Annotated in this window: 51 protein-coding genes (1 of these 51 cut by a window edge); 26 read left to right on the top strand and 25 right to left on the bottom strand. The window is 66.8% G+C overall.

What is annotated here, in order from left to right:
• From H3005_RS06770 to H3005_RS06735, 8 genes are all read left to right on the top strand, one after another.
• A protein-coding gene (locus H3005_RS06770; protein ID WP_100552849.1) for a helix-turn-helix domain-containing protein crosses the window boundary here: on the top strand, window positions 1-833 show its 3' portion. 235 nt of this gene lie to the left of the window's left edge; only the last 833 of its 1068 coding nucleotides appear in the window; its start codon lies off the left edge, out of view; it ends in the stop codon at window positions 831-833.
• Between the two features lie 85 nt (window positions 834-918).
• On the top strand, window positions 919-1722 hold the full coding sequence (locus H3005_RS06765; RefSeq protein WP_100552848.1) for a TlpA disulfide reductase family protein: 804 nt from the start codon (window positions 919-921) through the stop codon (window positions 1720-1722).
• 30 nt (window positions 1723-1752) lie between these two features.
• Window positions 1753-2595 (top strand): thiol:disulfide interchange protein DsbG, encoded by an 843-nt coding sequence (gene dsbG, locus H3005_RS06760; protein WP_100460336.1) that lies wholly within the window; start codon window positions 1753-1755, stop codon window positions 2593-2595.
• A 521-nt stretch (window positions 2596-3116) separates the two neighbouring features.
• Window positions 3117-4559 (top strand): DcaP family trimeric outer membrane transporter, encoded by a 1443-nt coding sequence (locus H3005_RS06755; protein ID WP_100552847.1) that lies wholly within the window; start codon window positions 3117-3119, stop codon window positions 4557-4559.
• 78 nt (window positions 4560-4637) lie between these two features.
• A complete protein-coding gene (gene adiC / locus H3005_RS06750; RefSeq protein ID WP_099821496.1) occupies window positions 4638-5990 on the top strand; it encodes an arginine/agmatine antiporter in 1353 nt (450 codons plus the stop codon).
• 20 nt (window positions 5991-6010) lie between these two features.
• A complete protein-coding gene (locus H3005_RS06745) occupies window positions 6011-8299 on the top strand; it encodes an Orn/Lys/Arg decarboxylase N-terminal domain-containing protein (protein ID WP_191077830.1) in 2289 nt (762 codons plus the stop codon).
• A 28-nt stretch (window positions 8300-8327) separates the two neighbouring features.
• Window positions 8328-9230, top strand: a complete 903-nt coding sequence (locus H3005_RS06740) for a cation diffusion facilitator family transporter (RefSeq protein ID WP_100552845.1) — start codon at window positions 8328-8330, stop codon at window positions 9228-9230.
• Between the two features lie 114 nt (window positions 9231-9344).
• Window positions 9345-9779 (top strand): RidA family protein, encoded by a 435-nt coding sequence (locus H3005_RS06735; RefSeq protein ID WP_049464364.1) that lies wholly within the window; start codon window positions 9345-9347, stop codon window positions 9777-9779.
• Here H3005_RS06735 and H3005_RS06730 read toward each other — a convergent pair.
• The 10 genes from H3005_RS06730 to H3005_RS06685 all read right to left on the bottom strand — a co-directional run bounded on the left by H3005_RS06730 (window position 9776) and on the right by H3005_RS06685 (window position 18235).
• The gene (locus H3005_RS06730) at window positions 9776-10489 is read right to left on the bottom strand and encodes an energy transducer TonB (RefSeq protein ID WP_100552844.1); all 714 of its coding nucleotides are present in this window, start codon (window positions 10487-10489) and stop codon (window positions 9776-9778) included. The genes H3005_RS06735 and H3005_RS06730 overlap by 4 nt on opposite strands.
• Window positions 10482-11282, bottom strand: coding sequence for a ChaN family lipoprotein (locus tag H3005_RS06725; protein WP_100552843.1), 801 nt, complete (start codon window positions 11280-11282; stop codon window positions 10482-10484). The genes H3005_RS06730 and H3005_RS06725 overlap by 8 nt, the downstream gene beginning before the upstream one ends.
• The gene (locus H3005_RS06720; RefSeq protein ID WP_191077886.1) at window positions 11269-13743 is read right to left on the bottom strand and encodes a TonB-dependent receptor; all 2475 of its coding nucleotides are present in this window, start codon (window positions 13741-13743) and stop codon (window positions 11269-11271) included. Before H3005_RS06720 ends, H3005_RS06725 begins: the two co-directional genes overlap by 14 nt.
• Window positions 13744-13822: 79 nt before the next feature.
• Window positions 13823-14746: a FecR domain-containing protein gene (locus H3005_RS06715; protein WP_191077829.1), complete on the bottom strand. Its 924-nt coding sequence runs from the start codon at window positions 14744-14746 to the stop codon at window positions 13823-13825.
• Window positions 14743-15252, bottom strand: coding sequence for an RNA polymerase sigma factor (locus H3005_RS06710; protein ID WP_165377443.1), 510 nt, complete (start codon window positions 15250-15252; stop codon window positions 14743-14745). Before H3005_RS06710 ends, H3005_RS06715 begins: the two co-directional genes overlap by 4 nt.
• A gap of 158 nt (window positions 15253-15410) precedes the next feature.
• On the bottom strand, window positions 15411-15950 hold the full coding sequence (locus tag H3005_RS06705; protein ID WP_100552805.1) for a hypothetical protein: 540 nt from the start codon (window positions 15948-15950) through the stop codon (window positions 15411-15413).
• Window positions 15947-16474 (bottom strand): hypothetical protein, encoded by a 528-nt coding sequence (locus H3005_RS06700; protein WP_100552804.1) that lies wholly within the window; start codon window positions 16472-16474, stop codon window positions 15947-15949. The genes H3005_RS06705 and H3005_RS06700 overlap by 4 nt, the downstream gene beginning before the upstream one ends.
• Window positions 16475-16542: 68 nt before the next feature.
• Window positions 16543-16767 carry a hypothetical protein gene (locus H3005_RS06695; RefSeq protein ID WP_032975245.1) on the bottom strand — a complete coding sequence of 75 codons (225 nt, stop codon included), beginning with the start codon at window positions 16765-16767 and terminating at the stop codon, window positions 16543-16545.
• Window positions 16752-17465 carry a glutamine amidotransferase gene (locus H3005_RS06690; protein ID WP_191077828.1) on the bottom strand — a complete coding sequence of 238 codons (714 nt, stop codon included), beginning with the start codon at window positions 17463-17465 and terminating at the stop codon, window positions 16752-16754. The genes H3005_RS06695 and H3005_RS06690 overlap by 16 nt, the downstream gene beginning before the upstream one ends.
• Entirely contained in the window at window positions 17462-18235 is a 774-nt protein-coding gene (locus H3005_RS06685) for a YggS family pyridoxal phosphate-dependent enzyme (protein ID WP_099821507.1), read from the bottom strand. The genes H3005_RS06690 and H3005_RS06685 overlap by 4 nt, the downstream gene beginning before the upstream one ends.
• Window positions 18236-18310: 75 nt before the next feature.
• Between H3005_RS06685 and ptsJ the strand changes: the two genes are divergently transcribed.
• Window positions 18311-19594 (top strand): transcriptional regulator PtsJ, encoded by a 1284-nt coding sequence (gene ptsJ, locus H3005_RS06680; protein ID WP_191077827.1) that lies wholly within the window; start codon window positions 18311-18313, stop codon window positions 19592-19594.
• A 6-nt stretch (window positions 19595-19600) separates the two neighbouring features.
• Here the strand turns inward: ptsJ and H3005_RS06675 are convergent, their stop codons facing one another.
• The 7 genes from H3005_RS06675 to H3005_RS06645 all read right to left on the bottom strand — a co-directional run bounded on the left by H3005_RS06675 (window position 19601) and on the right by H3005_RS06645 (window position 28392).
• Window positions 19601-20107, bottom strand: a complete 507-nt coding sequence (locus tag H3005_RS06675; RefSeq protein WP_100552801.1) for a hypothetical protein — start codon at window positions 20105-20107, stop codon at window positions 19601-19603.
• 82 nt (window positions 20108-20189) lie between these two features.
• Window positions 20190-23300 (bottom strand): error-prone DNA polymerase, encoded by a 3111-nt coding sequence (locus H3005_RS06670; RefSeq protein WP_191077826.1) that lies wholly within the window; start codon window positions 23298-23300, stop codon window positions 20190-20192.
• Between the two features lie 5 nt (window positions 23301-23305).
• Window positions 23306-24715: a DNA polymerase Y family protein gene (locus H3005_RS06665; protein WP_191077825.1), complete on the bottom strand. Its 1410-nt coding sequence runs from the start codon at window positions 24713-24715 to the stop codon at window positions 23306-23308.
• A gap of 9 nt (window positions 24716-24724) precedes the next feature.
• Window positions 24725-25339: a translesion DNA synthesis-associated protein ImuA gene (gene imuA, locus H3005_RS06660; RefSeq protein WP_089235964.1), complete on the bottom strand. Its 615-nt coding sequence runs from the start codon at window positions 25337-25339 to the stop codon at window positions 24725-24727.
• Between the two features lie 315 nt (window positions 25340-25654).
• Entirely contained in the window at window positions 25655-26662 is a 1008-nt protein-coding gene (locus tag H3005_RS06655; protein ID WP_089235963.1) for a cyclase family protein, read from the bottom strand.
• Window positions 26663-26698: 36 nt separating this feature from the next.
• Window positions 26699-27349, bottom strand: coding sequence for a DsbA family protein (locus H3005_RS06650; RefSeq protein WP_100552798.1), 651 nt, complete (start codon window positions 27347-27349; stop codon window positions 26699-26701).
• A gap of 92 nt (window positions 27350-27441) precedes the next feature.
• Complete coding sequence (locus H3005_RS06645; protein ID WP_191077824.1) at window positions 27442-28392, bottom strand: LysR family transcriptional regulator; 951 nt, start codon at window positions 28390-28392, stop codon at window positions 27442-27444.
• A 107-nt stretch (window positions 28393-28499) separates the two neighbouring features.
• Between H3005_RS06645 and H3005_RS06640 the strand changes: the two genes are divergently transcribed.
• Entirely contained in the window at window positions 28500-29378 is an 879-nt protein-coding gene (locus H3005_RS06640) for a sterol desaturase family protein (protein ID WP_223880105.1), read from the top strand.
• Window positions 29379-29386: 8 nt separating this feature from the next.
• Here the strand turns inward: H3005_RS06640 and H3005_RS06635 are convergent, their stop codons facing one another.
• Window positions 29387-30091 carry an AraC family transcriptional regulator gene (locus tag H3005_RS06635; RefSeq protein WP_100552796.1) on the bottom strand — a complete coding sequence of 235 codons (705 nt, stop codon included), beginning with the start codon at window positions 30089-30091 and terminating at the stop codon, window positions 29387-29389.
• An 86-nt stretch (window positions 30092-30177) separates the two neighbouring features.
• Window positions 30178-30612 (bottom strand): glyoxalase, encoded by a 435-nt coding sequence (locus tag H3005_RS06630; RefSeq protein ID WP_100552795.1) that lies wholly within the window; start codon window positions 30610-30612, stop codon window positions 30178-30180.
• Between the two features lie 336 nt (window positions 30613-30948).
• On the opposite strand from H3005_RS06630, the gene H3005_RS06625 reads away from it, so the two are divergent.
• Entirely contained in the window at window positions 30949-33744 is a 2796-nt protein-coding gene (locus tag H3005_RS06625) for a glycoside hydrolase family 3 C-terminal domain-containing protein (RefSeq protein ID WP_191077822.1), read from the top strand.
• Between the two features lie 114 nt (window positions 33745-33858).
• Here the strand turns inward: H3005_RS06625 and H3005_RS06620 are convergent, their stop codons facing one another.
• Entirely contained in the window at window positions 33859-34755 is an 897-nt protein-coding gene (locus H3005_RS06620; protein WP_191077821.1) for a LysR family transcriptional regulator, read from the bottom strand.
• Between the two features lie 104 nt (window positions 34756-34859).
• On the opposite strand from H3005_RS06620, the gene H3005_RS06615 reads away from it, so the two are divergent.
• The 3 genes from H3005_RS06615 to H3005_RS06605 all read left to right on the top strand — a co-directional run bounded on the left by H3005_RS06615 (window position 34860) and on the right by H3005_RS06605 (window position 38717).
• Window positions 34860-36218 carry an MFS transporter gene (locus tag H3005_RS06615; RefSeq protein ID WP_191077820.1) on the top strand — a complete coding sequence of 453 codons (1359 nt, stop codon included), beginning with the start codon at window positions 34860-34862 and terminating at the stop codon, window positions 36216-36218.
• A complete protein-coding gene (locus H3005_RS06610; RefSeq protein ID WP_191077819.1) occupies window positions 36218-36604 on the top strand; it encodes a DUF4440 domain-containing protein in 387 nt (128 codons plus the stop codon). Before H3005_RS06615 ends, H3005_RS06610 begins: the two co-directional genes overlap by 1 nt.
• A gap of 202 nt (window positions 36605-36806) precedes the next feature.
• Window positions 36807-38717: a CocE/NonD family hydrolase gene (locus H3005_RS06605; RefSeq protein WP_191077818.1), complete on the top strand. Its 1911-nt coding sequence runs from the start codon at window positions 36807-36809 to the stop codon at window positions 38715-38717.
• Between the two features lie 247 nt (window positions 38718-38964).
• Here H3005_RS06605 and H3005_RS06600 read toward each other — a convergent pair whose 3' ends face one another.
• Window positions 38965-39918 (bottom strand): AraC family transcriptional regulator, encoded by a 954-nt coding sequence (locus tag H3005_RS06600; RefSeq protein ID WP_100552789.1) that lies wholly within the window; start codon window positions 39916-39918, stop codon window positions 38965-38967.
• A 91-nt stretch (window positions 39919-40009) separates the two neighbouring features.
• The gene (locus tag H3005_RS06595) at window positions 40010-40342 is read right to left on the bottom strand and encodes a hypothetical protein (protein WP_100552788.1); all 333 of its coding nucleotides are present in this window, start codon (window positions 40340-40342) and stop codon (window positions 40010-40012) included.
• Window positions 40343-40469: 127 nt separating this feature from the next.
• Between H3005_RS06595 and H3005_RS06590 the strand changes: the two genes are divergently transcribed.
• The 7 genes from H3005_RS06590 to H3005_RS06560 all read left to right on the top strand — a co-directional run bounded on the left by H3005_RS06590 (window position 40470) and on the right by H3005_RS06560 (window position 48267).
• Window positions 40470-41228: an SDR family NAD(P)-dependent oxidoreductase gene (locus tag H3005_RS06590; protein ID WP_100552787.1), complete on the top strand. Its 759-nt coding sequence runs from the start codon at window positions 40470-40472 to the stop codon at window positions 41226-41228.
• 148 nt (window positions 41229-41376) lie between these two features.
• Entirely contained in the window at window positions 41377-41826 is a 450-nt protein-coding gene (locus H3005_RS06585) for an MgtC/SapB family protein (RefSeq protein ID WP_100460309.1), read from the top strand.
• Window positions 41827-42004: 178 nt separating this feature from the next.
• Window positions 42005-43663, top strand: a complete 1659-nt coding sequence (gene lldP, locus H3005_RS06580; RefSeq protein ID WP_100552786.1) for an L-lactate permease — start codon at window positions 42005-42007, stop codon at window positions 43661-43663.
• 52 nt (window positions 43664-43715) lie between these two features.
• Window positions 43716-44480, top strand: coding sequence for a transcriptional regulator LldR (gene lldR, locus H3005_RS06575; protein ID WP_089235949.1), 765 nt, complete (start codon window positions 43716-43718; stop codon window positions 44478-44480).
• A gap of 4 nt (window positions 44481-44484) precedes the next feature.
• Window positions 44485-45624: an FMN-dependent L-lactate dehydrogenase LldD gene (gene lldD / locus H3005_RS06570; RefSeq protein WP_191077817.1), complete on the top strand. Its 1140-nt coding sequence runs from the start codon at window positions 44485-44487 to the stop codon at window positions 45622-45624.
• Window positions 45621-47327: a D-lactate dehydrogenase gene (gene dld / locus H3005_RS06565; RefSeq protein ID WP_191077816.1), complete on the top strand. Its 1707-nt coding sequence runs from the start codon at window positions 45621-45623 to the stop codon at window positions 47325-47327. The genes lldD and dld overlap by 4 nt, the downstream gene beginning before the upstream one ends.
• Window positions 47328-47394: 67 nt before the next feature.
• On the top strand, window positions 47395-48267 hold the full coding sequence (locus tag H3005_RS06560; protein WP_100554136.1) for a hypothetical protein: 873 nt from the start codon (window positions 47395-47397) through the stop codon (window positions 48265-48267).
• 49 nt (window positions 48268-48316) lie between these two features.
• Here the strand turns inward: H3005_RS06560 and H3005_RS06555 are convergent, their stop codons facing one another.
• Window positions 48317-48610, bottom strand: a complete 294-nt coding sequence (locus H3005_RS06555) for a hypothetical protein (protein ID WP_025878511.1) — start codon at window positions 48608-48610, stop codon at window positions 48317-48319.
• Window positions 48611-48778: 168 nt separating this feature from the next.
• On the opposite strand from H3005_RS06555, the gene H3005_RS06550 reads away from it, so the two are divergent.
• Entirely contained in the window at window positions 48779-49441 is a 663-nt protein-coding gene (locus H3005_RS06550) for a decarboxylase (protein ID WP_100552783.1), read from the top strand.
• Between the two features lie 51 nt (window positions 49442-49492).
• On the top strand, window positions 49493-50284 hold the full coding sequence (locus H3005_RS06545) for a CDP-diacylglycerol diphosphatase (protein ID WP_279324090.1): 792 nt from the start codon (window positions 49493-49495) through the stop codon (window positions 50282-50284).
• On the opposite strand, the gene H3005_RS06540 is transcribed toward H3005_RS06545, so the two are convergent.
• Window positions 50281-50886, bottom strand: a complete 606-nt coding sequence (locus H3005_RS06540) for a GNAT family protein (RefSeq protein WP_100552782.1) — start codon at window positions 50884-50886, stop codon at window positions 50281-50283. The two genes, H3005_RS06545 and H3005_RS06540, sit on opposite strands and share 4 nt — an antisense overlap.
• 220 nt (window positions 50887-51106) lie before the next feature.
• On the opposite strand from H3005_RS06540, the gene H3005_RS06535 reads away from it, so the two are divergent.
• On the top strand, window positions 51107-53833 hold the full coding sequence (locus H3005_RS06535; protein WP_100552781.1) for a TonB-dependent receptor: 2727 nt from the start codon (window positions 51107-51109) through the stop codon (window positions 53831-53833).
• A 110-nt stretch (window positions 53834-53943) separates the two neighbouring features.
• Window positions 53944-54576, top strand: coding sequence for a hypothetical protein (locus tag H3005_RS06530; RefSeq protein WP_191077885.1), 633 nt, complete (start codon window positions 53944-53946; stop codon window positions 54574-54576).
• A gap of 27 nt (window positions 54577-54603) precedes the next feature.
• Here H3005_RS06530 and H3005_RS06525 read toward each other — a convergent pair whose 3' ends face one another.
• Complete coding sequence (locus H3005_RS06525) at window positions 54604-55245, bottom strand: hypothetical protein (RefSeq protein ID WP_191077815.1); 642 nt, start codon at window positions 55243-55245, stop codon at window positions 54604-54606.
• Between the two features lie 184 nt (window positions 55246-55429).
• Between H3005_RS06525 and H3005_RS06520 the strand changes: the two genes are divergently transcribed.
• The gene (locus H3005_RS06520; protein ID WP_191077814.1) at window positions 55430-56590 is read left to right on the top strand and encodes an amidohydrolase family protein; all 1161 of its coding nucleotides are present in this window, start codon (window positions 55430-55432) and stop codon (window positions 56588-56590) included.
• Window positions 56591-56812 lie beyond the last annotated feature (222 nt).

Raw genomic sequence — 56812 nt, 5'->3', positions numbered from 1 at the left:
TGATCGCCTTGCCGGGGCAGGTCAGTTCCAGCACGTCGGTGCGTGCCGAGGACGTCCTGCTGGATTGGTTGCGGGCCCACTACGACGGCGGCAGCCTGCTGGCCGCCGCAGGTGAGGGGGTGAGTGTGCTGGCGCGGGCCGGTCTGCTGACCGGGCGTACGGTGTCCGGTCCTGACCTCAACCGCCATCCGGCGCTGCAGGTGCAGGTCGGCAGCTGGGCGCCCAGTGAGCGAGCACTCGTCGATGACGGCGATCTGCTTACCGTGGGCGGCGCCCAGGCCTGGCGCTTTCTTGGCTTGCGCCTGCTGTACCGGCTGCATGGCCAGGGCGTGGCCAGCGCGGTGGCACAGCAGTTGGGCATCGTGGTGCCGGTCGGCATCCAGCAGGATCTGGAGCGATTCAGTGCCAACTTCGCCCACGGCGACCGTGACGTGCTGAAGGCGCAGCGCTGGTTGCATACCACGGCTGCACGTGGGGCCACGCTGGGGGCGATCTGTGAGATCTCGGGATTGGAGCCGCGTACCCTGCAGCGTCGTTTCCTGAAGGCGACCGGGCTGCGGCCCATCGAGTATTGCCAGCGGCTGCGCGTGGCGAAGGCGCAGACGTTGCTGCAGCAGGGCGCCAGCATCGATGAAGTTGCCTGGGGTGTGGGTTACGCCGACCAGAGCGCATTCCGCCGGCTGTTCCTGCGCATTGTCGGCATGACGCCCGCCAACTATCGTCGCCACGTCAGCAGCAAACGCCGCGATCGTCCGCTGACGCCTGCTGTGGCCGGCAGCCTGCGGGGGCTGCGCGCCTCGCCGGGCACGCAGCTGGGTCGCAGCGCCGCTTGATGAACAAGGTTCAATGCGTCGTGCTTGCATCGCGGGCTCGACGCTTTGACCATGCGGGTCTGTGCAGGCAAGAGCGGGTGAGCTGATGTCGAGTGTTGGGCCGGTGCCGATGCCGGTGGTATTGATCCTGATCTTCCTGCTGCTGGCGATGGCCATTGCGCGGATCTGGTCGCGTGGTGAGCCTGGCCAGGTTCGGCCGCCCGCAGCGGGGATGGTGCTGGACATGTTGCTGGTTGGTCTGCTGTGTGGCCGGCTGTCGTTTGTCGCAGCGCATTTCAGCCTCTATCGTGAAGCTCCCTGGAGCGTGCTGCAGATTGCCGATGGCGGGTACCACCTTCCCGTTGTTGTTGGCGCTGGATTTGCCTGGGCGCTTTGGCGGCTGCGCAGGCAGCGCCCGTTGCGGGCGCCGGTGCTGGCAGGTGCGCTGGTTGGGTTGCTGTTGTGGGGCGTGGCAAGCCAGGGGCTCGCGTACTGGCAGGCAAAGCAGATGCCACTGCCCACGCTGCAGGTGGTCGACCTGCAGGGCAGGGCGATTGAACTGCAGACGTTTCATGGCAAGCCTCTGGTACTGAACCTGTGGGCCAGCTGGTGTGGCCCGTGCCGCCGGGAGATGCCGGTGCTGGCGACGGCGCAGCAGAAACATGCCGATATCCAGTTCGCCTTCCTCAACCAGGGCGAGACCCTTGTGGAGGTCCAGACCTTTCTTGCTGCTGAACACCTCTCGCTGGGCAACGTCCTGCTGGATGAGGCTTCGGCTGCGTCGACCACGCTGGACGTCCGGGCTTTCCCTTCCACGCTCTTCTTCGATGCGCAGGGGAGGTTGCAGGAACTGCATCTCGGCGAACTGACCCAGGCCGGTCTTGAACACAAACTGCGCCGGCTGCGGTAGCCTGCGCTGGCATCCCACTACGGAGTTTCCATGTTGTCGATTTCCCCGCGCATCGCGCATACGCTGATGCTGCCGGCCATGCTGGCGCTGGCTGCCTGCAGCCAGGCTCAGACCCCGACGGGCAAGGATGCCGCTGCACCGGCAACGGCTTCGGCATCGGCGGCCGCCAAGAAGGGCGAGTTGCCGGCTGTCCTGAAGGGCATCGAGAAGCATGGCTTCGAGGTGGTCTCCGAATTCGATGCGCCGGGTGGCCTGCGCGGCTTTGCCGGCATGGTCGGCGGCCAGCAGCCGGCGGCGGCTTACGTGACCGCCGATGGCAAGCACGTGCTGGTGGGCAGCCTGTTCGACGCCGAGGGCAACGAAGTTGCAGCCGAGACGCTGGAGAAGCTGGTTGCCGCGCCGATGTCGGCCAAGATGTGGAGCAAGCTTGAAACCAGTGCCTGGGTACGCGATGGCAAGGCTGATGCGCCGCGCGTGGTGTACACCTTCAGTGATGCCAACTGCCCTTACTGCCACAAATTCTGGGAGGCTGCACGCCCCTGGGTGGACGCAGGAAAGGTGCAGTTGCGCCACATCATGGTCGGCGTGATCCGTGAGGACAGCCCGGCCAAGGCGGCGGCGATCATGGCCGCACGCGATCCGAGTGCGGCACTGCTGGAGAACGAGCACCAGTTCGATCGTGGTGGCATCAAGCCGCTGCCCAACATCAGCCGGGAGATCGCAGCCAAGCTGGATGCCAACCAGGTGCTGATGGTGGAGATGGGCTTCCAGGGCACGCCGGGCATCCTGTTCCAGGATGCACAGGGCCAGGTGCAGCGACGTGCTGGCCTTCCGCAGGGCAACGATCTGCAGGCGGTACTCGGCCCGCGCTGAGGCACCTCGACATGCTGTTTTGAGCAACAGGCCCGCACGGCAACGTGTGGGCCTGTTGCTTTCTGCGACAGTCCCGGCGATGAGGGCTGCGCACGTCACGAACAGATGTCACGTCTGAATCGTGACTGACATCAAGCATTTCGCTTTGATCCCAATCAAGGCCAAAAACGACAATCGAACTAGCCTTGGCGCATGGAATACAGCGTCACTGCGCTATGGATGTCGCACACGTCATGCCCTGCAGAGGGCGTGCGCGCAATGCCATTCACGACATTCTCACCCAGCGCTTGTTACCCAGTCCGCTGCGGTCGCCACCCCTTCGGCAGCACTGCTGCAGTGGGAACGACTCCGGCGCAGTGTTGGCAATCGGGACAGTGTCATTGCCCTGTTGCCTGCAACGTGCAGGCTGGCAACGGTCGTCCACGCAGTACCCGCATTTCCAGCAACGGCTCGTTGAGGTCGGGGCCGCGCACGCGCGCTGCACGGCCGGGCAGCGGGAGTTACAGTCCAGGGAGGATGCAATGCGCTTGGCGGTACTGAGTCTGGGGTGTCTGGCGGCGATGGCCGCGATGCCGTTGCATGCACAGGATGATGCGCAGGCATTGCGTCGGGAGATCGACGCGATGCGGCAGACGCTGCAGGGTATGCAGCAGCGTCTGGACCAGCTTGAACGACGCGAAGAGCATGCAGCTGCGGCTCCCGTTGCAGCGTCGTCGCCGATGCCCGCTGCAGCGCAGGCGACCATGAATGTGCCAATCACCAGCGGCATCCTGCACCCTACCCAAGTGCCTGGCGTGGCGCCTCCTGTGCTGCCACAGCGTGAATCGGTGGCCGATCCTTCAACGGCAGCCTCGCGTCCAGACAGCGCCGCCGGCCCCACCGATCCGGATCTGAAAGGCTTCTTTGCCATTCCCGGCACCGACACCGTGATCCGCATTGGCGGCTATGCCAAGCTCGATGCGATTGCGGATTCGCGCGGGGCGGGCGACGAGGATCAGTTCATTCCCTCGTCGATGCCGGTGGGCGGCAATCATCGCGACGTCTCGAACTTCAACATCCACGCCAAGCAGACGCGTTTCAGCTTCGAGGCGCGGCGTCCAACCACGCACGGCAACCTGCGCTTCTATCTGGAGAATGATTTCTTCGGCAGCAGCGATGGCTATGAATTCCGCCTGCGCCATGCCTACGGCCAGCTGGGCAATACCTACGCAGGCTATGGCTATTCCAGTTTCATGGATCCGGACAGCCTGCCCGACACGCTGGATTTTGCTGGCCCCGGCGGCGCCGGCTACCTGCTGGTGGCCGGTATCCATCACAGCTTTGCGCTGGGCAAGGGCAACACCCTGACGCTGGCCGCCGAAGACCCGGACACCGAGCTGGCCGGCGCCAGCGACGCGATGGCGGCGGTCAATCGACTGCCGGATGTGAGTGCCATCGCGCGCATGGAGCGCGACTGGGGCCATCTGCAACTGGGCGTCGTGGCACGCAATCTGGCCTACGACGGCGATACCCGTCGTGACCGCGTCTTTGCCGGTGGCGCGCAGCTCAGTGGCTCGGCCTCGGTGGGGGAACGCGATCTGCTGCTGTTCGGCGCGCTGGGCGGTCGCGGCCTGAGCCGCTACACCGCCGATCTCACCGGCTCCGGCCTGGATGCCGTGGTGGATGCCGATGGACGCATCGATGCGCTGGACCTGCACGGTGGCTTCGTCGGCTACACCCATTACTGGTCGGATCTGTGGCGCTCGAACCTGATCTACGGCCAGCTGACCCTGGAGCGCAATGCGGCGCTGCCGACCGATGCATTCCGGCAAAGCCGCTACGGCGTGTTCAACCTGATCTGGAGCCCGGCTCCGTCGTGGACGATGGGCATGGAGCTGCTGTACGGCCGCCTGCAGCAGCAGGGCGGAGCGCGCGGCGACACGGTCCGGGTGCAGGGCAGCCTGCAATACAACTTCATCAAGTAGGCGCCAGCGGCAGCACGCCAGCGTAGCCATTCCCCACGCCCGGGTTCACCGGGCCCATGCCAGGTACAGGAGATTGTCATGGCAGAAGCAAAGAAAATCGGGGTGGTCGGAGCCACCTTCCTCGTCGCCGGCAACATGATGGGCTCAGGGGTGTTCCTGCTGCCCTCCAGCCTGGCCAAGATTGGTACCGCCTCGATATGGGGTTGGCTGATCACCACCGCCGGGGCGCTGCTGCTGGCGTTCGTGTTCGCCAAGCTCGGCAAGCTGGCACCCAAGGCAGGCGGCCCGTATGCGTACGCGCGCGATTGGTTCGGGCCGTACATGGGCTTCCAGACCAATACCATCTACTGGTTCGCCAACTGGATCGGCAACGTGGCCATCCCGATCGCGGCGGTGGGCTACTTCAGCTATTTCTTCCCGATCCTGTCCGAGCCGCTGGTGCGCTGCATCGCGGTGCTGATCCTGGTGTGGGCGCTGAGCTTTGCCAACATGATCGGGCCAGCATTCGTCAGCCGCGTGCAGACGGTCACCACCAGCTTCGCGCTGGTGCCGATCCTGGGCATCGCCATCTTCGGCTGGTTCTTCTTCGATGCCGACATCTTCAAGGGCGCCTACAACGTGTCCGGTGAGTCCAACTTCGGTGCGATCTCCAGCGCGGCGGCACTCACCCTGTGGGCGTTCATCGGCGTGGAGTCGGCGTCGGTGACCGCCGGTGTGGTCGAGAATCCGGAGAAGAACGTGGCCCGCGCCACCCTGGCCGGTGTGTTCCTGGCCGCCATCGCCTACATCGCCAGCTCGTCGGTGATCATGGGCATGGTGCCCAACGGTGAACTGCAGACCTCCGACGCGCCGTTCGCACTGGCAGCGGCCAAGGCCGTGGGCGGCTGGGGTGGTGCGCTGGTCAGCCTGTGTGCCTTCGTCGGCGCCGCCGGCTCGCTGGGCGGCTGGATCCTGCTGACCGCGCAGAGTGCCAAGGCAGCGTCCGATGATGGCCTGTTCCCGAGCATCTTCAGCAAGACCAACAAGGACGACGTGCCGGTCAAGGGCGTGCTGATCGTGGCCGTGCTGATGACCCTGGCGGTGCTGGTGACCTCCACCTCGAAGACCGCCTCGGCCCAGTTCGACGTGATCACCTCGGCAGCGGTGGTGCTGACGCTGCTGCCGTACATCTACTCGTGCGTCGCCTGCTATTTCGTGGTGGAACGTTCGCACACGCTGGTGCACACCGGTGCGTTCTGGACCCTCACCAGCCTGACGGTCGTGTACTGCCTGTGGGCGATCTATGGCTCGTCGGGAACGATCGTGCAGTACGCCTTCCTGTTCGTGCTGTTCATCACTGTGTTCTATCCCTTCTTCAGCGAGGAGCGTCGCCAGCAGCGGCAGCGTTCCCGCGAGGCGGCGGCGATTTCGGCCGGCGCGCAGCGTTCCTGAGTTAGACAAGGAGAATCAACGTGTATTTCAAGTCCCTGGATTATCCGGTCATCGTCATTGATGGTGACTACGATTCGCCGCGCATCGGCGGCATCCTCATCCGCGCGCTGGTGGAAGAACTGCGCAGCAATGACCAGCGCGTGCTGTGCGGCCTGAACCTGGATGACGCCCGTGCCGGTGCCCGTACCTACGTGGCCGCTTCGGCGGTGCTGATCTCGATCGACGGCAGCGAGGAGGTCGATGGCGAGTTCCAGCGCCTGACCGCCTTCCTGCGCGAACAGAGTGCGCGCCGCGCCAATCTTCCGGTGTTCCTGTATGGCGAACGACGCACCATCGAGAAGGTGCCGAGCAAGCTGCTCAAGTACATCCACGGCTTCATCTTCCTGTTCGAAGATACCAAGAGCTTCATCTCGCGGCAGGTGATGCGAGCAGCCGAAGACTACATGCAGAACCTGCTGCCGCCGTTCTTCAAGGCGCTGATCCATCACGCCGCCGAGTCGAACTATTCCTGGCATACGCCGGGCCATGCCGGTGGTGTGGCCTTCACCAAGTCACCGGTCGGGCGCGCCTTCCACCAGTTCTATGGTGAGAACACGCTGCGCAGCGATCTGTCGATTTCAGTGCCGGAACTGGGCTCGCTGCTGGACCACACCGGCCCGATCAAGGACGCCGAGAACGAGGCAGCACGCAACTTCGGTGCCGACCACACCTTCTTCGTCACCAACGGTACGTCGACGGCCAACAAGATCGTGTGGCACGGCACTGTGGCCCGCGGCGACGTGGTGTTCGTTGACCGGAACTGCCACAAGTCGCTGCTGCATTCGTTGATCATGACCGGCGCGGTGCCGGTGTATTTCACGCCCAGCCGCAATGCACACGGCATCATCGGCCCGATCAGCCTGGACCAGTTCACTCCGGAAGCACTGCAGCAGCGCATCGCCGCCAATCCGCTGGCCAGCCAGGCCTACCAGGCCGGCTCCAAGCCGCGTATCGCGGTGGTGACCAACTCGACCTACGACGGCCTGTGCTACAACGCCGAGAAGATCGCTGAGGATATCGGCAGCGCGGTCGACTTCCTGCATTTCGACGAGGCCTGGTATGCCTATGCCGCATTCCATCCGTTCTATGAAAATCACTACGGCATGGCCAAGGGCAAGCCGCGCGAGCAGGATGCGATCATCTTCACCACGCACTCCACCCACAAGTTGCTGGCGGCGTTCTCGCAGGCCTCGATGATCCATGTGCGCAACTCGGCCAGCCGTGACCTGGATGCCGAGCGCTTCAACGAAGCGTTCATGATGCATACCTCGACCAGCCCGCACTACGGGGTGATCGCAGCGTGTGATGTGGCCTCGAAGATGATGGAGGGCGATGCCGGTCGTTCGCTGGTGCAGGAAATGCATGACGAAGCGATCGCTTTCCGCCGTGCGATGCTGCACGTACGCGACGATCTGGGCCGTGATGACTGGTGGTTCAGCGTGTGGCAACCGACGAAGGTCGAGCGCAGCCTGGACAAGGGCGATACGCCGGCGCCGCTGGTGGCCAAGCGCGAGGAATGGTACCTGCAGCCCGATGCGCATTGGCACGGGTTCGAGAACCTGGTCGATGACTATGTGCTGATCGATCCGATCAAGGTGACCCTGTTGACGCCGGGCCTGTCGATGGACGGCAGCATGGGCAAGCTGGGCATCCCGGCTGCAGTGCTGAGCAAGTTCCTGTGGGGCCGCGGCATCACCGTGGAGAAGACCAACCTGTACTCGGTGCTGTTCTTGTTCTCGATGGGCATCACCAAGGGCAAGTGGAGCACGCTGGTTACCGAGCTGATGGCGTTCAAGGAGCTGTATGACCGCAACGCGCCGCTGAGCCAGGCCTTGCCGTCGCTTGCCGCCGATTACCCCCATGCCTATGCCGGCTGGGGCCTGCGTGACCTGTGTGACGCGTTGCATGCGTTCAACCAGGAGTTCGCGGTGGCCAAGGTGATGCGCGAGATGTACGTGGACCTGCCGACACCGGTGATGACCCCGGCCGATGCCTACAACCACCTGGTGAAGGGCGAGATCGAGCGGGTCGACATCGAGCAGGTCAGCGGCCGTATCGCTGCGACGATGCTGGTGCCGTACCCGCCGGGCATTCCGACGATCATGCCGGGCGAGTGCTTCGGCGACCGCGACGAGCCGATCATCCAGTCGCTGCGCATCGCCCGCGAGCAGAACGCGCGCTTCCCGGGCTTCGAGTCGGACGTGCATGGCCTTATCATCGAGCGCGATGGCGACGTGCCGTCCTACAAGGTGGAGGTGCTGAAGGCCTGAGCCGGTACGGTCGGCCCTTCGGCGAACGATGGATACCGCGCGCGAGCAACGCATCCTGAAGTTCTCGATCGGGGTCACCGTGGCGGTCAGCGCGGTCGGCTTCATCGGTGGCCTGCTGGTGGGATCGCAGGCCATCCTGTTCGACGGCATCTACAGCCTGGTTGACGTAGCCCTGACCCTGGTGTCGTTGTCGGTGCTGCGGCTGGTGGCGCGGGAACACAGCCCGCGCTTCCAGTACGGCTATTGGCATCTGGAACCGATGGTCGAGGCGCTGGGCGGAGTGATCCTGTCGCTGGCCTGCGTGTACGCGCTGGCCAACGCGGTGATTGGATTGACCACCGGCGGGCACGAAGTGAAATTCGGGCCCGCCCTCTGGTGGGCGGTGCTGCTGAGTGCCAGCAACCTGGGCATGGCCGCGTTCGTGGCCCAGCGTGCCCGCAGGTTGCAGTCGGCATTGCTGTGGCTGGATGTGCGTGGCTGGCTGCTGGGTGGATTGATGAGCCTGGCGGTGGTGCTGGCCTTCGTGTTGGCGCTGGCGTTGCACGGTGGGCAGTGGCACCACTGGGTGCCGTATCTGGATTCGATGGTGCTGGCGCTGATCAGCCTTGCGGTGTTGCCGGTGCCGGCGCGCAGTGCGTGGAAGGCCATGCGGGAAGTGCTGCAGGTGGCACCCGATGACCTGGACGAGCGTGTGCAGCAGGTGATGCAGGCATTCGTGGCCGAGCATGGCTATGCCGGCTTCACCAGCCATGTCGCGAAGATGGGGCGCATGCGGTTCATCGAGATCCACATCCTGACCTCGCCGTCGACGCCGCTGGGCACGGTGGGTGAGGTGGATGCGATGCGCGATGAGATCGCGGTGCGGATGGACGCGCGAAGCAGCACGTTCTGGCTGACGATCGATTTCACCGCGGACCCGGCATGGACCTGATGTTGTTGCAGCCGATCGTTGCATGCGGTGAGCCGCTCTGTTGCATGCAATAGGTTTGACCTCAACAGCAGTTGAGGTAGCAGACTGCCTCGCATTCCCCACGAGGCATGCGGTATGAACCTGCTGACCACTCCGGACTTCAGCCATGGCCTGCTGGATCTGTTCGATCCCCCTGGCCTGCACGATCCCAGTGCCAACGGATACTCGCACGTGGCGGTGGTGCGACTGCCAGCGCGGGTGATCCATATCGCTGGGCAGGGTGGTGAAGATGATCAGGGAAACCTGTCACCCAGCTTCGAGGAGCAGGTGTCGCAGGCACTGGACAATCTGCAGACCGCGCTGCGCTCGGCCCATGCGGATCTGACCGATGTTGCGCGACTGCGGATCCTGGTGGTCGACCACGATGAGGATCGCCTGGGCATCATCGCCCGGCAGGTGCGGCGGCGCTGGGCCAATCGCCCGGCACCGACCTGCACGCTTATTCCGGTGCCGCGGCTGGCGTTGGACGGAATGCTGTTCGAGATCGAGGCCGAGGCCTACAGCGCCTAGCGCAGGTAGTACTCCACCGGCACCACCAGTTCCTGCGGAGCTGGCAGCTCTTCTGGAATCCGCGGCAGGGGCTGCGCGCGCCGGAATGTCTGCAGCGCACTTTCATCCAGCATCGGTTGTCCGCTGGGCTGCTCGAGGCGCAATGCCAGCAGGTGGCCTTCACGGCTGATGCTGGCCCTGACCCATGCGGTGCCCTGCTGGCGCCGCGACCTCGCTACGGCGGGGTAGTAGCGGTAACGCTCCAGCCGCGCCATCAGGCGGGCTTCCCACTGGTCGCTGGCGGCGCCGGCCTGGAAGTCCGCCGGTGGTGCGTCCGGGGCGGGCGGTGCGGCCGTGATCGATGCCGGTGCGGAACGGGCATCGGTCGCGGCCGCTGGCGGGGCCACGGGCAAGGGCTGGTGGCCGTCGCCATTCTTCTCGCTGGCGGCGAGGTTGCCTTCGGGTGCCGCCATGGCGCGTGGCGGCGGGGGCGCTTTGCGTGCTTCGGCCGCCCGCGATTGCTGCGCCTGGCTGGGGCGCTCGGCCTGCAGTTCTTCCACCGGCTGCGGTGGTGTGGCCGGTGCCAGCAGGCGCAGGCTGATGCGCACGTCCTGTTCGGGAGGCGGTGGCAGCGGCGGAGTGGACACCCAGTGGACGAACAGCAGCAACGGCAGCAGGTGCAGGCCGACGCTGATCGTCACCGCTTGCCAGTGCTGCCGACGCTCACTCATCGCCGACCACCCACAACAGATCAGCGTCATCTCTCGCCACATCTTCGTCGACTGAGGCCAGCGCGATCACCAGCGCTGGCGCAGAGGTTGGCAGATAACCGGGTACGCCCGTGCCACGCAGCACATGCCAGCGGCCGGCGACGAGCAGGGCGGGTGCCGGCGACTGCATCAGCACCCGTGCCATCCGCGTGTCCCGCGCGTGCTGAACGGCGAGCATGCCGTCGAGCATGGGCGCAGCGTCGGCGTGCTGGGCCAGCACCACTGCTGACAACCGTTGCCGCGCGCCGTCGGCCGGGAACACCACCTCGGGCGATGACGCCAGCAGCGTATTGACTTCAGCGCGCGACAGGTTGCTGCCCTGCAGGCGGATGCCGCTATCGGTGGCGATCTGTACCAGTCCGCCATAGCGTGTCCAAGGCCAGCGGGGATCCCAGTCCAGCAGTTCGGCCAGCCGTTGCGGTTCTGCCCGGTTGCCCTTGTCCAGCCAGCGCTGCACACGCTGCAGTCGCGGCTGGCGTTCGCTGGCGATCATCTCCAGCACCAGCGCGCCCTGCGGACGCCGCTGCTGCAATGCCTGCAGCAGCCAACGTTCGGCGTCATGGTCGGCATCGATATCGTGACGCTCGCCGAGCAGCACGCGCTCGGCGGCAGCAACCCGCTGCACGAAGGCAGCCTGGTCGAGCTCCTTGCCACTGGCCAGGTCGATCACCTTGCCGGGCATCGGCTGCGCGCTGGCTGCCGCCGCCAGCGCGATCAGACCCAGCCCCAGCCAGCGCCGGCTAGAACGCCACATTGACGCCCACCGAGACGGTACGGCCACGGCCGTTGCCGCGGTCCAGGATCGGGCTGAAGATGCTGTCGATGGAGGCGTTGTTGTCATAGGCCTTGTTCTGCAGGTTTTCGATGTTCAGCCACAGCGTGGTGTTGGCCTGTGGCTTGAAGCTGGCATAGAAGTCCAGCAGCACGCCGGTGCCGCCGGTCTTGCGGGTCTGGAAGAAGTCGTAACCCTCTTCGGTGGGGCCGGAGTACTCGGCGCGCACACCGGCCTGCAGGCGCTGCTGCCACCAGCGGCCGCCGACATCCAGCGTCCAGTAGCGGTCGGGCAGGGCGGTGATGTCTTCCAGGTTGACGAATTCGATGGCCGGCGCGCTGGTGCGCGAGCGGGTCCAGCTGAGGGTGGCGTGGTAGTGCTCGCTGGCGTAGTGCGCTTCCAGTTCGAGGCCGCGCATGCGCACCACGCCGGGATGGTTCATCCAGCGCGTGGTGGTGCTGAAGTCGTCCACGTCCAGGCTGTCGGTCCACGCGTTGAGCTGCGGGTCGCTGTCGATCGGCACCACGAACGGTTCTACTTCCGGCGGGTGCACGATCAGCAGGTACTGCGGCTTGATGTAGTCGCGGATGCGGTTGTCGAAGCGGGTCAGGCGCAGCTGCGCCAGGTCGCCGTCGACCAGCAGCGAGCTGGCGCTGAGGTTGGCGCCGAACTGCAGGTTGCGCGAACGTTCGCGGCGCAGGAAGGGGTTGGCGCCGACGCCGTCGGCATCGCTCATCCCTTCCAGCGGGATCTTCTCGAAGAACATTTCCTGCACGCGCGGCGGCCGCGAGGTGCGCGAGACTTCGGCAAACAGCTGCATCCAGTCAGTGGCCTGCACCGACAGTGAGAGGCTGGGGCTGAGCGCATGCTGGGTGCGATCGACGTCGATGCCACCACCTCCGATCTCCAGGCATTGCCCAGGCACATCCGAGCAGGTGGGGACGTGGCCGCGGATGTTGTAGCGGTCCTGGCGCAGGCCCGCCGACAGTGCGTAGGTGTCGTACTGCAGCTCCAGCGTGGTGAACACGCTGTCGAGTTGGCTGCGCCCTTGTGGGTTGGCGCCACGCAGGGTGGGGGTATCGGCAACGAAGATGTCCGACTGGTGCTTGATGCCGGTGTTCCAGCGAGCCTGTACGGCGCCGATGTCGAAGCGGCTGGTGTTGTCCACGTTCCAGCTGCTCAGGCTGCTGTGGGTACGCCGGCCGATGTAGCTGGAATCTTCCACGGGCGGATAGAACAGCCGAGTCTTGTTGGCGGCGAAACTGGCGCGCAGGTCGATCCACGGCGAGTAGGGCGTGTAGTGGTAGCTGGCGCGCTGGTTGCGAGCGGAAATCTGCCACGGATAGTTGTGGTAGAAGTCGTTTTCATAGCGCATGTGGCTCAGGTCCAGGCGGTGCTGGTCGCTGGGCTGCAGGCGCGCCTTCAGCAGCCAGCTGCTGGGTTGCTGGCTGCCGGGGTCGGCGCTGTTTTTCTGGCCACGGGACGTTGCGTATTCACTGCTGCGGCTGCTGCTGGCTGCTGCCAACAGGCCGAACTGGCGATCGCCGCCGTCTTCGCTGTGGCGCCAGGCGCCGGCGAAGGTACGTCCGCTGCCATAGCCGTTGTTGCCATGCCGGTAGCCTGCACGCAGGCCCCACTTGCGGCCGTCGGAGACCAGGTCTTCGATGTCCAGGGTGCGGAAGTTGGCACTGCCGGCCAGCGTACCGGCACCGTCGCCACCGCTGACCGCGCCGCGCTGAACGTCGACGCCTGCCAGCAGGAACGGGTCTACATAAGCGAATGGGCCGCCCGAGCCATGGCCGGCGTTGTTGCGGAAGGTCTGGGTGACGCCGTCGATCATGGTGTTGACCCGGCCTGCACCTGCCATGCCGCGGATGTTGACCTGCAGGCCGGGCTGGCTGCGCGAGTGGAAGCTGTGCGTGCCGGGCATCGAGCGCAGCAGGCTGTTGCCGTCCTGGCGCTCGGCCATGGCGACCCGTTCGCTGCCGATCTTCGGCGCGAAGCCATCCTGCGTGGCCGGAATGTACTGGCTCGCCCCGGTACCCGGAGCAATGGCATGGGCAGTGCGCCCGTGCACGCGCAGCGGGCCGGTCTGGCGGCTGCCATCGTCGGTGCTGGCTGGCGCCGATTCGAGGGTGGCACGGCGTGCATCGATGAAGTGCGCGCGCAGGCCGCTGCCGGCCAGCAGCCGTGCCAATGCCTGGGTGTCGTCGAAATCCCCCTGCAGGGCGGGTGCGCTCTGGTTGGCCGGCAGGGCACGGCCGATCACCAGATCGACGCCGCTGAGGCGGCTGTAGGCGTCCAGCGCGGTGACCAGCGGCTGGGCGGCAATATCGTAGCGGCGGGTTGCGCTTGCCTGCGCCTGCGCTGTGGCAGCAAGCACGGGGGCGATACCGGCGCAGGCAAGAGACAGCGCAAGAACAAGGGGGCGGTGGGACAGCATCGTGGGCTCCAGGGAGTGACGCAGTGCGTCGTCACCCTGGGAAGACGCAGCAGCGGCCCGGATGTCAGGGTCGATGCGTTCAGCGTGCATCGGACGATGCCTTCGCCGGCAGCCACACCTGCAGGTTGGGGCCGATACGGACAACGCGCACGTGCAGTTCGGCGGCCAGCTGGTCGCGGCTGCGCGCGGCCGTATCCGCGTCGGCCAGCACCGTGACCGGCTGCCGCCGCAGTGCGTCGCCGGCGATCCAGGTGTGGCCGCCGTGCCAGCGATCCAGATCCTGGACAACGTCAGCCAGCGGCGCGGAGACCCAGGCCAGCCGGCGTTCGCGCCATGCCAGCTGCGCCGGGGCTGCTGCAAGCGCGGCCGAGGGCGCCGTGCCATCGAAGCGCAGCTGCTGGCCGGCGGCCGCTTCGCTGCTGCCCGAGCCACTGTCCACGCGCACCTGGTGTTCGGTGACGGTCACTACGCTGGCATCGCCGTTGACCGCGATATCGAAGGCAGTACCCACCGCCGTGACCGTACCGTGCGGCGTATGCACCTGGAACGGACGGTCGCGATCAGGTGCGACCTGGAACCAGGCCTGGCCGTGCCGCAGCTGCAACGCACGCCGGTTGGCATCGATGCGCACGCCCAGTTCGCTGTCCGGCGAGAGCTGCAGGCGAGAACCGTCCTGCAGGCGCACCTCTTCGATTTCGCCTGATGCCGTGCGCAGTGTCTGTTCCGGCGGGAGGGCGTTGTGCCGGGTGTAGAGGCCGAGCGCACACAGCAGCAGCACGGCGATGCCGGCTTCGCGCAGGCGCCGGCGCTGGCGACGCTGCTGTTGCCGTTGCAGGCTTGGCAGTGCTGCACCGGCCTGCCACAGCCGCAACAGGTGCTGGTACTGCGCCGCGTGGCGTGGATCGGCCTCGTACCACTGGGTGAAGGCAGCTTCGTCGCGCTGTTCGTCGTGCGCATGCAGCCACCAGCGCGCTGCCTCGCGGGCAATCGGATCCTGGCTCATGCGGTCGGCACCTGCTGCAGGGCCACCAGCGCGCGCAGCAGATGGCCATGCGCGGTCTGCCGGCTGATGCCGAGCTGGCGGCCGATGTCGGCCAGGCTGAGCTGTTCGACGCGCGCCAGCAGGAACACCTCGCGCGAGCGCGGCGGCAGGGCGGCGATGATCGCGTCGAGGTGACGCAGTTGTTCGGCATCGAGCAGGCATTGCTCGGGCAACGGGGCGGGATCGGCGATGGCCTGCAGCTGCGCGTCGTCCAAGGCCTCTTCGCGACGCCGCTGGATCAGGCGATAGTGGTCTGCGATCAGGTTGTGGGCAACGCGATACAGGTAGGCGCGGCCATTGCTGAGCAGGCCGCTGGCGGCGACTTTGACGACACGCAGCCAGGTTTCCTGGACGACATCATCGGCGTCACTGCGTTGTGGGAGTTTGCGACGGACGTGGGCGTGCAGCGGCCGGTAATGGGCGGCGCACAGCTGCGCGACATCCGTCGATTCGACAGGCGTGGGCACGGGGCGGGCGAAGGCTGGGGAAGGGAACAGCCCGCGGCGGCAAGGGCAGCGGCATTACCTTACAGTAAAAAAGAATCATTTGCATCTAGAGGTGGGGGCGGGGTGTGCCTGTCTTGCTGCGGTGCCGAGCGGATGTGCGCTGGCGGGTGCAGAGAGTGCTACGGCGAGCGCGCGGCGTATGCCATCTGCAGCAGCAGTCTGTGGGCCGGGAACAGGCGCAGGCTGGAGTAGCGGGCGCGGTAGTAAGCATCCCAGTAGCTGGCGGCGCGTTGTCGGCAGAGGGCGACGAAGGCGCGGTTCTCGCCGATGAGCGCGGCATAGCGCTGCAGGCCGGTCTGTTGCGCCTGGATCGCCACGGCCGATGCGATCTCGTCCACGTACTCCCCCAGCAAGGTCAGCTGGAAGGCATGCACCCAGGCCATCGGTGAGGGCCCCAGCGTCTCGATCGCACGTTGCCGTACATGTCCGTCGCAGTGACGCGAGAGCAGGCAGAGGCAGAGGGCGCGCGTATCGCCCTGCAGTTGGGATGCGAGCCGGAACAGGTCCGTGGCGTCGGCGTAGATACGATAGGGGAACCTCAGCAGCTCTCCTGCGATGATGAGGCTGCGTTCACCACTGCCCGACAGGTTGTCGATCCGGCCCAGCCGTTGCTGAAGGTCGGTGCAGGTTGCCTGCAGTGCGCGGGGAACGTCGATCAATGCGACGGTTCCGCCAGCGTGGTGCCGCGGTAGTCGCAGTGGATCTGCAGGCTCTCCGTGGCGTTGGGGTGCAGATCGAAGCCGGACTGCTGCAGTGCGTCCTTGGCCGCTGCAACGGCGTCGGCATGGCGGCTGACGCGGCGCTGCTGCCAGCGCAGTGGAGTGAACACGCCCAGCGGAAGCAGGCGCAGGCGCTGGCCGTGCAGGACCAGCGAGACATCCACATGACGCCCGTCCAGGTCGTGGCCATTGGCGCCGAAAATGGCGTCGATCTCATCATGGCGATGCCGATAGCAGCAGCGGAACATGGCGATGCCCAGCCGCCGGACCACGCGCCGGAAGCCGCCCAGCTGTCCCTGGCTGCATTCGAAGCCGCGGGTGACCAGCAGGCGCAGGGTGGACGGCAGCCGTGCCTGCGCATCGAGCAGGCGTTGCAGAACCTCGGCCTCGACGATGACCTGTGACGCGGGCCAGCGTGGGGCAATGCGCAGGCCGTCGATGGTGCCGCGTGACAGTTTCAACATGCGTGAAGCTTCGCACGGGAGTGGGTAGCCGGGTAGTGCCGACCGCTGGCCGGCACCCGGCGCGATGGTCAGAGATCGCGGTACTGGATCTGCGCGGCCAGCACGCGCAGGCCATCGGCGGTGCTGGAGAGGATGCGCTCCTCGCCGATGCCCTTCTGCCGTTGCAGGGTGAAGCCTTCGGCGGCGGGCAGGCGCGCGGCGATGGCATCGATGCGTTGCAGCGCGTTGGGACCGTCGCAGTCGACATGGCCCCAATGGATGCCGTTGTGCTGGATGGTCAGGCGGTAGTGCATGGGCGGGTCTCCGGCAGGTCGTGCAGCCACTGATGGAACATCGCGGTCGCCGCGGCTGCCAGCGGCCCGCCATAGCGACGGGCCTGCGCGCGCAGGTCGATGGGATCGATGCCGGCCGCGGCCAGTTCCAGCGCATGGCCGATCAGCCAGCGCTCGAACTGGCGCGCGTCCAGTTCGGGATGGCATTGCAGGGCGAGGGCGTGGTGGCCGATGGCGAAGGCCTGGTGGCGACAGGCGGGCGTGCTGGCGAGGCGGCGTGCGCCGACCGGCAGTTCGAAGGCTTCGCCATGCCAGTGCAGCACCGGGATGCCCTGCAATGCCTGCAGTGGCGAGCGCTGGCCTTCGTCGGTGAGCAGCAGCGGTGCGAAACCAATTTCCTTGCCACCGGTGGGGGCGACGTCGGCGTGCAGTGCGCGCGCCATCAACTGGGCGCCGAGACAGATGCCGAGCGTCGGTCGCTGCTGCTGCAGGCGACGCTGCAGCAGCGCGATGCCGTCGGCGAGGAACGGATAGGCAGCTCCATCGTTGACGCTGATCGGGCCACCCAGTACCACCAGCAGATCGGCATCTTCGGCGGCATCGAGTGCATCCACGCCTGCCTGCAGGACCTGCACCTGCCACCCTTGCGCGAGCAGCAGCGGGTGCAGGGTGCCAAGATCTTCAAACGCTACGTGCTGCAGGGCAACGGCGCGCTTCATGCGGGTGCTCCCGGGGTGGGCCAGTAGAAGCTGTCGGGCGTGGAGCGTGCACCGAAGATCGCTTGGCCGACACGGACGACGGTGGCGCCTTCCTCGATGGCGACTTCAAAATCACCGGACATGCCCATCGACAGCTGCGACAGGTCGAGTCCAGCCGGCGCCGTCTGCTGCAGCTGGTCGCGCAGCTCGCGCAGGCGCACGAAGCAGGCGCGTACCCGTTCCACTTCGGGGGTGAAGATGGCCAGGGTCATCAGGCCACGCACGCGCAGGCGGTCGAAGGCGGGCAGCTGCTGCACGAAGTCGGCCACCGCGGCCGGCTCCAGGCCGTATTTGCTGGGCTCGGCCGAAGTGTTGACCTGTACGAACACATCCAGCGTGCGGTCCTCCAGCAGCAGCCGCTGCTGCAGCGCCTCGGCCACGCGCAGGCTGTCCAGCGCCTGGAACTCGCTGGCGAAGCGTGCGACGTAGCGGGCCTTGTTGGTCTGCAGGTGGCCGATGACCGACCAGTGCACGCCAAGGTCGGCCATGGCCTCGGCCTTGCGCTGCGCCTCCTGCACCTTGTTTTCGCCCAGTTCGTGGCAACCGGCGGCTACGGCCATGCGGATGCGCGCTTCATCGACGGTCTTGCTGACCGGCAGCAGGCGCACGCTGGCCGGATCACGTCCGGCGCGGGCACAGGCGCTGGCGATGCGCTGGCGCACGGTGGCCAGGTTGGCGGCGATCTGTTCGACGGACTGGGCGACGGGCCAGTCGGCGGGGGCGAGGGACATGGGGCACCTCCGGTGCGGGGTGGCCAGGGTGGGATACACTGGCACAGGACAAGAGATAGTTTGGCATAGGACAAAATGAAAATCACCGGGAGCAGCGCCGAAGCGATCTTCGACAGCATCCGCGAGGGCATCGGCAGTGGCCATCTGGCGGCGGGCAGCGTGCTGCCGCCGGTGCGGGACCTGGCCGATCAGCTGGGGGTCAACCGCAATACCGTGGCCGCCGCCTACAAGCGGCTGGATGCGGCGGGCCTGGCCAGTACGGCGGGGCGTCGCGGCACCGTGGTGCGCGGCCTGCCGGCGACGATGGCACGCGAGGGCAGTGCGCCAGGGCTGGCCCTGCATGATCTGGCCGGTGGTAATCCGGATCCGCGCTGCCTGCCCAGCCTGCGCGTAGCTGCCACGGCCTCGCGCCTGTATGGGGTGGAGACGGTCGATCCACGCATGCAGCACCTGGCACGGGCCTCGCTGGATGCCGATTGCCCGCCGGGCTATGCGCTGGAACTGACCCATGGCGCGGTCGATGGCATCGAGCGCCTGTTGTCGGCGTGGCTGCTGCCGGGGGACCGCATTGCAGTGGAGGATCCCTGTTTCCTGGGCAGCCTCAATGTCCTCGGTGCGGCCGGGCACGCGCCGTTGCCGGTGGCGGTGGATGCGCACGGCATGCAGGTGGAATCACTGCGGCAGGCGTTGGATGCGGGTGCACGTGCGGTGCTGCTGACCCCGCGCGCACACAATCCCACCGGTGCCAGCCTGGATGCGAAGCGTGCGCGTGCGCTGCGCCAGTTGCTGGCCGGCTATCCGCAGGTCGCGGTGCTGATCGACGATCACTACGCGCTGCTCTCGCAACAGAGCTATCACTCGGTGCTGCCGATGGACGGTCGGCGTTGGGCGCTGCTGCGTTCGTTGTCCAAGGCATTGGGCCCGGACCTGCGCGTGGCCTGGTTGGCCTGTGATGGGCAGACCGCGGCACGCCTTCGCCTGCGCTTGGCGGCGGGCACCGGCTGGGTCAGCCATCTGTTGCAGGATGCGGTCAGTGCGGTGCTGGAGTCGGCGCAGCAACGAGCGAAGGTCGCTGCGGCCGGTGAACGCTACCAGCAACGGCTGCAGGCTCTGCAGGCGCTGCTGCAGGCGCGTGGGCTGCCGACACCCATGCCGATGGAAGGTTTGAATCTGTGGCTGCCACTGCCGGCCGACAGCACGCCACAGGTGCTGGCGCTGGCCGCGCGTGGCTGGCATGTGCGCGGGGGTGAAGTCTTTGCCGTGTCTGCACCGGCGCATGGGCTGCGCATCACCTGTGCGGCACTCGGCCCGCCGCAGCAACGGCGATTGGCTGATGACCTGGCGGCGGTGATGCGCTGAGCGTGCTCAGGGCGCGGCGCTGGCGCCGGGGCGCACGTAGTAGGACTGGCCGCTGTCGTCGAGGAACACCAGTTCCGGCTTGCCCTGCCAGGAACTCAGCATGGCGCCGGTGTTGTTCTGGTGCTTGACCATCAGGCTGGCACCGCGGTCCGGGTTGGCGACCACTTTGAAGACTTCGGTGGTGCCGGTGGCATCGTCAAGGGTCAGCATCGCTTCGCCACCCCGGTCGCTGGTGCCATAGCCACCGCGCTCGGAACCATCGGGGCCGAGCAGGATCACGCCGGACAAGGCGGTGGCACGCGGCCCCTGCGGGCGGCCCTGGCTGAGGGGATCGGGGACCGGTGCACCGAGGATCACCCGTGGCTGGCCACTGGCATCGTGGATGATCAGGCCGCGCGCTTCGATCACGCGTTGCGGTGACTGGCTGCGATGCAGGTTCCAGGCGGTCCAGCCGGAAACGAGCAACGCGAGTGTGGCGACCACCAGGGTGGTCAGGGTCAGGGCACGAGCCATTGTGTATTCCTTCCTTGGACGTGGCCGACGATAGCGGAATCCGGTCGATCGTGGCCAGTTCGTTGTGTGACGATGTGTATCGTCAATGGAAGTCGCGGCTGTGGCTGCGCAGTCCCTGCAGCAGTTCGTCCAGGCAGTGCATGCGCTGCACGATCACATGCTGCACGCCATCCACGCGTTCCAGTCGGCCATCGATCTGCATCAGCTGCGTGTCTACCAGGATGTGGTGCTGGCGGTCGGCCAGATGTCGCCAGACCACGGCGTTGACCATGCCGGTTTCATCTTCCAGGGTAAGGAAGGTGACGCCGCTGGCGGTCTGCGGGCGCTGGCGCATGCGTACCAGGCCGGCGATGCGTACGCGCCGGCCATGGCCGTGGTTGGCCAGCTGCACGGCATCCAGGCAGCCACGGGTTCGCAGCTGCGCGCGCAGGAATGACATCGGATGGCGGCCGAGGGTGGTGCCGGTGCTGCGGTAATCGGCCTGCATGTCTTCCCAGGCGCTGGGCAGGGGCAGGGCCACGCGTGCTTCGGCGGTGGCGCGGGCCTGGTCGAACAACGGCAGGCGGTTCTCCACGCCGGAAATATCCCAGCGTGCACGGTGGCGATGGCCGCTGAGACCGCGCAGGGCGCCGGCATCGGCAAGCAGGCCCTGCTGGCGGCGATCCAGTGCGGTGCGCTGGCAGAGATCGCCGACATCGTCGAATGGGCGCCGCGCGCGTTCGCGCATGATGGCCTGCGCGGCCGGTTCGCTGCAGCCATCGACCAGGCGCAGGCCGAGGCGGATTGCCGCCGCGCCTTTGCTGAAGTCCAGCGTGCAGTCCCAATCACTGTGGCGCACGTCCACCGGCAGTACGGTGATGCCATGCCGGCGCGCATCCTGCAGCAGCTGGTCGGGGCTGTAGAAGCCCAGCGGTTGGCTGTTGATCAGGCTGGCGGCGAACGCGGCCGGATGATGGCACTTCAGCCAGCAGCTGGCATAGGTGAGCAGGGCGAAGCTGGCGGCGTGGCTTTCGGGAAATCCGTAATCGCCGAAACCCTTGATCTGCTCGAACAGGTGCTCGCCGTATTCAAGGCTGAAACCATTTTTCAGCATGCCGGTCAGCAGCTTTTCGCGATGAGGCTCCAGGCCGCCACGACGCTTCCAGGCGGCCATCGAACGGCGCAGGGCATCGGCTTCACCGGCGGTGTAGTTGGCCGCATCCACCGCCAGCTGCATCACCTGTTCCTGGAACAAGGGCACGCCCAGAGTGCGCGCGAACACGCGTTCCAGTCGCGCTGGATACAGCGGGTTGTCCGGGTCGTTCAACGCATCCGGGCCTTGTTCGCGCAGGATCCGCCGCCGCTCAAGGTAAGGATGGACCATGTCGCCCTGGATCGGGCCGGGGCGCACGATTGCTACTTCGATCACCAGATCATAGAACTCGCGTGGCTGCATGCGCGGCAGCATCGCCATCTGTGCGCGCGATTCGATCTGGAACACGCCGATGGTGTCGGCGGCGCAGATCATGTCGTAGGTCGGGCCGTCTTCATCGGGGATCGCATCCATGCGCCCGCTGTGCAGGCCGTGCTGCTGCAGCATCGCCAGGCATTTGCGGATGGCGGTGAGCATGCCCAGTGCCAGGCAGTCGACCTTCATCAGGCCGGTGGCGTCCAGGTCGTCCTTGTCCCACTGGATGACGGTGCGGTCGGCCATCGCCGCGTTCTCCACCGGCACCAGCGTCGACAGCGGGTGTTCGGAAATCACGAAGCCACCCGGATGCTGCGACAGGTGGCGCGGGAAATCGATCAGCTCGGCGGTCAATGCCAGCAGCCGTCGCATCAACGGTGTTTCCGGATCGAAGCCGCGCTCGCGCAGGGTTTCCGGCAGTGGGATGTTGCCGCCCCAATGATCCATTGCCGCACCCAGCTCGTTGACCTGGTCCATCGGCAGGCCCAGCGCACGGGCGACATCGCGGATCGCGCTGCGCCCACGGTAGCTGATCGCCACCGCAGTCAACGCGGCACGCTCGCGGCCATAGCGGTTGAACACGTACTGCAGCACTTCCTCGCGGCGCTCGTGCTCGAAGTCGATGTCGATGTCCGGTGGTTCATCACGCTCTGCGGAAATGAAGCGCTCGAACAGCAGGTTGCTGCGCGCCGGGTCGATCTCGGTCACGCCCAGCACGAAACACACCGCCGAATTGGCAGCCGAGCCACGGCCCTGGCAGAGGATGTCCTGGCTGCGGGCAAAGCGCACGATGTCCTGCACGGTGAGGAAATAGGAGGCGTACTGCTTCTGCTTGATCAGCGCCAGTTCGTGCTCGATCTGCTTGCGCTGGGCTGGCTCGATGCCCTTCTTCCAACGCCACGGAATGCCGCGCTCGACCAGCACGCGCAGCCAGCTGTCCGGGTCGTGGCCTTCGGGTACCAGTTCGCGCGGGTAGGTGTATTTCAGCTGGTCCAGGGTGAAGTGGCAGCGTTCGGCGATGCGCAGGGTTTCAGCCAGCAGTTCGGGTGGATACAGCTGGGCCAGTGCGGTGCGTGGGCGCAGATGGCGCTCGCCATTGGCAAACAGCCGCCAGCCGGCCTCGGCCACGCTGCAGCGGTGGCGGATCGCAGTCAGCGTGTCCTGCAGGGCGCGGCGCCGGCGCACGTGCATGTGCACGTCACCACTGGCGACCAGTGGCAGCTGGTGGCGTTCGCCGAAAGCCTGCAACTGCTGCAGCCGGCGCGTGTCGTCGTGTTCGTGATGCAGCTCCACCGCCAGCCACAGGCGCTGCGGAAAACAACGGCGCAGCAGTTCCAGTTCGGTGGCCGCCGGTTGCCGGTCCAGCCACAGGCACAGCAGGCCCTCGGGGAGCTCATGCAGATCCTCGCGCAGGCAGCGGTATTCGCCCTTGGCCGCCCGCCGACGGCAGGTGGTGATCAGCTGGCACAGCCCGGCATAGGCCGCCTGGTCGGTGCACAGCAGGGCCAGTTTCGGCCCGTCCTCGACCTGGAATTCGGCGCCGACGATCAGTGCCACGCCGTGTGTCTTCGCCGCCTGCCAGGCACGCACGATGCCGGCCAACGAGCATTCGTCGGTGATCGCCAGTGCGCGATAGCCCTGTCCGGCAGCGCGTGCGAACAGCTCCTCGGCGATGGAGGCGCCACGCTGGAAACTGAAGGCCGACAGGCAATGCAGCTCGGCGTACCCGGGCAGGTCGGTGTGCATGGGGATCAGCCGAACCAGCCGTGCAGCATCCACGGTGCATGCGGATCATTGCGCGTGCGGAAGGCCCAACCACGCTGGCCCTGCGCGGTTTCCACCACGTAATAGTCGCGGCGCGCATCAGCCTGGTCCCACCAGCCCGATTCGATCCGCTCCGGCCCGGCGACGATACGCAGGCGCGGATCGCGCAGCGGCTGCGGCGTATCCAGCAGCCAGCCGGGGCGCAGCGGCCACCAGGCAGGTGGCTTGGCCGGCGGTTGGGTGCCGCTGGCACGTTCAGGGCGGTGGTCGGCCTGCACGGCCAGTGGCTGCACGGCGTCATCGCCAAGGCGGGCACGCAGGCGCTCGCGCAGCTGCGTCCATGGCATTGCCTGCGCCGGGCGCGTGTCGAACAGATCGCGTGCGGCCGGCACGAACGGCGGCAGCTGCTCGGCCTGCAGGCGCAACGCACGGCTGCCGGCGGGCAGGGCGAAGGCTTCCATGCGGTTGCGCGCGATCTCGAACAGCAGCGCCGCATCACGTTCGGGGGCCAGCAGGCCGATGGTCAGTACGCTGGCCGGCAGCAGGTCGTGTTCGAAATGGAGGTCGAAACGCTGCACGCCGCCATCGCGCGAACACAGGAACGCGGCCAGGTCCAGCAGCAGGCGCCGCAGCGGGAACAGCAGGGCCTGGCTGGATTCGATCTCGTATTCGAATTCGATGCGCGCATCGAACCGGTCCGGCGGCTGGTAATAGCGCAACGGCGCGCTGCCCAGGCCGCGCACGGCATCCAGCTGCTGCAGCACCTCGGGGGCGAAGCGGCGGGCCAGGCTTTCGCGTGGCAGATCGAAGGCCGCGCCCAGCGTGCGCAGGCCGGAGCGTGCCAGTACGGTCACCGCATCAACGGGCAGGCCACTACGTGCCAGTGGCAGCTGCGCCAGTGCGGCGGGCAGTTGCTGCGCATCGATGCCAAGGCCATCGTGCACATTGGCCAGCACGCGCGCGGCATGCGGGTTGGGGGCGGCGACCAGGCGATGGCGGAAGCCCAGTTCGTGCAGGCCGTGGCGCAGGCGTTGTTCGATCGTCAGCCAATCGCCGAACAGGGCACGGCTGGCACCGATCTCCAGCACCAGCGCATGCGGAAAATCGAGGCTGACCAGCGAACTGGTGGCATACAGCCAGCTGGCCAGCAACTGCCGGGTGTGCTGTTCGGCGCTGGGATCGTAGTCGTGCAGCTGCAGGTCCTGCACCAGCACCTGCGCGGCCGACAGCAGCATGCCCGGGCGCAGCCCCGCTGCCCGCGCGGCAGGGCTGACCGCACGCAGCACACGACGCTGCGCCGACCCCTGCAGCAGCACCAGCGGCCGCTGCGGATCGGGCTGCAGGCGCAGCACGCTGTCCAGCGCCAGCTGCGGCAACAACAGGCAGGCCCAGTGCATGGCGCGGCCTCAGTGGGCGATGGCCAGCGGCAACGGCTGCGCCGGTGGCAGCCCGCCGCGGCACTTCAACACCCGCACCTGGCCGTGGTCGAGCTGCAGGCGCAGGCTGGCCGGGGAGGGGTTGCGGGCGGCGCGGGCCTCGCGGAACACGAAACCCAGGCACTGGCCGCTGTCGGCAGCAACCTGCAGGCGACGCAGGGCGCGATCGTCGGCCTGCTGCGGCCAGCACAGCACGGCGGCGCAGGCAGCAGAGCGCAGGCACTGCTCGGTCGCCCACAGGGCCTGCTTCGGTGCGGCGTGGATGATCTGCAGCTGGGCCAGGTCGAGCCCGGCGGCGGCCCATGCCGGGGCATGCGGGCGGTAGGGCGGGGCGACCAGCACGATCGGCCGTTCGCGCTGGCTCAGTTTCGCCAGCGCCGGCCAGACCAGGGCCAGTTCGCCGACCCCGGGAGCGGCCTGCAGCACTTCGCACAGCCCGCTGGCCGGCCAGCCACCGCCGGGCAGGCGCGCGTCCAGCGCCGGGTGGCCACTGGCCAGATGGTCGCTGGCCTGGCCCTGGCGTGCCGGCCCGCGCCAGACCTGGCGGCCGTCCAGCAGGCGGTCGAGGGCGACGACGGCGCCCATCAGCCGGTCCTCTGAGAGAGGCGCCGGGCTGGCAGGAAGCGACAGGAGTGGGCGGAAACGGCAGGCATGGAACGAGTATCGACAGGCCGGTATCAGGGGCTGAGACCGGACATGCTACTCGGCTTGTGAGTAATATTACTAATGAAATCGGGGGGTGAGGTTTCAGCTTGCTGAAGGAGGTAAGGCATCCACGCATGGCGTGGATCTACTGGGGAATGGGGGCCTGGCCACAGTAGATCCACGCCATGCGTGGATGGGGGAAATGCGGTACCGACCAAGGTCGGCACCGCCGGATCCTGGCCCGGCGCTATCGGGTCACGGGCGGACCGGCAGGGCCACCGGGCGCAGCGGGGCGGCGTCGCCACCGCGGATCTTCAGCGGGCCACCGATGAAGGCGAACTCGTAGACCTTGTCGCGGGCCAGTTCATCCAGCGCCACCAGTTCGATGATCGGCGCGCCCTGCTGCGCCAGCAGGTAGGTGTGCAGCGGCACGTAGTCGTCCGACACTTCGGAAGGGAAGGTCTCGAAGCTGAGGTTGTCGGCGCCGACGATCATCGCGCCGCTGTCCTCGACCAGGAAACGCGCCGCATCCAGGCCCATGCCCGGCGGGTTGGCCATGTAGGCCCTGGGCTGTTCGAACAGGCGCATGCGACCGGTGCGGATCAGCACGATGTCGCCCTGCTGCAACTGCACGTGCTGGCGCGCCAGCGCATCCTTCAGGTCCTGGCGGGTGACGCGGTAGCTGTCCGGCAGCATGTCCATGCCCTTGGCGCCGGCCACGTCGATCAGCACGCCACGGGCGATCAGCGGCGGGAACTTCTCGATGCCGGTGACGTTCCAGCCGCGGTCGCCGAGGTGCTTGTCGGCCTCGAAGCCATTCCAGATCTTTCCATGGATGCCGAAGTGGTTCAGCGCATCGATGTGGGTACCGGTGTGGCTGTACATCGAGAACGCGGTACCGGTGTAGCTGCGGGTGAGGTTCATCGTCTCGCCCACGCCCATCGGGTCGTCCATCACTGTGCCGCGCGGGGTGTGGGTCATCCAGAACTGGTAGTGCGGGTCGCCGGCATCCTGCCAGCTGGGCATGCCGACGTAGTACTCGGTAGCCAGATCGTAGGCCTTGCCGCCGCTGACCCGCGACAGGATCGCCGCGCGCGAGGCCTCGGTGATCAGGTTGAGGCGGCCGATCTCGTCCTTCGGCCCCCAGGGGCTGGTGCCGACCTGCTGGCCGGAAGGAACGCGTTCGTGTGCGGATACGGGAATGCTGACGGCGGCGCCGGCCAGCAGCAGGGCCAGGGCGGTGCCCAGGGTACGTGGGGTCATGGGAAATCTCCTTGCAGGGTGGGGAAACGGTGCGGCTCAGGCCGCGACCAGCGGCGCCAGGGCCTGGCGCAGTTGCGGCAGCGGCAGGGTCTGCAGGCGCAGACCGTGGCCGGTGATGACGGTGGGAATGGAGCGGATGCCGAGCGCGGCAGCTTCAGCGCGGTCGGCCTGCACGCGCTGGCGCACCTCATCGCTGCGCATCCGGTCGGCGAAGACGCCACGCCGATGACCCAGGTGTTCGGCGATGTCCAGCAGCACTTCGGCATTGCCGATGTTGCGGTGCTGGTGCAGGTGTGCCCACTGCACGGCATCGAACATCGAGCCGTGCGCGTCGTTGCCGCCGAGCATGCCGGCGGCCTGGCAGGCCAGCGCGCCGAGCCAGCCGGAGGGGTACTCGAAGTCCTGGGCACGCATGCCTTCGATGTCGATGCGCGCGCTGTCTTCATGCGCGGCGCAGTCGGCCCAGTGACGCAGGATGATGGCCTTGGCGCGCGGCATCGAGCCGAACACCTCGATCATCTGTTCGCGCGAGTCCTGCAGCACGAAGCTGCGGTGGCGGACCTGGATGCCGAGTTCGGCCGAGACCTGCTGCAGGCGCGGGGCCAGCACGAAGCACCAACCGCAGACCACGTCATGGAAGAAATCGACCACCGGTGCAGTGGTGGTCAGTGAAGGAGAGGCGATCATCGGCCTGCCGTCCGTGAGAGGGGAGGCGGCAGAGTAGGCAGCGCCGCCGGGCCGAAACAGCACGCGGCGGGCAGCTCAGTTTTCGCTGGCGGTTACGAATCCAGGCCGGCGCAGGCGGGAAGCTCGGCGTGCAGGAAATCGATGAAGGCGCGTACCTTCGGTTGCAGGTGGCGCGCGGTGGGGTAGACCGCGTAGACGAACCGCGGTGGATAGCGATGGTCGGGCAGCACCTGCTGCAGCTCGCCGCTGGCCAGTGCCGGTGCGGCCAGGAACGAGGGCAGCGCACCGATACCGACGCCGGCGACCAGCAGGTCACGCAGCAACAGGCTGTTGTTGGCGGTGACCCGTGTCGGCAGGGTCACCGTGACCTGGCCATCGGGGCCGAGCAGCGGCCAGCTGCCGGGTGAATCGGACAGGCTGTAGCCGAGCACGCTGTGGGCCTGCAGTTCCTCCACCACCTGCGGTGCCGGATGGTGCTGCAGATAGGACGGCGCCGCGCACAGCACCTGCTGCAGCGACGCCAGGCGGCGTGCGACCAGCCGCGAATCTTCCAGCTCGGCGCGGATGCGCAGGGAGACATCGAAGCCTTCGCCGACCGCATCGAGCAGCCGGTCTTCCATCACCAGGTCGAGCGCAAGCTGCGGATGCTGCTGCAGGAAACGTGGCAGCAGCGGCGACAGCGTGCTCAGCGCGAACGACTGCGGTGCATTGACGCGCAGGCGTCCGCTCACTTCACCGCGCTGCTGGGCGATGCCGCGCTCCAGGGCGTCCAGCTCATCGAGCAGGCGGCAGCATTCGCGGTAATAGGCATGGCCGGTTTCGGTCAGGCTCATGCGGCGGGTGGTCCGCTGCAGCAGCACCACGCCCAGGTGCGTTTCCAGCGTGCGCAGCTGCTTGCTCAGCCCTGCTGGCGACAGGCCCAGGTCTTCGGCGGCGCGGGCCAGGCTGCCGCGTTCGACGATGCGGCGGAAGGCACGCATCAAGGTGAAGGAGTCCATGCCGGTCCCGGCCGCGATGAGGCCGCCATTGTAGATCCACGCCATGCGTGGATGGACGACGCGAGGTGTTGCGCCGTTTGTTCAAGCCGACCGTCTGTACGCCCCGCCAACATGCAGGCCCCTCACTTCCCGGGTTGCCCATGAAGCACTGGATGCTCCGCCTGTATGCCCCCTTGTTCCTGCTGGGTTTTGTCACTGCCGCCATCGTATGGGTCGGTCACCATCACGGTGACCCGTTGTGGCTGCTTGCCTTGCTGGCTGTCGCCATCGCAGTCTCGTTCGCTGCCGAGCGGATGTGGCCCTACGACCCGGCGTTCAACCACGACCATGGCGACCGTGTGCGTGACACGCTGCATGCGCTGGTCAATGAAAGCCTGAACCTGCTGTCGATCGCCACGGTGCCGCTGCTGGCGGCGATCGTGCCCTGGCACATCTGGCCGATGCAGTGGCCATTCGCGCTGCAGGTGCTGGTGGCGATCATCGCGGCTGACCTTGGCATCACCCTGGTCCACTACGCCAGCCATCGCATCGGCTGGTTGTGGCGGCTGCATGCGGTGCATCACAGCGTGACCCGCATGTACGGTTTCAATGGATTGATGAAACACCCGCTGCACCAGGCCGCCGAAGCAGTGGGTGGCGTATTGCCGCTGCTGTTGCTGGGAATGCCGATGCCGGTGGCCGCAGTGTTGGCGTTTGCCATTGCGATCCAGTTGCTGCTGCAGCATTCCAACGTGGACATGCGCCCGAGTGTGCTGGGCAGGGTGATGGCATGGGCGCCGCTGCATCGTTTCCACCACATCCGCTATGGCACTGCGGGCGACGTCAATTTCGGTTTGTTCCTGACCGTGTGGGACCAACTGCTGGGAACGGCGTTCGATGCGCCGGGCTATCGGCTGGGGCAGCGTGATCTGGGTATTGGCAGCCAGCCGGACTATCCGCAGGCGTATTCCGCACAACTGCTGGCGCCCTTCCGCGAGCTGCCGCATGGCGATGTGCCGGAGCTGCCGGAGGGGCTGCGCAGGCGCGGTTGACCGGTGCGTCAGGCCGCGTGCAGCTGCAGGCCCTGCAGTTGCGCGGCGCCGATGCCGAACATGCGGCGCAGGCTGCGCGAGAGGTGGGGCAGGTCGGCGAAACCGGCGGCATGCGCGCTGTCGGTCAGGCTGTGCCCGCGCAGATGATGCGCCAGTGCGCTGCGCAGCCGTTGCCACAGCACCCAGCCGCGCAGGGTCACGGCCAAGTCGGACTGGAAGCGCCGATGCAGCTGGCTGGTCGACAGATGCGCGGCCTCGGCGATATCGGCGGCCGGCACCGGGCCGGGCAGGTGCTGGGTGATGCGGGCCAGCGCCGCCTGCACGCGACGGTCCAGGGGCTGCGGTCGGCTCAGCCGTGGCAGCCATTCGTGCAGCTGCGCGGCATTGCCTGGCAACGACTGAAGGTGCTGCTGGATCTGATCGAGGTCGGCATGCGCCGGTTCGAGGAACACCGTGCAGCCGTCAGTGGGAGCCGACAGGATCGCGTGTGGCTGGAAGGAGGTCAGCCATAACCGCTGGCCCTGCTGCCGCGCGCCATCGATCTCGATCTGCCAGGGCGCGCCTTCGCTCAGCAGCAGTTGATGGGCGTAGTGCGCATGCGCAGCGCTGTCACCGGCGTGGCCCTGCAGCACGGCAACGTGTGCATCCAGCAGCAGGGTGCCATTCCAGGGTAGAGCGTTGTGGGGCATGGTCGCATTGTAGATCCACGCCATGCGTGGATGGCGGTCATGGTGCCGCATGTCTCCGGGTGCAAGGCATCCACGCATGGCGTGGATCTACTGAGGTGGGGCGCGCCACCTCAGCGCCCCTGCGGGTCCGGCCGATGGTGCACGTACTCGACGACGGTGCCATCGGGATGCACCGCATTGAACGCCGCACCGGTGGGCACTACCTGCAGCGGGAAGATGATCTCGGCGCCAGCGGCCACCAGCTTGTCGTGATACGGCCGAACGTCGTCGACCAGCAACGTGCCCGTTGTCGAAGTGAAGGGCGCCAGTGCCTCGTCGCAGCCTTCGATCAGCAGGAACGCACCGACCATCGCCAGCCGCAGGCCCGCCTCGGGAAACGGAAAGCCGGCATCGGCGACCACACCCTGCAGCTGCTCGTAGAAGGCCACGCTGCGTTCCAGCTCGCCGGGGGCGACGAATACCCGGATCAGCACGCGCGGGCTGCGCTGGCTGGAGGTGTCACAGCGGTCGCGCCAGAGATGGTCGAAGTCGCGATGTACGGTCATGGGCTCGATTCGTCGCCGGGGAGATCCATTATCGGCAGCCTCGCGCGGCCCGCTGATGACCGCCGGTGATGGGCTGATAACCATCGTGCAGGTGGCGCCTGTGACTTAGGTCCTGTTGACAGCGATGAACGCCCTCGCACACTCTTCACATGATGGGTCGCCCTGCGCGGCCCGGACAGGCAGGTTGTCACGCACGGGAGGAGGGTCCCGCGCGCAGACCGGCCCGTCCTCTGGCCTGCAAGGCGTTGCCCGGCAACGCATACGCGGCATGACGCTGCACCCTTCGGCGGCACTTTCCCTGGACCGATTGCCTTGGCAACGGAATTACGCCCGCCGATGAAAACGTTTACAAAGCCGCTCGCCCTGTCCCTGGCCCTGTCTGCCGTACTGGCCACCCCGGCCTGGGCCGACTCCGCCGCCTTCACCGTGCTGACCCTGGAGCAGGCGCCGACAGCGGACGCGATGCCGGCCCTGGCTGCCCAGTTGAAGACCCTGCAGGTGGACGCGGTCAGCGTTCGCCAGGTACAGCGCGGCATCGGCCAGGTCGACCCGCTGCAGCTGCTGGCCGATGGCCTGGGCTACCAGTACCGCTTCATCGCCGCCGGCAAGGACGATGGCCAGACCCAGCAGGGCCAGGCCGTGTTGACCAGGCTGCCGATCGCCGCCGAATCCGGCCCGGACCAGCCGGGCCTGAACTATCTGCGTCTGGATGACGGCCGCCATGCGGTGGCGGTCTATACCGACGCTGGCGCTGGAGCCACGCAGTTGCCGGCGTTGGTGTCGCGTTCGCGGCTCGGCGCGCCGGCGGTGCTGCTCGGTGCGGTGGCCGGTGAATCGGCCAAGGCCGCCGGCTTCGACCCGGCACGCGTGGCCCTGGAAGCCGATGCCAGCTATTTCAGCGATGGTTTCCAGGCTGCCAGCAGTGCGCCGTTCAAGGTGGAAGGCAGCACGCTGCGCGCGACCCTGTTGACGCTGGCTTATGCCGCCGACAAGGGCGGCGAGCAGCCGTGGATGGACACCACGCTCACCGCTGATGCGCGCGCTGCGCTGCTGCTGAAGGCGATGACCGAGGACGAGAAGTTCCAGATGCTGCACAGCTACTTCGGGCTGGGCAAGGATGGCGGCAAGCTGCCGGAAGGCGCGGTGGGTTCGGCCGGTTTCGTGCCGGGCGTGGCGCGCCTGGGCATTCCGTCGCAGCAGTCGGCCGACGCCGGCGTGGGCGTGACCAATCCGGGTGGTATCCGCCCGGGTGATTTCGCCACGGCGATGCCGTCGGGCCCGTCCACGGCGTCCACCTGGAACCGGGGTGTTGCCTTTGCCGGCGGCGCAACGATGGGCCGCGAAGCCTGGCAGCAGCGCTTCAACATCCTGCTGTCCGGCAGCGTCAACCTGCAGCGTGACCCGCGCAACGGCCGCAACTTCGAATACGCCGGTGAAGACCCGCTGCTGGCCGGTTCGATGGTCGGTGCGCTGATCCAGGGCGTGCAGAGCCAGCACGTGATCTCCTCGATGAAGCACTTCGCGCTGAACGACATGGAGACCCGCCGCAACTTCCACGACGTGCGCATCGGCGAACAGGCTATGCACGAATCGGACCTGCTGGCGTTCGAGATCGCGCTGGAAGCCGGTCGTCCGGGCGTTGCGATGTGTTCCTACAACAAGATCAATGGCACCTACGGCTGCGAGAACGGCTACCTGATGAACCAGGTGCTGAAGCAGGAGTGGAAATTCCCCGGTTTCGTGATGTCCGACTGGGGTGGTGTGCACAGCGGTTCGAAGGCGGCGCTGGCCGGGCTGGACCAGCAGTCGGCCGGTGAAGTGTTCGATGCGGCGGTGTTCTTCGATGAGCCGCTGCGTCTGGCCGTGCACGGCGGCGTAGTGCCGCAGGTGCGCCTGAACGACATGGTGGCGCGCATCCTGCGCACGATGTTCCTGCACGGCAACTTCGACAACCCGCCGCAGCACCAGAAGGTCGACGCCGAGGCCGGTTTCGCCGTGGCCCAGCGCACGGTGGAAGAAGGCAGCGTGCTGCTGCGCAATGAAGGCAGCCTGCTGCCGCTGGCCGACAGCGCCAAGCGCATCGTCATCATCGGTGGCCATGCCGACAAGGGCGTGATCGGTGGCGGTGGTTCGTCGATGGTGGGCGTCACTGCCAAGGGCACCAACGCGGTGCCGGGCGTGCTGCCGACCACCTGGCCGGGCCCGGTGATCTTCCACCCGTCTTCGCCGTTGGAATCGCTGCGTGCCGCGCGTCCGGATGCCACCATCACCTATGTGGACGGCACCAATGCTGCCGCTGCGGCCAAGGCTGCCGCACAGGCGGATGTGGCCATCGTGTTTGCTACCCAGTGGGCCGCCGAATCGGTGGACCTGCCGGACATGCAGTTGCCGGACAACCAGGATGCGCTGATTTCGGCGGTGGCCAAGGCCAACCCGAAGACCGTACTGGTGCTGGAGACCAATGGCCCGGTGCGCACGCCGTGGCTGGCGCAGGTACCGGCGGTGCTGCAGGCCTGGTACCCGGGCATCCGTGGCGGTGAAGGCATTGCCGCACTGCTGACCGGCCAGGCCAATCCGTCCGGCCGCCTGCCGGTGACCTGGGTGGTGGACGAATCGCAGCTGCCGCGCCCGCACATCGATGGCCTCGGCTTCAAGCCGGCCAAGCCGTTCGGCGATGTGTTCGATTTCGATATCGAAGGTGCAAACGTCGGCTACAAGTGGATGGCAGCCAAGGGCCTGACCCCGACCTTCGCGTTCGGCCACGGCCTGTCCTACACCTCGTTCGCCTATGAAAACCTGAAGGTGAGCGTGGAAGGCTCGCGTCTGGTCGCCAGCGTCGACATCCGCAACACCGGCAAGCGCGCGGGTGCAGATGTCGCCCAGCTGTACCTGAAGCTGCCGGCCGGCAGCACCACGCCGATCCGCCTGATCGGCTACGACAAGGTCGAGCTGCAGCCGGGCGAGCAGCGCCGCATCCGCATCGAAGCCGAGCCGAAGACCCTGGCCCATTACGATGCACAGGCCCGCCAGTGGAAGATCGAGGGCGGCACCTACCAGGCGCAGCTGTCGCGCAACGCCAGCGAGCCGCTGCAGACGGTGGACGTGCAGCTGGTGGAGCAGGTGCTGCGCTGATACGGCGGGTTGTTGATGCTTGAAGACACGGCCCCGCAAGGGGCCGTGAAAAAAGGGGACGGAGGGGATTAAGTCGTTTATGCCACAAACGACTTAATCCCCTCCGTCCCCTTTTCATGTTCCAAACCACACGCGCAGGAAATCGATCAGCTGCCGCACCTTCGGCGATGGCTGCGTGCTGTGCGGGTATACCGCGTACACGCTCTGCTGCGGAAAGCGGTGCTGGCGCAGAACGGGCCGCAGGCGGTCGTGGGCGAGATCGTCTTCGATCAGCCAGCGTGGCAGCACGGTGACGCCTGCACCGGCAAGGGCAAACGCACGCAGGCTGCTGGCCCCATCCACGCGTACCACTGCGTTGCCCGGGTTGGTGGCGAACAGGGCATCGCTGCCATCCGGTGCGACCACCGGCACATCGGCCAGGCGCGGATAGCCGAGGCGGGGCAGGGTGCTCAACTGTGCCGGATCGTCCGCCGCTTCAGCGGACCGCAGGCGGGCCAGCAATGCCGGCGCGGCGACTGCGCACAACGGATGCCGCTCCAGCTCGCTGGCATGCAGTCCCGAGTCCGGCAGGCGGCCAAGGCGGATCGCCAGGTCGAAGCGTTCGGGAATCAGGTCGGCCGGTGCGGGCGACGTCGACAGATGCAGCACCAGCGCTGGATGCTGCGTGCGGAAGGCTTCCAGTGCCGGAATCAGCCGCAGCTGCGCGTACTCCGGGGTGGTGGTCAGGCGCAGCATGCCCTGCAGCTGATGCTGGTCGCGGCGTGCGGCATCGATCGCGGCCTGCGCGGCATCCAGTGCCTGCACGCAGTGCTGCAGGAACTGTTCGCCGGCCTCGGTCAGCGCCAGGTGGCGGGTACTGCGCAAAAGCAGGGTCACCCCCAGCTCCTGCTCCAGCCGCTTCAGGTTGAAGCTGACAACGGCACGGCTCAGGCCCAGGCGCTCGGCGGCGGCAGTCAGGCTGCCGGCCTCGACCACGGCGCGGAAGATATCGAAGCGATCGAGGCTGACCATGGTGGCTTATTGTCAAAGCAGATTTGACAGTGTTGCAGCTGTCGTCGTGTTTTTCCAACAACGCCGGTCCGCCATGCTGGCGCCTTCGCTGCTGGAGCCTGCTGATGCCTTCCCCGCGCCTGCGCCATGAGTCGATCTTCCTGCTGGTGTTCGCCCTGGACCTGGTCAACATGTTCATCGCCACGGTGGCCTATCCGGCGCTGGCGGCCGAGCTGCATGCGGACGTCGGTACCCTGGCCTGGGTGGGCACCGCCTACATGCTGGGCCTGAGCGTGGTGATTCCGCTGGCACCGTGGCTGGCCGCGCGCTGCGGTGAGCGTCGCCTGCTGCTGGTTGCCTTGTTGCTGTTCGCGGTGGCCGCGGGCCTGGCCGGCGCCGCACCGTCCATTGGCTGGCTGCTGGGCTGGCGGTTGCTGCAGGGGCTGGCCGGTGGCCTGCTGATTCCGGTGGCGCAGGCGGCGGCGTACCGGCAGTGCACGCCTGAACAACGCGGTGCGCTGACCCGGCGCATCCTGCTGGTGGCGTTGCTGGTGCCGGCACTGGCACCGGCCCTTGGCGGCCTGCTGGTGCAATGGTTGTCCTGGCGCGGCGTGCTGTGGGCAAGCCTGCCGCTGGCGGTGCTGGCGATCGCCCTGGTACTGGCGTGGATGCCAGCCGATGGCCGGCGCAGCGCGCCACGCCTGCTGGGCTATGCGCTGACCACTGCGATGTCTGCGCTGGGCGCGTTGCTGCTGGCGCTGACCTGGCTGGGTGAGCCCGGCCATCGCTTTGCCGGTGCAGGGTTGTTGCTGCTGGCGACAGTGCTGGCCATCGCCCATCTGCGCCATGCGCGCCGGCAGCCGCAGCCGCTGCTGCGCTGGTCGCTGCTGTCACACAGGGGCCTGCGCATGGCGATGCTGGTGTATCTGGCAGTGCCGGGCGTGTTCATCGGCAGCCAGCTGGCCAGTACCCTGCAGTTGAACCACGCTGGTTACAGCGCCGCGCAGATCGGCGCCCTGATGCTGCCGTGGGCGCTGGCTTCGGCACTGGCGATCACCGGCAGCCGGCGACTGCTGGCGCGCTTCGGGCCGGGCACAGTGCTGCGGCTGGGCATGGTCCTGCAGGCCAGCGGTCTGCTGTTGATGGCGCTGCAATCACAGCCGTCGTTTGTGCTGGCCGCCATGCTGTTCGCATTGATGGGCGCCGGAGGCAGCCTGTGCAGCAGCACCGCGCAGACGCTGGCGTTCCATGGTGTGGACGCGGAGGCGCTGGGCGATGCCAGTGCGCTGTGGAACCTCAACCGCCAGCTCAGCTTCTGCCTGGGTACCGCGGCCATCGCCCTGCTGCTGGCCCTGGCCATGCAGTGGTGGCCGGCGCATGCCACCGGCGTGGCGCTGGGCCTGGCCGCCGTACTCACCTTGTTGCCGCTGGCGCTGCTGCGCCGGTCGCAGCTGCATTCCCTTTCCACTCCGGAGATTGCTTGATGGACATGACTGCCGAACACGAAATCCACCTTCTGCATGACAAGCTGCAGGCCTGGTTCCGCGCAGAGGTCGCGGCCGATGCGCTGGACGATCTGATGATGCACTTCTGCGCGGACTTCAGCATGGTCGGCATTGCCGGACGCAGGTTGGACCGGAGTGCAGTACAGGCGTTGTTCGCAGGCGGCCACGGTGCACGACCTGGGCTGCAGATCGCCATCGAGGCTGTGCAGGCGGTCGACGCCCCGTCGCCGCTGGCGGTGCTGCGCTACCGCGAGGGACATGCCGTAGGCGCGGGAGAAACCACGTGGAGGGAATCGCTGGCGGTGCTGCGGCAGGAAGACGGTCGCTGGCGTTGGCTGGCGCTGCATGAGGTAACGATGGCGTGATGGATCCGCCGGGCATGGCTAGGCGCTACCGTGGTTGGTCGCGAACGGGTAGCGCCGGGCCATGCCCGGCGAGCGCAGCGGCTGCAGCCCGCACATGTGCCATCAGTCCTGCCTGTAAACGCCGCAGAATGCAAAGCAGGCACGCGCTTTGCCGGGGGCTACGGGAGTAGGCTGGGGCCTTTCCTGCCGGGAGGTGATGTCCATGCGTGTGCGTGCCGTTGCTGTTGCCGTAGCCTTGAGCCTGTCCAGCACCGTGCTGGCCGCCGACACGCCGCCGATGACCCCGGACATCAGCGGAAAACCCTTCATCGCTCCCGATGTGGGCCGCGACTACGACAAGCGCGTGGTGATGGTGCCGATGCGCGATGGCACCAGGCTGTATACGGTGATCGTGGTACCCAAGGGCGCCCACAACGCGCCGATCCTGTTGACCCGCACACCGTACGACGCCGCCGGCCGCGCCAGCCGCAGTGATTCTCCGCGCATGCGCGATCTGCTGCCGCAGGGCGATGAAGTGTTCGTCGATGGCGGCTACATCCGCGTGTTCCAGGACATCCGTGGCAAGTTCGGTTCCGAGGGCGATTACGTGATGACCCGGCCGCTGCGCGGGCCGCTGAACGGTACCAAGGTCGATCATTCCACCGATGCGTGGGACACCATCGATTGGCTGGTCAAGCATGTGCCGGAAACCAATGGCAAGGTCGGCATGCTCGGCTCGTCGTATGAAGGCTTTACCGTGGTGATGGCGCTGACCGATCCACACCCGGCACTGAAGGTGGCAGCGCCGCAGAGCCCGATGGTCGATGGCTGGATGGGCGACGACTGGCTCAACTACGGCGCCTTCCGTCAGGTCAATTTCAACTACTTTGCGATGCAGACCGAGAAGCGCGGCAAGGGCACGCCGCTGCCTTCGCTGGGCTACGACGATTACAGCACTTTCCTGCGCATCGGCTCGGCCGGCGACTATGCGCACTTCACCGGCGTGGACCAGCTGACCTGGTGGAAGAAGCTGGTGCAGCACCCGGCATACGATGCGTTCTGGCAGGGCCAGGCGCTGGATGCTGTGATGGCGAAGACGCCGCTGAAGGTGCCGACCATGTGGCTGCAGGGCCTGTGGGACCAGGAAGACATGTGGGGTGCCAACCATGCCTACCAGGCGATGGAAGGGCGCGATACCGGCAACACCCACAACTACCTGGTGATGGGGCCGTGGCGGCACAGCCAGGTGAACTATGACGGCAGCCAACTCGGGGCGCTGAAATTCGATGGCGATACCGCGCTGCAGTTGCGCCGCGACGTGCTCAAGCCGTTCTTCGACCAGTACCTGGTGGACGGCGCGCCGAAGGCCGATACGCCACCGGTGCTGGTCTACAACACCGGTGAAAACCATTGGGACCGCCTGCAGGGCTGGCCGCGCAGCTGCGAGAAGGCGTGCGCGGCAAACAGCAAGCCGCTGTACCTGCGTGCCGGTGGCAAGCTGGCGTTCCAGGCGCCGGCGACGGGCGAGGGCGACTTCGAGGAATACGTGTCCGATCCGGCCAAGCCGGTGCCGTTCGTACCGCGGCCGGTGCGCTTCGGTGACCGCGACATGTGGACCACCTGGCTGGTCAAGGACCAGCGCTTTGTCGATGGCCGGCCTGACGTGCTGACCTTCATCACCGAGCCGTTGACCGCGCCGCTGCGCATCGGTGGCGCGCCGGTGGTGAACCTGCAGGCGTCCACCAGTGGCACCGACAGCGACTGGGTGGTGAAGCTGATCGACGTCTATCCCGACCAGGAGGCATCGACGCCGGAAATGGGCGGCTATGAGCTGCCGGTGTCACTGGCGATCTTCCGTGGCCGTTACCGCGAGAGCTTCAGCGATCCCAAGGCGCTGGCGGCCAACCAGGTGCTGCCGTACCGCTTCGACCTGCCCAATGCCAACCACACCTTCCAGAAGGGCCACCGGGTGATGGTGCAGGTGCAGTCCAGCCTGTTCCCGCTGTACGACCGCAACCCGCAGACCTACGTGCCCAACATCTACCTGGCCAAGCCGGGTGATTACCAGAAGGCCACGCAGCGGGTGTGGCACAGCGCCGCGCAGGCCAGCTACATCGAGCTGCCGGTGTATTGAGGCGGAGGGGGTGACGCCGGGCATGGCCCGGCGCTACCCGGGGCGGCGCACGATGTTGGTAGCGCCGGGCCATGCCCGGCGTCTGCGATGACGCGAAAGCGTGTCGACCAAGGTCGACACCTACCAGAGCTGAGCCATAGCATGTCGATCGGGGCTGCGCGATGCCGGTAGTGCCGGCCGCTGGCCGGCATCCGCGATGACGCGAAAGCGTGTCGACCAAGGTCGACACCTACCAGAGCAGATGGCTTCAGCCGACCTTCGATGGCCCGGTGCGCCAGCGGCTGGGCACCAGCCCGAAGCGCTTGCGGAATGCCGCGGCGAAGTTGCTGGGATGCCGATAGCCGGTTTCTGCAGCGGCCCGCTCCACGCTCCAGCCGGATTCGCGAAGGCCCTGCTCGGCATGACGCATACGCTGTTCGTGCAGGTAGTCGAATACCGAGCAGCCATATTCCTGGACGAAGTGCCGGCGCAGCGCGCTGGGGCTCATGCAGGCCAACTGGGCCAGCTCGACCAGGCTGTGCGCATGGCTGGGGTCATCGTGCAGGAAGGCCCGCACACGCTCGAGCCGGCTGCGCTGGCCGCTGCGCAGCATGCGTGCGCCTTCAACGTGCAGATCATCGGCCTGCAGGCCCACCGTCAGCAGCTGCAGCGCCACGCCTTCGCGCCAGAGTGCATCCAGATCGTCCTGCCAAGGGCTGTCGAACAACTGCGCGAGGGTCGGCAGCATCGCGTGCGGGATGGCCCAATGGCGGCATTCCAGCGACGCGCGCAACGCCTGTTGCAGCTGCGGTTGCTGGAACACGTCCGGATCCAGGTCGGCGGGCACCAACAGGCTGATGCCACGCAGGCGCGTATTGCTCGGATGGACGCCGACCATCGCCACATGGTCGCGGTGGCTGGTGGTCACTGCGGTGCCTGCGCGCAGGCTGAAATCACTGCGGTTGGGAACCTGCACGTCGACCTGGCCCTGCAGCATCACGCGGATGACCAGGCCGGGCCTTTCGTGCGCTGTGGCGGTATAGGCGATGCGGTTGTGCACATCCGATGCGAGCAGGCTCATGCCCCCGCGCAGGGTCTGTTCGTGCAGGTCGCCGTGCCCGGCCCACTGTTCTTCGCGCAGGTGGCTTGGCTCGGCACGGTAGTCATAGCCGTGTCGCTGGCCAAAACGGCGGTAATCGGCAAACGTGAAATATCGGGACATCGCTCGGCGCTCAACAATAAAAGACGGGTGCCGGCGACGATGTGCCCGCACGTTCCATCGTGCACCTGCAGCGCGGATCGGTCCTGCGCTTTCAGAGGTAGAAATAGATCCCCGTCATTTTCTCCAATGCCAGCCCGAATGCGATATCCAGCGGGTCAATCGATTGGCATTTACGGCCAAGTTGAAGGTCGCGCAGCAATGCGCGTGCGTACTGCAACTGCTCGGTGCGGGTGATCGATTCGTCTTCGTAGCGGTCAAAGAGCAGACCGAAACGGGTATTGAGGGTGGTGAAGAACCCGCTGTCGAACAGAAGATCGACCGTGGAATCGCTGAGCATCACCTCGTACAGGTCGCCGGGCAGGCAGGAATCAGTGTCCAGCCGCCGTTCGGCATCGGCAGTAAGCGGAACGCAGGCTGTACGCATGGGAGTTTCTTTGCCGGGCATGCGCGCAAGTATCCCCCATGCAGCGCTTTCGTCACGAAGAAGAGCGTAGTGTCGGTGAGGTCGGACGTTTGTGTCCGCATCGATTCCCAACACATGGAGACCACAGATGATTGATTACCAGCTCAACGGAAAAACCGCGATCGTGACCGGCGGTGTTTCCGGTATCGGCCTGGCGGTAGCGGAAACGCTCGCTGCATCCGGTGCGCGTATTTCGGTCTGGGACCTGAAGCAGGAAGCGGTGGATGCAACAGTAGCCGTGCTGCGCAGCCAGGGCGCTGAGGCCATCGGAATCGCGCTGGATGTGACCGACGAAGCGGCGGTGGAAGCGGCGGTGCAGCGCACGGTGAAGGAACTGGGCGGCGTGCACATCGCGGTGAACAATGCGGGCATCGGCGGGCCAGCGGCAAGCAGTGGCGACTACCCGATCGATGGCTGGAAACGCGTGGTGGATGTGAACCTGACCAGCGTGTTCCTGTGCCAGCGGGCGCAGATCCAGGCGATGCGTGCGGTGGGCAGCGGCGGCAGCATCATCAACATGGCCTCCATCCTGGGCCAGGTGGGTTATGCCGGCTCGACCGCCTATGCGGCGGCCAAGCACGGCGTGGTCGGCCTGACCCAGACGGCTGCATGGGAGCACGCCGCCGATGGCATCCGCATCAATGCGGTGGGCCCGGGCTTCATCAACACGCCATTGCTTGAAAAGATGGACGCCAAGGTGCGTGCAACGCTGGAAGGGCGGCATGCGCTCAAGCGCTTGGGAACGCCGCAGGAAGTGGCCGCGCTGGTGGCCTGGCTGGCCAGCGACGATGCCTCGTTCGCGACGGGTGCCTACTACGCCATCGATGGTGGCTATCTGGCGCAGTAACCGTGTGCAACAGGGGTACGCATGGCGGTCATCACCAGATCCATGCCATGCGTGGATGAATCCGTGCGGTGAAGAGGGCGTGCCATCGCCTTCACCCCCATCCCACGGCCGCCGCGCAACGCTCCGGGAAACTACCGGAGCCCCCCCTATGGAACTCACCCAGGACATGTCCATTCTGCTGCGCGTGGCCGCCGCCATGGTCTTTGGCGGCGTGCTGGGCGTCGAGCGCGAGATGGGCAAGCACGCTGCCGGCCTGCGCACGCACATGCTGATTGCCGGTGCCGCTGCGCTGATCGTCGGCCTCGGTGACTCGGTGGCCGAACACTTCCAGCAGGAGCGCTACCGCGATCTGCTGCAGGTCGACCCGGTGCGCTTGATCGAAGCGGTGGTGGCCTGCGTCGGTTTCGTCGCCGCCGGCACCATCCTGCGTGGAAACCGCGAGGACCAGGTCAGCGGGCTCACCACGGCCAGCTCTTTGATCATGGCGGCGGCCATCGGTATTGCCGTGGGCATCGGCAAGTACGTGATCGCACTCGGCGTCAGCGTGCTGTGCGTGCTGGTGCTCGCACTGATCCGACGGGTTGAGAAGAAGCTGTAAGCCGGTAAATGGTAAGACCAATAATTTCGTATAGCCCTATGGTCTAATAGGCTCTTCGCAGGATTGGCGGTTCAATTCGCGCCTGTGGTCCGATCATCGGTCAAAGTGGTACGACCAATAATGACGGACACGACGCCCCCACGCGGTGGGGAACCTCCTGTTCCTGTCGAGAGCCCTCATGCAGCCCTGGCAACACGTGTACGACCCCGCTGGCAACCTGTGGTTGTCGAGCCTGATCGCGCTGCTGCCGATCGCCTTCTTCTTCGTTGCCCTGGCAGTGCTGCGCATGAAGGGCTGGATCGCCGGCACCATCACCGTGGCCATCGCGCTTGGCGTGGCCCTGCTGTTCTATCGCATGCCGGTGGCGCAGGCGCTGGGCGCGGCCGGCTTCGGCTTCGTCTATGGCCTGTGGCCGATTGCCTGGATCATCATCGGCGCGGTGTTCCTGTACAAGGTCTCGGTCAAGACCGGCCAGTTCGACATCATCCGCGCCTCGATCCTGTCGGTCACCGAAGACCAGCGGCTGCAGATGCTGATGGTCGGCTTCGCCTTCGGTGCCTTCCTGGAGGGTGCGGCCGGGTTCGGTGCGCCGGTGGCGATCACCGCCGCGCTGCTGGTCGGGCTGGGCTTCAAGCCGTTGTATGCCGCCGGCCTGTGCCTGATCGTCAACACCGCGCCAGTGGCGTTCGGTGCGATGGGCATTCCGATCATCGTGGCGGGGCAGGTGACAGGCCTGGACGCCTTCGAGATCGGCCAGATGGCGGGTCGCCAGCTGCCGTTCCTGACCATCATCGTGCTGTTCTGGATCATGGCGATCATGGATGGCTGGCGCGGCATCAAGGAAACCTGGCCGGCGGTGCTGGTAGCGGGCGGCTCGTTCGCCATCGCCCAGTACCTGACCTCCAACTTCATCGGCCCGGAACTGCCGGACATCACCGCTTCGCTGGCGTCGCTGGTCTGCCTGACCCTGTTCCTGCGCCGCTGGAAGCCGGTGCGGATCTTCCGCTTCGATACCGAAACCAGCGCCGAGGCGGCCGCACAGGCACTGGAAGCGCCGCGCCATAGCATTGGCCAGATTGCCAAGGCATGGTCGCCGTTCCTGATCCTCACCGCGATGGTTACCGTGTGGAGCATCAAGCCGTTCAAGTCGTTGTTCGCAGCCGGTGGCCCGCTTGAAGGCTGGGTGCTGAAGATTCCGGTGCCGGGCCTGGACCAGATGGTGCAGAAGATGCCGCCGATCGTCGATGCGCCGCTGAGCTACGAAGCGGTCTACAAGTTCGACTGGTTCTCGGCCACCGGTACCTCGATCATCCTCGCTGCGGTGATCGCGATCATCGCCCTGCGCATGCCGGCGCGGTCGGCGCTGCAGACCTTCGGTGAAACCGTGCGCGAGCTGCGCATGCCGATCTTCTCGATCGGCATGGTGCTGGCGTTCGCCTTCATCGCCAACTATTCGGGCCTGTCGGCCACGCTGGCGCTGGCACTGGCGCACACCGGCAAGGCGTTCCCGTTCTTCTCGCCGTTCCTGGGCTGGCTGGGCGTGTTCCTGACCGGCTCGGATACCTCGTCCAATGCGCTGTTCTCGGCGCTGCAGGCCACCACCGCGCAGCAGATCGGCGTGTCCGACGTGCTGTTGGTGGCAGCCAACACCACCGGCGGTGTCACCGGCAAGATGATCTCGCCGCAGTCCATTGCCATTGCCTGCGCGGCGGTGGGCCTGGCCGGCAAGGAGTCGGACCTGTTCCGCTTCACCGTCAAGCACAGCCTGATTTTCACCACGATGGTCGGCCTGATCACCCTGGCCCAGGCCTACTGGCTGACCTGGATGATTCCCTGAGCATGCAGCGCGGGCCGACCAACAGCGGCGTGCTTCGGGCCACAATGGCGCCATGAGCACACAACGGGTTTCGGACAAGGTGGCCGCGCAGCTGCGTGCGCTGGTGCAGGAACAGCAGTTGCAGCCGGGCGACAGGCTGCCGGCCGAGCGCACGTTGGCGGTTCAGTTGGGGGTCTCGCGGACCGCGCTGCGCGAGGCCATCGCACAGTTGGCCAGCCACGGTCTGCTGACCGCGCGCGTGGGTGGTGGCACCTATGTGAGCGAGCCCGCCGCACGGGCACGGCAGGCACTGGATGAACCCCTGGTGCCGTACCTGCCGCTGTTCCAGGGCGACCCGGAATACCGCTTCGACGTGCTTGAGATCCGTCACGCGCTGGAGGGCGCCACGGCCTGGCACGCGGCGCTGCGCGCCACCGACGAGGACCGCGCGCGCATCGCCCAGGCGTTCCAGACCATGATGGACGCGCATGGCAAGGACGACCCCACCGGCGAAGCCGAGGCCGACGCGGCCTTCCACCTGTCCATCGCCGAAGCGTCGCACAACCTGGTGCTGCTGCAGGTGATGCGTGGTCTGTTCGAGCTGCTGCAGACCAACATCTCGCAGAGCCGTGAAAAGCTGTACACCTCGGCCAGGACCTTCTCGCCGCTGTCCGACCAGCACCGCGAAATGATGGATGCGGTGCTGGCAGGCGATCCCGAACGTGCGCGCGCCGCCGCGCATGCCCATCTTGAGTTCGTGCACACCACGCTGCGCACGCTCGACGACAACGAAGCCCGGCGTACGCGGGCCTCGCGCCTGCCTTCCCCACACGGTTGACCCCATGATCATTTCCGCCTCCACCGATTACCGTGCAGCAGCCGAACGTCGGCTGCCGCCGTTCCTGTTCCACTACATCGATGGTGGCGCGTATGCCGAGCACACGCTGAAGCGCAACGTGTCCGACCTGTCCGACATCGCGTTGCGCCAGCGCATCCTGCGCAACATGTCCGACCTGAGCCTGGAAACCGAGCTGTTCGGCGAGAAGTTGGCGATGCCGGTGGCGCTGGCCCCGGTCGGGCTCACCGGCATGTATGCCCGTCGCGGTGAAGTGCAGGCGGCGCGCGCAGCCGACAGCCGCGGCATTCCGTTCACGTTGTCCACGGTGTCGGTGTGCCCGATCGAAGAAGTCGCGCCGGCGATCCGGCGCCCGATGTGGTTCCAGCTGTACGTGCTGCGCGATCGCGGTTTCATGCGCAATGCGCTGGAGCGCGCGCAGGCGGCGGGCGTGACCACCCTGGTGTTCACCGTCGACATGCCGGTGCCGGGCGCGCGCTATCGTGACGCACACTCGGGCATGAGTGGTCCGAATGCTGCAATGCGCCGCATCGGCCAGGCCATCACCCATCCGCGCTGGGCGTGGGACGTGGGCCTGCGCGGACGCCCGCATGATCTCGGCAACATTTCCACCTACCGTGGCAACCCAACGGGCCTGGAGGACTACATCGGCTGGCTGGGCAGCAACTTCGATCCGTCCATTTCGTGGAAAGACCTGGAGTGGATCCGCGAGTTCTGGAAGGGCCCGATGGTGATCAAGGGCATCCTCGACCCGGACGATGCGCGTGACGCGGTCGCCTTCGGCGCCGATGGCATCGTGGTCTCCAACCATGGCGGCCGCCAGCTGGATGGTGTGCTGTCCACCGCACGTGCCTTGCCTGCCATCGCCGATGCGGTGCAGGGCGACCTGAAGATCCTCGCCGACTCGGGCATCCGCACCGGCCTGGACGTGGTGCGCATGCTGGCGCTGGGCGCCGATACCGTGCTGCTGGGGCGCGCCTTCGTCTACGCGCTTGCCGCACAGGGCGAGGCCGGCGTGGCCAATCTGCTGGACCTGATCGCCAAGGAAATGCGCGTGGCGATGACACTGACCGGTGCACACCGCATCGCCGATATCGGCCGTGATTCGCTGGTGCGCCTGCCATGAGTGATCGCAACACGGTGCTGGCGCAGTTGCGTGCCGCGGTGGGGGACCGCCACGTACTGACCGGCGACAAGGCCACCCGCCGCTTCCGTCGCGGCTATCGCTTCGGCGACGGCCCGGTGCTGGCGGTGGTGCGTCCGGGCTCGCTGCTGCAGCTGTGGCAGGTGCTGCAGGCGGCGGTGCAGGGCGGCGCGGCGATCATCCTGCAGGCGGCCAATACCGGCCTGACCGGCGGTTCCACCCCCGATGGTGACGATTACGGCCGGCCGATCGTGCTGGTCAGCACTCTGCGCCTGGCCGGCATCCAGCTGTTGAACGAGGGGCGGCAGGTACTGTGCCTTCCCGGCGCGACGCTGGACCGGCTGGAGCAGACGCTGGCACCGCTGGGTCGCGAGCCGCACTCGGTGATCGGCTCGTCGTGCATCGGCGCCTCGGTGCTGGGTGGCATCTGCAACAACTCCGGTGGCGCACTGGTGCGCCGTGGCCCTGCCTATACCGAGATGGCGCTGTATGCCCAGGTTGACGCGCGGGGCGAACTGCAGCTGGTCAACCATCTGGGCATCGCGTTGGGCGATACGCCCGAGCAGATCCTGCAACGCCTGCAGAACGGCGACTACAGCACTGCAGATGTCAGCAACGGTGATGGCCGTGCCGCCTCCGATCCGCGTTACGCCGAGGAAGTACGCAAGGTGGATGCGGATACCCCGGCACGCTTCAATGCCGACCCCAGCCGCCATTTCGAGGCGGCCGGTTCAGCGGGCAAGCTGGCCGTATTCGCCGTGCGTCTGGATACGTTCGAGAAGGAGGCCGCCGAGGTCTTCTATATCGGCAGCAACCGCACCGACAGCCTGACCGCGATCCGTCGCCAGCTGCTGACCGGCTTCGAGCGCCTGCCCATCGCCGGCGAGTACATCCACCGAGATGCCTATGACATCGGTGAGCGTTACGGCAAGGACAGTTTCCTGCTGATCGACAAGCTCGGCACCGCACGCGTGCCGGCCGCGTTCGCGCTGAAGAGCCGGGCCGATGGCTGGTTCGAACGGCTTGGCCTGCGCGGTGTCACCGACCGGGTGATGCAGACGCTGACCGGTCTGCTGCCTTCGCACCTGCCCAAGCGCATGGGCGAGTTCCGCCAGCGTTACGAGCATCACCTGTTGCTGAAGGTTTCTGCACAGGATGCGGCCGCCACCGAGACATGGCTGCGCGGCTTCTTCAACGACCATGAAGGCGGGTACTTCCACTGCACCGCGGACGAGGGACGCAAGGCGTTCCTGCATCGCTTCGCCGTGGCCGGTGCCGCCGTGCGCTATCGCGAAGTGCACCGCGAGCAGGTGCAGGACATCGTCGCGCTGGACATTGCGCTGCGCCGCGACGATGCCGACTGGTTCGAGCAGCTGCCGGCCGATATCGATGGCCGCCTGCTGCACAAGCTGTACTACGGCCACTTCCTGTGCCATGTGTTCCACCAGGATTACATCGCGCGCAAGGGTGAAGACCCGATGGCCATCGAGCATGCGATGTGGGCCTTGCTGGACCAGCGCGGTGCCGAGTACCCGGCCGAGCACAATGTCGGCCATTTGTATCCAGCCAAGCCGGCGCTGGCCGGTTTCTACCGCACGCTGGACCCGAGCAATACCTTCAACCCCGGCATCGGCCAGACGTCGAAGGCGAAGGGGTGGGGTAGCTGCGACTGCGACGGGCACTGAGCTGCAACGCGGCGCCTGCGCTACCATCGGCCCCTCGCAAGGACGTGCCGGCGCGCACAGGATGATCATGAATTCCACGCGTATTGCTTACGCCGTGCTGTCCGCCCTGCTGCTGGCATCGTCGCTGCCGGCAGCGGCGGACGTCGCGCCCGTTCAACACGATGCCGCGGGCAACCGGCTGGAAGCGCTATTGCTGCAAGGCGAGCAGAGAGCGGACGACCCCGAGCGCTACTGCACTGCCGATGGCCAGTGGTGCGTGCGGGCGTTGCCCGCAACAGGCCAAGACCAGCCGGCAGCGCTGGAAGTCGCCGAGCGTGCGGGTGATGACGCCGAACCAAAGATGCGACACGTCCCCATCGAGGTGGTTGACGATGGCGACCTGCGGGTCTGGCCTTTCATCGTGCGCCTGGCCCCCGGCCCGGGTGCAGGCCAGACCGTGGCCGATCCGCAACAGGCGGCACTGCAGAACGTGCTCGTCGGCGGTCTGCTGGAGGCCCGGGCGATGTATTCCGGCGGCGGTGCCAGCGCATCGACCCTGCAACTGGCGCGCATCCGCCATCTCGACGATGGCGTCCAGGTGGACGCCGACGTGCTGTCCGTTGCGTGGTCGGCCAACAAGATGATCCGGGCCTGTTTCAGCGAGCGCGATTTCGATCAGCGCGCGGGTGCCTGCCACGACGAGTACAGTTTCGATGCGGAACTTGCGTTGGCAACCGAGGGGCAGGGCATGCCCGTGCTGCGCTACCGGACCGAGGCCAGCAACTATCCGGCGGGGGTATCGCCACAGCGGGACTCGCTGGCCAAAGGAAAGTTGAAGAAGAAGGATCTGCGCACCGAGCAGGATGCGGAGTGCAGCTACACGCGCGTCTTCCGCTTCACCTCAGGGGCTTACCAGCCGGATCAGCCACTGCCGGAGTGCTCGGGCTACACCGAGCCCTGAGCCATGGAGCCGGGCTTGGGCCCGGCTCTACGCGACGGCGCTGGCGTGCTTACTCGCAACGCGTGGCGGTGATGATGTTGTCCTTGTCCACGAACACGCGCAGGCGATCCTGGCGGATGTCCTTGGTGGTGATGGTGGCCGGGCCGATGGGATTGACCATGCCGGCGCCGCTTTCGCTGGACAGGCGGCGGATGTTCGGCTCGTTGGCTGGCTGGCCGATGGCCCAGCCCAGCTGGCTGGCATCGCAGCGGCCACTGCCCTTGACCTCCGGGCCGGGAGTGCTGACACAGGCCGACAGCAACAAGGCCGAGGCGGGCAGCAACAGAGTCAGGCGAATGGTCATGCGGGCGCTCCTGCGCAGGGGATTGGCGGCACGATAGCACTGACCGCGCGAAACCCGGCAGCGTTCGGGTCATTGCCCGCGCGGCCGCCGCACTGCATAGTGGCCGGCGTTGCCGGCAGCGTGCCGGCGGGCAGACCGGGCCAGTCCGGTGCAGGTGTTGGATCGGGTATGACGGCAGGCAGTTTGCGTGGCAGGCAGAACGCAGTGAAGGCGGTGGCAGTGCTGTCGCTGCTTTGCATGGCAGTGGCAGCCGTGGCCGCCGAACCGGTCGCAGCGCCGGCTGCGGAAACACCGGTGTTTGGTGGCTGGCGCAACCTGCAGACCGAAGCTGGTTACCAGCCGGCGCAGCGCAACCTGGCGTTCGCGATGCTGCCGCAGGCCGCCACCCGGGGTGATCGCTTCGTGGTCCTCGACCGTGAAGGCAAGCGCGCGGTGTGCTGCCTGCAGGTGGCCAGCGAGTCGCTGGGCGTTGCCGCGCTTCGCGAGCAGTACCACCTGCCGCAGGCCGGGGTGACCGATCTGAGCAACGGCCGCAGCCCGGCGCGCCCGTACCTGCCGCATGTCTATGCGATGCAGCGGGTGGATGAATTGGCCGACTATGGTTTCGCCGATGTTGCCGGTGCCTACAGCGATCTGGGCGGGCTGCTGCTGCCCGACGCCGCCGCGCTGGCCGCCGACGGCAGCGAGGTGCGCCTGGGCGAGGCCCATTATCGCCTGCAGTTCCATCGCCAGCCGCTGGCCGATGATGATGGCGCACTGGACCGCTATACCCTGCAGTTGCTGCCTACGGGTGCACCGGTCGTGGTTGAAGTGCCGTTCGGCACCTACTGATTGCCACATTCCACTGGCTAGAATGGCGCGCGGCGCTGCCTGTCGCGCCTGATCCCGCGAGTTGTTGCCGTGCGATTCCTGCTGCTGCCCCTGATGTTGCTGGCCGGTTGTGCCAGCGTGCCCCCCGCGCCGCCACCGGCACATTCGGATGCGCTGTGGCGCCTGATCGAGCGTGATTGCCAGGGCGCACAGTCGCCACGCGGCGATTGCCTGCAGGTGCGCCCTGCCGTTGATCACCGCGATGTGCTGGTCAAGGATGCGCACGGCCACTATCAGTTCCTGCTGATGCCGCTGGACAAGGTCAGCGGCATCGAAAGCCCCGCGCTGTACCGGCGTCGGGCACCCAATTACTTCGCTGCCGCCTGGCAGGCCCGCACGCGCACCGAACAGGCGCTGGGCCAGCCGCTGCCGCGCAGCGTCGCCAGCCTGGCATTGAATTCGCCACATGGCCGTTCGCAGCACCAGCTGCACATCCACGTCGACTGCCTGCGCGCTGACGTTCTGCAGGCGTTGGAAGACAATCGCGCGATCCTCGGCACGCAGTGGGCACCGCTGCCGGTGCTGTTGCGCGGCCATCAGTACCAGGCGCGGCTGCTGCCCGGCGAAGCGCTGACTGCCAATCCGCTCAACCTGCTGGCCTATGGCCTGAGCGGCGTGGACAAGGTTGGCCAATGGAGCCTGCTGGTGGCGGGGCACGAGGACGTGCACGGCGCGCCCGGCTTCATCCTGCTGGCCACGCAGCTGGACCCGGACAGCGGCAACGATGCCAGCGCCGAGGAGCTGCAGGACCATGCCTGCAGCGTGTTGACCGGCGCGGATGCTTCGCTGGAGCGGGTGCGCTAGTTTTCCGTTGGCTGCCGCTGCAGCCAGACGGGGGCAGTCAGCGCGTACAGCTGGCGGTCCTGCCAGCCCTCGGCATCCAGGTGGTGGTCGCGCAGCAGGCCTTCGCGCTCGAAGCCGATCGCCTGCAGGGTAGCGACCAGTTCGCTGCCTGCATTGGGCGGCAGCAGGACGAACAAGCGACGGATTCCTACCTGTTCGAACAGGAACGTGCACAGCGCCTGCAACGAAGCGTGCAGCTGCCGTTGCCGGGGACAGCCTGCTGCATGCAGCCAGCGCAGTTCGACGCTGCGCGCATGCGCGCAATGCAGGCGCAGATTCAGCTGGTCCAGCAGCTCACCCACTGCATCGAAGCTGCCCAGCAGCAGATGATCGTTGTCGTGTTGCAGCTGCGAACGCTGCACACCGCAGAGGAAGTGGGCTTCGGCATCGAAATGGCCAGGCAGGTTGCTGCTGCGTTCGACCTGCTGATGGTAGTGACGCCAGGCGGAAAGGTCTGAACGCTGCAGCGGGCGCAGTACGACGGGCCCGTGCTGGAGTCGCAGGAGATGGCGGCGCAGCACCGGTCGCAGCGGTGGCAGGGAAGCAGGGAAATACCGGTTCATGGGGTGGGACGATGCCGGACCTGGGCGAACTGGAACAATGAAAGAAGTTGCAAACGCGGTGTTGCCGACGCCTGCAGTCTGATTCGGTTCAGGCATAAGGCCATCAGGCCTGGTCATTTCCGTTGCAACCATCCGTTCAGGACACTTTCGTTACGGGATCGTTATGCGCGCACCGTCGCCAGCGCCCCCGGACCACCCGCCCAACTCCCCCAGGAAGCCCATGTCCGCCTCTTCCCTGGCGCTGCGCCCGCGTCCGCTGGTGCTTGCCTTGTCGTCCCTGATGCTGGCCTCGTTGCCGGCCTTCGCGCAGGAAAGCGCACCCACCTCATTGCAGGAAGTGAAGGTCACCGGCTCGCGCATCCCGCGTGCCAGCGTCGAGGGGCCATCGCCGGTCACGGTGATCAGCCGCGAGCAGATCGATGCGCAGGGCTACCGCAACGCCTTCGATGCGTTGAGCGCGCTCACTGAAAACACCGGTAACGTGCAGGGCGAGGACTTCGGCAATACCTTCACCCCGGCGGCGAACACCATCAACCTGCGTGGCCTCGGCCCGAACCGCACGCTGGTGCTGGTCAATGGCCGCCGCCAGGCCGACTATCCGCTGGCCTACGAGGGCTCGGTGAACGTGGTCAACCTGGCCAACATCCCCAGTGCGTTGATCGAGCGCATCGAGGTGCTGGCCGCAGGCGCATCGGCGGTGTACGGCTCCGATGCGATCGCCGGCGTGGTCAACATCATCCTCAAGGACCGTTTCGACGGCGTGGACGTCAACGTGCGTGCCGGCGGCACCCAGCAGGGTGGTGGTGACAACCAGCGCGTGCAGGTGGTGGGCGGCAGCTCGGGCGAGCGCTGGGAAGGCCTGTTCGGCTTCGAACTGGACGTGCGCAAGGCGATCCACGCGCGGCAGCGCGACTTCATGGATTCGCTGGACGATGATCCTACCGGCAAGGCGCCACAGCCGACGGCCATCGCCTATCGTCGCAACGCAGCCACCGGTCGCAACATCGATCCGGGTGTCGCTGGCTGCGATGCGGCCTCGGCCATCTTCGGTGGCAGCGTGTTCCGCGCCAACAACCCGCGCCAGGGCGCGTACTGCGGCAGCAACGAGGCCGCTGCCAGCTACTGGACCGTGCAGACCGAGAAGCGCAACCTCAACGGTTACGGCCTGCTGACCTTCCACGTCAACGACACCACCGATCTGTTCGCCGATGTCGCCGTGGGCAGCGCACGGATCCACAACAACACGCGCGCGCCCACCTGGACCTCGTCACGCAACTATTTCTACAACCAGAACACGGGCAACCTGGAAAGCTGGTACCGCCGCTTCGCGCCGGAGGAGATTGGTGGCCTGCCACGCAACGCCAATCGTTTCCTGGAAAACTCGTGGTCGTTCAATGTCGGTGCACGTGGCCAGTTCGGTGACAGCGGCTGGGACTACGAGGCGGTCTACAGCCGCTCGCGCTACGAGAACCGTACGCGCCGCCCGGTGCTGCTGGCCGGTATCAACGAATACCTGCTCGGTCCGCAGCTCGGTGTACGCAACGGCGTGGAGGTCTACGCGCCGGATCCGTCGCGCCTGTTCCGGCCGCTGACGCCCGATGAGTACGGTCGCCTGTCCGATTACCAGGAAAGCCGCAACGCAGCGTGGCTGCAGACCTTCAGTGCGACGGTCAATGGTCGCCTGTTCGCATTGCCGGGTGGCGACGCCGCGTTGGCCGCGGTGGTCGAAGCGGGCAGCCAGGGCTATCGCAACCGCCCGGACCCACGCCTGGGCACCGGCGAATTCTGGAACACCAGCGCCGGCATCGGTGCCGGTGGCGAACGTGACCGCTATGCGGCGGGTGTTGAACTGCAGCTGCCGTTGCTGCAGTCGCTGACCACCACCCTGGCAGGTCGCTACGACCAGTACCGCGCCGGTGGCGAGCATCTCGGCAAGGCAACCTGGAGCTTCGGTGTCGAATTCCGTCCGATCGAAAGCCTGCTGATCCGCGGCACTGCGGCCACCAGCTTCCGTGCGCCGGACATGAACTATGTGTTTGCCACCGAGACCCGTGGCTACAACCCGGGCATGACCGACTACTGGCGGTGCCGCACCGCCGGCCAGTCGTACGACAACTGCGACTACAACGGCCTGTCGATCGACTACAGCAACCGCGCCAACCCGCAGCTGCAGCCGGAGTCGGCCAAGTCGTATGGTTTCGGCGTGGTCTGGTCGCCGCTGTCCGGGCTGGATTTCAGCGCCGACTACTACGACATCCGCATCGACAACGAGGTGACCAGCCTGGACACCAGCCGCATCCTGCGTGATGAGGCCGACTGCCGGCTGGGTCGCACCCTCGGCGGCGAAGCACGCGACATCGGTTCGCCGCTGTGCCAGGACGCGCTGTCGCGGGTGATCCGCAACCCCTCCAATGCCACCGTGCAGCCGGACCAGGTGACCCGCGTACTGATCAACCCGATCAATGCGGCGTCCGAATCGGTGCGCGGCATCGACCTGAAGGGCAACTGGCGCTTCGATGCGGGCCGCTATGGCCGCTTCACCACGCGTCTGGCTTACACGCTGGTGCTGGAGCACGAGTACAAGCAGTTTGCCGATGACGAAGTGCGCGACATCCGCAATTCGCTGGATGACTGGCAGTGGCGCAGCAAGGCCAATGGCAGCATCACCTGGAACCAGGGCGACTGGACCGCGACGATCTATGGCAACCGCTATGGCTCGTTGCCCAAGAGCGATGGCAGTGGCCGCATCGCGCCGTACATGACCTACAACGCCAGTGTGTTCCGCCAGTTCGGCGAGAACCTGACACTGGGTGTGATCGTCAACAACCTGCGCGACAGCCGGCCGCCGGCGGACAAGAATGGGGGTGGTTGGCCGTTCTATCCGGTCGGCAACTACGACCCATATGGTCGCCAGTTCTGGGTGGAGCTGGATTACCGGTTCCGTTGATCGAAGTGGAAAACGAAAGGCCCGGCATTGCCGGGCTTTTCTTTGTCTGGCACTTCGCTTCCAGCGTAATGGAGTGGCATGCTCACAGGTCACCAAGGAGGAAGCGGCGCATGGACGTTCGTCATCTGATGGTTGTGGTACTTGCAGTTGCGGGCTGCAGCAGCAAGGAAGAAGCACCTGCTGTCGCTGACAAGGATGCCACGATGGCGCCTGCCGACCGGGTTGAGGCAGCGACACCGGCACGTTCCGCTGCGACATCCGCCGGCACTGTCGCCGCTTCGCCAGGGCTTGCAGTCGTTGCTCCGGGGGTCACTCAATCGGGTGCGGCTTTCCTCTCTGGCGAAAGGAGCCTGTTGAGCGAGGGGGCGATGTCCGTCGAAAGATTCCAGGCGGTGGTCGGCTCGAACAAAGCATTCGCACAGGCGGTCGGCCAGTTCGAGCAGGACGTGGCGCGCAACCCGGAAGCGCAGGATCTGACCGCGCTGTACAGGTCAGCGGTGACCGCCGCACTGGACGGAAATACGGACCTTGTCTCGTTCGCGTGCGGTTACAGCCTGTGCCTGGGCGAGATCCGCAGCCGGACCGACGACGGCTTCAGCGCTTGGGCACGCTCCTTCGGTGACGGCAATACGCCCCCCGTCTATGCATTCGCAACGGCCGAGTACACCCTGGGCCGGAACCTGCATTCGGGGCGCTTTGTGTTCTCCACCGATCCGGCTGCCAACGGCATCACCACCCAGTAGGCGAAGGCATGCTGGGCCGATGAAACGCTACGGCAGCGCCTGCACCAGGTACGACTCGATGACGTAGCTGAAAGGCTGCTGCTGGCGGTCGCGGAGCAGGGCGCGCACTTCCAGGATCACGCCACGGTCGCCTTCGCCGCGCGGTGGCCAGAACGTCTGGTCGGTCACGGTCTGGCGCTGGAAGCCGAGCGGACCGACCACGCGGCCGAACGGCTCGTCGGTGGTGTCGAGCACCTGGTTCATGGCCGGGCTGAGATGGTCGGGCAGGTACCAGTTGTCGGCCTCGGACAGCACGCGGCTGCCGCAGGCCAGCTGCACGCGGCGGTATCGCAGGGGCGTGGAGGCATCGGCGCCCAGGGCCTGCAGCACGTCGGCCGGCGCCGGCTTGTCCTGGCCATGCACGCGCACCGCGCGGACCCGGGCCTGCTCGGCCAGGCCGTGCTCGGCGCACCAGCTTTCCAGGGTGGCGGTGGCGCTCTGGCCGGTCAGCACGCGCTGGTGCAGCACCTCGACCAGCGCAGCCGAGGCGATCCGCTGCTGGCCCGGCGGCGCCTGCAGGGGCGCGCTGGCGTTGGCATCGGTGGCGGACAGGCTGGCGATCGGGGCGGCGGCCAACAGGGACGCGGCCTGCCAGCGGCGAAGACGATCGTGGCGGTCGGACGGGCCCATGCGGCATCACAGCGGAAACAGGCGCCCATGTTACCCGTTCAGGCGTGTATCCGGCGTCCCTGCGGCGCAGGGTCGCGGGCGGGATTCATCGTGCCGGTGAATGCATGGCATGCGGATATTTCGTTGGCCGATGGCAGCGGTGACGGGCAGGATGGCGCCAGTATTGGCTTTCCGGGAGATCCAGATGACTCTGCAGTTCGTCCATGGTGGCGTCGATCGCGACGGCACCCCACTGCATTTCCATGTCCGTGATGGCCGTTTCGTCGGCATCAACAGCGACGATGCCGCACCGGAGGAGGCCGAAAGCGTCGACCTGACCGGCTTTACTGTTCTGCCGGGACTGGTCGACGGCCATATCCATCTGGACAAGAGCTTCGTCGGCGACCGCTGGCATCCGCATCAGCCAGTGAACAGCCTGCGCGAACGCTTGGCGGTGGAGAAGACCGCGATTGCCGCCGCTGCGCCGATGGCGGACCGTGCCGAGGCGCTGATCCGCCAGTGCAGCGGATTCGGTACGGTGGCGATGCGTTGCCACGTCGACATCGATGGCAGTACCGGCCTGCAGCATCTGCAGGCCGTGCGCGAGGCGGCGCTGCGCTGTGCCGACATCATGCGCATCCAGCTGGTGGCGTTCCCGCAGGCGGGGGTGATGTCGTGCCCGGGTACGGCGGCGGTGCTGGAACAGGCGATTGCTGCAGGAGTGGAAGTACTGGGTGGCATCGACCCGAGCTCGCTGGACGGGGATGCCGACGGCCAGCTTGCGTTGTTGTTCGGGCTGGCCGAGCGCTATGGCGTGCGCTTGGACATCCATCTGCACGAGCCGGGCGAGACCGGGTTGGCGCAGCTGCTGCGGATCGCGGCGCGCACGCGCGCGGCGGGCCTGCAGGGCAGGGTGGCGGTCAGTCACGCTTATGCGCTGGGCGAGGTGCCATTGGCGCGGGCGCTGCAGGTGGGTGAGGCGTTGGCTGCTGCAGGCGTAGCGATCATGAGCAATGCACCGGGCGACCATCCGTTCCCGCCGTTGCGCGCACTGCACGACGCGGGTGTACGCGTGTTTGCCGGCAACGACAACATCCGCGACTGCTGGTGGCCCTACGGCAATGGCGACCTGCTGCAGCGGGCGATGCTGCTGGGCTATCGATCGGGCTTCTACACCGATGTGGACCTGATGCTGGCGTTGGACATGGTCACCACCCATGCGGCGGAGGTGATCGGGTTGCCGCAGTACGGCATTGCAGACGATCTTCCGGCCACCTTCGTGGCGGTGCGTGCCGACCATGGCCCGGCGGCGGTAGCCGGGGTGCCGGGCGAGCGACGCGTGGTGGTCGCCGGGCGCTGGCTGTAGCGGCCGGGCGGCGCCCGGCACCCGCGGTAGTGCCGGCCGCTGGCCGGCAACCTCAGAAGCAACAGCAACAGCAACAGCAACAGCAACAGCAAAGGCGTGCATCCCGTGGGAGGCGGGGCGGTGTCGGATTGCGGGGACGCCGTAAACCCATCCATGGGGGCTTGGCAGCCGCATCCATGCGGCTGACACCCCGCAATCCGACACCGCCCCACCTCTGACAGT

This window comes from Stenotrophomonas sp. Br8, from assembly GCF_014763005.1.
Taxonomy (GTDB): domain Bacteria; phylum Pseudomonadota; class Gammaproteobacteria; order Xanthomonadales; family Xanthomonadaceae; genus Stenotrophomonas; species Stenotrophomonas lactitubi.
Note: the sequence above shows the minus strand (reverse complement) of the source record. Positions and strands in the feature narration are given on the sequence as shown.

Coding starts and splice junctions, on each gene's coding strand:
- H3005_RS06740 (WP_100552845.1), top strand. CDS start 8,328: ATGGATACCGCGCGCGAGCAACGCATCCTGAAGTTCTCGATCGGGGTC.
- lldR (WP_089235949.1), top strand. CDS start 43,716: ATGAGCACACAACGGGTTTCGGACAAGGTGGCCGCGCAGCTGCGTGCG.
- H3005_RS06730 (WP_100552844.1), bottom strand. CDS start 10,489: ATGAGTGAGCGTCGGCAGCACTGGCAAGCGGTGACGATCAGCGTCGGC.
- H3005_RS06525 (WP_191077815.1), bottom strand. CDS start 55,245: ATGGGCCCGTCCGACCGCCACGATCGTCTTCGCCGCTGGCAGGCCGCG.
- H3005_RS06595 (WP_100552788.1), bottom strand. CDS start 40,342: ATGCGTACAGCCTGCGTTCCGCTTACTGCCGATGCCGAACGGCGGCTG.
- H3005_RS06590 (WP_100552787.1), top strand. CDS start 40,470: ATGATTGATTACCAGCTCAACGGAAAAACCGCGATCGTGACCGGCGGT.
- ptsJ (WP_191077827.1), top strand. CDS start 18,311: ATGAAAATCACCGGGAGCAGCGCCGAAGCGATCTTCGACAGCATCCGC.
- H3005_RS06675 (WP_100552801.1), bottom strand. CDS start 20,107: ATGGCTCGTGCCCTGACCCTGACCACCCTGGTGGTCGCCACACTCGCG.
- H3005_RS06650 (WP_100552798.1), bottom strand. CDS start 27,349: ATGATCGCCTCTCCTTCACTGACCACCACTGCACCGGTGGTCGATTTC.
- H3005_RS06665 (WP_191077825.1), bottom strand. CDS start 24,715: ATGCACTGGGCCTGCCTGTTGTTGCCGCAGCTGGCGCTGGACAGCGTG.
- H3005_RS06520 (WP_191077814.1), top strand. CDS start 55,430: ATGACTCTGCAGTTCGTCCATGGTGGCGTCGATCGCGACGGCACCCCA.
- H3005_RS06715 (WP_191077829.1), bottom strand. CDS start 14,746: ATGAGCCAGGATCCGATTGCCCGCGAGGCAGCGCGCTGGTGGCTGCAT.
- H3005_RS06550 (WP_100552783.1), top strand. CDS start 48,779: ATGACGGCAGGCAGTTTGCGTGGCAGGCAGAACGCAGTGAAGGCGGTG.
- H3005_RS06560 (WP_100554136.1), top strand. CDS start 47,395: ATGAATTCCACGCGTATTGCTTACGCCGTGCTGTCCGCCCTGCTGCTG.
- adiC (WP_099821496.1), top strand. CDS start 4,638: ATGGCAGAAGCAAAGAAAATCGGGGTGGTCGGAGCCACCTTCCTCGTC.
- H3005_RS06610 (WP_191077819.1), top strand. CDS start 36,218: ATGGACATGACTGCCGAACACGAAATCCACCTTCTGCATGACAAGCTG.
- H3005_RS06735 (WP_049464364.1), top strand. CDS start 9,345: ATGAACCTGCTGACCACTCCGGACTTCAGCCATGGCCTGCTGGATCTG.
- lldD (WP_191077817.1), top strand. CDS start 44,485: ATGATCATTTCCGCCTCCACCGATTACCGTGCAGCAGCCGAACGTCGG.
- H3005_RS06720 (WP_191077886.1), bottom strand. CDS start 13,743: ATGCTGTCCCACCGCCCCCTTGTTCTTGCGCTGTCTCTTGCCTGCGCC.
- dld (WP_191077816.1), top strand. CDS start 45,621: ATGAGTGATCGCAACACGGTGCTGGCGCAGTTGCGTGCCGCGGTGGGG.
- H3005_RS06540 (WP_100552782.1), bottom strand. CDS start 50,886: ATGAACCGGTATTTCCCTGCTTCCCTGCCACCGCTGCGACCGGTGCTG.
- H3005_RS06695 (WP_032975245.1), bottom strand. CDS start 16,767: ATGCACTACCGCCTGACCATCCAGCACAACGGCATCCATTGGGGCCAT.
- H3005_RS06690 (WP_191077828.1), bottom strand. CDS start 17,465: ATGAAGCGCGCCGTTGCCCTGCAGCACGTAGCGTTTGAAGATCTTGGC.
- H3005_RS06530 (WP_191077885.1), top strand. CDS start 53,944: ATGGACGTTCGTCATCTGATGGTTGTGGTACTTGCAGTTGCGGGCTGC.
- H3005_RS06670 (WP_191077826.1), bottom strand. CDS start 23,300: ATGCACACCGACCTGCCCGGGTACGCCGAGCTGCATTGCCTGTCGGCC.
- H3005_RS06755 (WP_100552847.1), top strand. CDS start 3,117: ATGCGCTTGGCGGTACTGAGTCTGGGGTGTCTGGCGGCGATGGCCGCG.
- H3005_RS06655 (WP_089235963.1), bottom strand. CDS start 26,662: ATGACCCCACGTACCCTGGGCACCGCCCTGGCCCTGCTGCTGGCCGGC.
- H3005_RS06645 (WP_191077824.1), bottom strand. CDS start 28,392: ATGGCGTGGATCTACAATGGCGGCCTCATCGCGGCCGGGACCGGCATG.
- H3005_RS06725 (WP_100552843.1), bottom strand. CDS start 11,282: ATGTGGCGTTCTAGCCGGCGCTGGCTGGGGCTGGGTCTGATCGCGCTG.
- H3005_RS06605 (WP_191077818.1), top strand. CDS start 36,807: ATGCGTGTGCGTGCCGTTGCTGTTGCCGTAGCCTTGAGCCTGTCCAGC.
- H3005_RS06585 (WP_100460309.1), top strand. CDS start 41,377: ATGGAACTCACCCAGGACATGTCCATTCTGCTGCGCGTGGCCGCCGCC.
- H3005_RS06535 (WP_100552781.1), top strand. CDS start 51,107: ATGTCCGCCTCTTCCCTGGCGCTGCGCCCGCGTCCGCTGGTGCTTGCC.
- H3005_RS06635 (WP_100552796.1), bottom strand. CDS start 30,091: ATGGCGTGGATCTACAATGCGACCATGCCCCACAACGCTCTACCCTGG.
- imuA (WP_089235964.1), bottom strand. CDS start 25,339: ATGGGCGCCGTCGTCGCCCTCGACCGCCTGCTGGACGGCCGCCAGGTC.
- H3005_RS06620 (WP_191077821.1), bottom strand. CDS start 34,755: ATGGTCAGCCTCGATCGCTTCGATATCTTCCGCGCCGTGGTCGAGGCC.
- H3005_RS06555 (WP_025878511.1), bottom strand. CDS start 48,610: ATGACCATTCGCCTGACTCTGTTGCTGCCCGCCTCGGCCTTGTTGCTG.
- H3005_RS06600 (WP_100552789.1), bottom strand. CDS start 39,918: ATGTCCCGATATTTCACGTTTGCCGATTACCGCCGTTTTGGCCAGCGA.
- lldP (WP_100552786.1), top strand. CDS start 42,005: ATGCAGCCCTGGCAACACGTGTACGACCCCGCTGGCAACCTGTGGTTG.
- H3005_RS06630 (WP_100552795.1), bottom strand. CDS start 30,612: ATGACCGTACATCGCGACTTCGACCATCTCTGGCGCGACCGCTGTGAC.
- H3005_RS06685 (WP_099821507.1), bottom strand. CDS start 18,235: ATGTCCCTCGCCCCCGCCGACTGGCCCGTCGCCCAGTCCGTCGAACAG.
- H3005_RS06625 (WP_191077822.1), top strand. CDS start 30,949: ATGAAAACGTTTACAAAGCCGCTCGCCCTGTCCCTGGCCCTGTCTGCC.
- H3005_RS06765 (WP_100552848.1), top strand. CDS start 919: ATGTCGAGTGTTGGGCCGGTGCCGATGCCGGTGGTATTGATCCTGATC.
- H3005_RS06615 (WP_191077820.1), top strand. CDS start 34,860: ATGCCTTCCCCGCGCCTGCGCCATGAGTCGATCTTCCTGCTGGTGTTC.
- dsbG (WP_100460336.1), top strand. CDS start 1,753: ATGTTGTCGATTTCCCCGCGCATCGCGCATACGCTGATGCTGCCGGCC.
- H3005_RS06700 (WP_100552804.1), bottom strand. CDS start 16,474: ATGTTGAAACTGTCACGCGGCACCATCGACGGCCTGCGCATTGCCCCA.
- H3005_RS06640 (WP_223880105.1), top strand. CDS start 28,500: ATGCTCCGCCTGTATGCCCCCTTGTTCCTGCTGGGTTTTGTCACTGCC.